The sequence below is a fragment of the Bradyrhizobium sp. B039 genome (genome assembly GCF_038965675.1).
GTDB classification, from domain to species: Bacteria; Pseudomonadota; Alphaproteobacteria; order Rhizobiales; family Xanthobacteraceae; genus Bradyrhizobium; species Bradyrhizobium diazoefficiens.
The window spans coordinates 5,259,529-5,313,358 of the sequence record NZ_CP152416.1 but is presented as its reverse complement, the minus strand read 5'-3'; the positions used below and the strand labels follow the sequence as shown (position 1 = coordinate 5,313,358).

General features: G+C 62.0%; 61 protein-coding genes and 3 pseudogenes (1 of these 64 cut by a window edge). 35 read left to right on the top strand and 29 right to left on the bottom strand.

Annotation, left to right across the window (positions count from 1 at the left end):
* The first annotated feature begins 168 nt into the window (after positions 1-168).
* Positions 169-1,041: a hypothetical protein gene (locus tag AAFG50_RS24960; RefSeq protein ID WP_028171506.1), complete on the top strand. Its 873-nt coding sequence runs from the start codon at positions 169-171 to the stop codon at positions 1,039-1,041.
* A 200-nt stretch (positions 1,042-1,241) separates the two neighbouring features.
* Here the strand turns inward: AAFG50_RS24960 and AAFG50_RS24955 are convergent.
* Positions 1,242-1,395, bottom strand: a pseudogene (locus AAFG50_RS24955) (formate dehydrogenase accessory sulfurtransferase FdhD); the annotation flags it as partial.
* A gap of 282 nt (positions 1,396-1,677) precedes the next feature.
* Here AAFG50_RS24955 and AAFG50_RS24950 point away from each other — a divergent pair.
* The 8 genes and pseudogenes from AAFG50_RS24950 to AAFG50_RS24915 all read left to right on the top strand — a co-directional run bounded on the left by AAFG50_RS24950 (position 1,678) and on the right by AAFG50_RS24915 (position 8,517).
* A complete protein-coding gene (locus tag AAFG50_RS24950) occupies positions 1,678-3,345 on the top strand; it encodes a peptidoglycan-binding protein (RefSeq protein WP_231166502.1) in 1,668 nt (555 codons plus the stop codon).
* A gap of 476 nt (positions 3,346-3,821) precedes the next feature.
* Complete coding sequence (locus AAFG50_RS24945) at positions 3,822-5,366, top strand: FAD-dependent oxidoreductase (protein ID WP_028171508.1); 1,545 nt, start codon at positions 3,822-3,824, stop codon at positions 5,364-5,366.
* 336 nt (positions 5,367-5,702) lie between these two features.
* Entirely contained in the window at positions 5,703-6,248 is a 546-nt protein-coding gene (locus AAFG50_RS24940) for a phosphatase PAP2 family protein (protein ID WP_309142096.1), read from the top strand.
* A complete protein-coding gene (locus tag AAFG50_RS24935) occupies positions 6,235-6,843 on the top strand; it encodes a cupin domain-containing protein (protein WP_028171509.1) in 609 nt (202 codons plus the stop codon). Before AAFG50_RS24940 ends, AAFG50_RS24935 begins: the two co-directional genes overlap by 14 nt.
* Positions 6,840-7,187, top strand: a complete 348-nt coding sequence (locus tag AAFG50_RS24930; RefSeq protein ID WP_028171510.1) for a DUF3147 family protein — start codon at positions 6,840-6,842, stop codon at positions 7,185-7,187. Before AAFG50_RS24935 ends, AAFG50_RS24930 begins: the two co-directional genes overlap by 4 nt.
* Positions 7,184-7,666, top strand: a complete 483-nt coding sequence (locus tag AAFG50_RS24925; RefSeq protein ID WP_011087956.1) for a DUF3147 family protein — start codon at positions 7,184-7,186, stop codon at positions 7,664-7,666. The genes AAFG50_RS24930 and AAFG50_RS24925 overlap by 4 nt, the downstream gene beginning before the upstream one ends.
* A 387-nt stretch (positions 7,667-8,053) precedes the next feature.
* Positions 8,054-8,221, top strand: a pseudogene (locus AAFG50_RS24920) (response regulator); the annotation flags it as partial.
* A gap of 134 nt (positions 8,222-8,355) precedes the next feature.
* The gene (locus AAFG50_RS24915) at positions 8,356-8,517 is read left to right on the top strand and encodes a hypothetical protein (protein WP_156149845.1); all 162 of its coding nucleotides are present in this window, start codon (positions 8,356-8,358) and stop codon (positions 8,515-8,517) included.
* Between the two features lie 108 nt (positions 8,518-8,625).
* Here the strand turns inward: AAFG50_RS24915 and AAFG50_RS24910 are convergent, their stop codons facing one another.
* The 5 genes from AAFG50_RS24910 to AAFG50_RS24890 form a co-directional block, all read right to left on the bottom strand.
* On the bottom strand, positions 8,626-9,900 hold the full coding sequence (locus tag AAFG50_RS24910) for a hypothetical protein (RefSeq protein WP_049832393.1): 1,275 nt from the start codon (positions 9,898-9,900) through the stop codon (positions 8,626-8,628).
* Positions 9,900-11,180 (bottom strand): NAD(P)-binding domain-containing protein, encoded by a 1,281-nt coding sequence (locus tag AAFG50_RS24905; protein ID WP_049832394.1) that lies wholly within the window; start codon positions 11,178-11,180, stop codon positions 9,900-9,902. Before AAFG50_RS24905 ends, AAFG50_RS24910 begins: the two co-directional genes overlap by 1 nt.
* 648 nt (positions 11,181-11,828) lie before the next feature.
* Entirely contained in the window at positions 11,829-12,191 is a 363-nt protein-coding gene (locus AAFG50_RS24900; RefSeq protein WP_028171512.1) for a hypothetical protein, read from the bottom strand.
* 229 nt (positions 12,192-12,420) lie between these two features.
* Positions 12,421-12,687: a hypothetical protein gene (locus AAFG50_RS24895; RefSeq protein ID WP_028171513.1), complete on the bottom strand. Its 267-nt coding sequence runs from the start codon at positions 12,685-12,687 to the stop codon at positions 12,421-12,423.
* 829 nt (positions 12,688-13,516) lie between these two features.
* The gene (locus tag AAFG50_RS24890) at positions 13,517-13,804 is read right to left on the bottom strand and encodes a hypothetical protein (RefSeq protein ID WP_053815130.1); all 288 of its coding nucleotides are present in this window, start codon (positions 13,802-13,804) and stop codon (positions 13,517-13,519) included.
* A gap of 215 nt (positions 13,805-14,019) precedes the next feature.
* On the opposite strand from AAFG50_RS24890, the gene AAFG50_RS24885 reads away from it, so the two are divergent.
* The 5 genes from AAFG50_RS24885 to rnk all read left to right on the top strand — a co-directional run bounded on the left by AAFG50_RS24885 (position 14,020) and on the right by rnk (position 16,212).
* A complete protein-coding gene (locus AAFG50_RS24885; RefSeq protein ID WP_129557625.1) occupies positions 14,020-14,238 on the top strand; it encodes a hypothetical protein in 219 nt (72 codons plus the stop codon).
* A 49-nt stretch (positions 14,239-14,287) separates the two neighbouring features.
* Positions 14,288-14,917 (top strand): hypothetical protein, encoded by a 630-nt coding sequence (locus tag AAFG50_RS24880; protein ID WP_162185843.1) that lies wholly within the window; start codon positions 14,288-14,290, stop codon positions 14,915-14,917.
* Positions 14,918-15,296: 379 nt separating this feature from the next.
* Entirely contained in the window at positions 15,297-15,563 is a 267-nt protein-coding gene (locus tag AAFG50_RS24875) for a hypothetical protein (protein WP_157862135.1), read from the top strand.
* Between the two features lie 24 nt (positions 15,564-15,587).
* Positions 15,588-15,782: a hypothetical protein gene (locus AAFG50_RS24870; protein WP_129557624.1), complete on the top strand. Its 195-nt coding sequence runs from the start codon at positions 15,588-15,590 to the stop codon at positions 15,780-15,782.
* Between the two features lie 16 nt (positions 15,783-15,798).
* Complete coding sequence (gene rnk, locus AAFG50_RS24865; protein ID WP_039185241.1) at positions 15,799-16,212, top strand: nucleoside diphosphate kinase regulator; 414 nt, start codon at positions 15,799-15,801, stop codon at positions 16,210-16,212.
* 179 nt (positions 16,213-16,391) lie between these two features.
* Here the strand turns inward: rnk and AAFG50_RS24860 are convergent, their stop codons facing one another.
* Complete coding sequence (locus tag AAFG50_RS24860; protein ID WP_028171517.1) at positions 16,392-16,571, bottom strand: hypothetical protein; 180 nt, start codon at positions 16,569-16,571, stop codon at positions 16,392-16,394.
* Positions 16,572-16,613: 42 nt separating this feature from the next.
* Positions 16,614-17,231 carry an RNA ligase family protein gene (locus tag AAFG50_RS24855; protein WP_028171518.1) on the bottom strand — a complete coding sequence of 206 codons (618 nt, stop codon included), beginning with the start codon at positions 17,229-17,231 and terminating at the stop codon, positions 16,614-16,616.
* A gap of 145 nt (positions 17,232-17,376) precedes the next feature.
* Here AAFG50_RS24855 and AAFG50_RS24850 point away from each other — a divergent pair, with 145 nt between their 5' ends.
* Complete coding sequence (locus tag AAFG50_RS24850; protein WP_074076874.1) at positions 17,377-18,000, top strand: methyltransferase; 624 nt, start codon at positions 17,377-17,379, stop codon at positions 17,998-18,000.
* A gap of 320 nt (positions 18,001-18,320) precedes the next feature.
* Here the strand turns inward: AAFG50_RS24850 and AAFG50_RS24845 are convergent, their stop codons facing one another.
* On the bottom strand, positions 18,321-18,704 hold the full coding sequence (locus AAFG50_RS24845; RefSeq protein WP_074077689.1) for a PRC-barrel domain-containing protein: 384 nt from the start codon (positions 18,702-18,704) through the stop codon (positions 18,321-18,323).
* Between the two features lie 339 nt (positions 18,705-19,043).
* Here AAFG50_RS24845 and AAFG50_RS24840 point away from each other — a divergent pair, with 339 nt between their 5' ends.
* The 3 genes and pseudogenes from AAFG50_RS24840 (at position 19,044) to AAFG50_RS24830 (ending at position 21,612) form a co-directional block, all read left to right on the top strand.
* Positions 19,044-19,478 (top strand): hypothetical protein, encoded by a 435-nt coding sequence (locus AAFG50_RS24840; RefSeq protein ID WP_186363044.1) that lies wholly within the window; start codon positions 19,044-19,046, stop codon positions 19,476-19,478.
* Positions 19,479-19,677: 199 nt separating this feature from the next.
* Positions 19,678-20,708, top strand: a pseudogene (locus AAFG50_RS24835) (IS110 family transposase).
* Positions 20,709-21,225: 517 nt separating this feature from the next.
* The gene (locus AAFG50_RS24830) at positions 21,226-21,612 is read left to right on the top strand and encodes a cysteine rich repeat-containing protein (protein WP_129557623.1); all 387 of its coding nucleotides are present in this window, start codon (positions 21,226-21,228) and stop codon (positions 21,610-21,612) included.
* 192 nt (positions 21,613-21,804) lie between these two features.
* Here the strand turns inward: AAFG50_RS24830 and AAFG50_RS24825 are convergent, their stop codons facing one another.
* Positions 21,805-22,125 carry a hypothetical protein gene (locus AAFG50_RS24825; RefSeq protein WP_162185842.1) on the bottom strand — a complete coding sequence of 107 codons (321 nt, stop codon included), beginning with the start codon at positions 22,123-22,125 and terminating at the stop codon, positions 21,805-21,807.
* 1,013 nt (positions 22,126-23,138) lie between these two features.
* Between AAFG50_RS24825 and AAFG50_RS24820 the strand changes: the two genes are divergently transcribed.
* Positions 23,139-23,369 carry a hypothetical protein gene (locus AAFG50_RS24820; protein WP_039185238.1) on the top strand — a complete coding sequence of 77 codons (231 nt, stop codon included), beginning with the start codon at positions 23,139-23,141 and terminating at the stop codon, positions 23,367-23,369.
* Between the two features lie 543 nt (positions 23,370-23,912).
* Here AAFG50_RS24820 and AAFG50_RS24815 read toward each other — a convergent pair.
* The 4 genes from AAFG50_RS24815 to AAFG50_RS24800 all read right to left on the bottom strand — a co-directional run bounded on the left by AAFG50_RS24815 (position 23,913) and on the right by AAFG50_RS24800 (position 26,182).
* Positions 23,913-24,092, bottom strand: a complete 180-nt coding sequence (locus tag AAFG50_RS24815; RefSeq protein ID WP_039184683.1) for a hypothetical protein — start codon at positions 24,090-24,092, stop codon at positions 23,913-23,915.
* 181 nt (positions 24,093-24,273) lie between these two features.
* Positions 24,274-24,549, bottom strand: a complete 276-nt coding sequence (locus AAFG50_RS24810) for a hypothetical protein (protein ID WP_074076875.1) — start codon at positions 24,547-24,549, stop codon at positions 24,274-24,276.
* Positions 24,550-24,646: 97 nt separating this feature from the next.
* Positions 24,647-25,087 (bottom strand): nuclear transport factor 2 family protein, encoded by a 441-nt coding sequence (locus tag AAFG50_RS24805; RefSeq protein ID WP_028171523.1) that lies wholly within the window; start codon positions 25,085-25,087, stop codon positions 24,647-24,649.
* A 792-nt stretch (positions 25,088-25,879) separates the two neighbouring features.
* On the bottom strand, positions 25,880-26,182 hold the full coding sequence (locus AAFG50_RS24800; protein WP_039184681.1) for a hypothetical protein: 303 nt from the start codon (positions 26,180-26,182) through the stop codon (positions 25,880-25,882).
* Between the two features lie 723 nt (positions 26,183-26,905).
* On the opposite strand from AAFG50_RS24800, the gene AAFG50_RS24795 reads away from it, so the two are divergent.
* Positions 26,906-27,133, top strand: a complete 228-nt coding sequence (locus AAFG50_RS24795; RefSeq protein WP_039184679.1) for a hypothetical protein — start codon at positions 26,906-26,908, stop codon at positions 27,131-27,133.
* Positions 27,134-27,235: 102 nt separating this feature from the next.
* Here the strand turns inward: AAFG50_RS24795 and AAFG50_RS24790 are convergent, their stop codons facing one another.
* Positions 27,236-27,403: a DUF2934 domain-containing protein gene (locus tag AAFG50_RS24790; protein WP_074076877.1), complete on the bottom strand. Its 168-nt coding sequence runs from the start codon at positions 27,401-27,403 to the stop codon at positions 27,236-27,238.
* 95 nt (positions 27,404-27,498) lie between these two features.
* Positions 27,499-27,660: a hypothetical protein gene (locus tag AAFG50_RS24785; protein WP_231166501.1), complete on the bottom strand. Its 162-nt coding sequence runs from the start codon at positions 27,658-27,660 to the stop codon at positions 27,499-27,501.
* A gap of 694 nt (positions 27,661-28,354) precedes the next feature.
* Here AAFG50_RS24785 and AAFG50_RS24780 point away from each other — a divergent pair.
* Both AAFG50_RS24780 and AAFG50_RS24775 read left to right on the top strand, forming a co-directional pair.
* Positions 28,355-28,609 carry a hypothetical protein gene (locus AAFG50_RS24780; protein ID WP_039184677.1) on the top strand — a complete coding sequence of 85 codons (255 nt, stop codon included), beginning with the start codon at positions 28,355-28,357 and terminating at the stop codon, positions 28,607-28,609.
* Between the two features lie 184 nt (positions 28,610-28,793).
* Positions 28,794-29,030 (top strand): hypothetical protein, encoded by a 237-nt coding sequence (locus AAFG50_RS24775; protein WP_039184675.1) that lies wholly within the window; start codon positions 28,794-28,796, stop codon positions 29,028-29,030.
* Positions 29,031-29,168: 138 nt separating this feature from the next.
* On the opposite strand, the gene AAFG50_RS24770 is transcribed toward AAFG50_RS24775, so the two are convergent.
* From AAFG50_RS24770 to AAFG50_RS24755, 4 genes are all read right to left on the bottom strand, one after another.
* Positions 29,169-29,816 (bottom strand): hypothetical protein, encoded by a 648-nt coding sequence (locus AAFG50_RS24770; protein ID WP_028171528.1) that lies wholly within the window; start codon positions 29,814-29,816, stop codon positions 29,169-29,171.
* A 72-nt stretch (positions 29,817-29,888) separates the two neighbouring features.
* Positions 29,889-30,428, bottom strand: a complete 540-nt coding sequence (locus AAFG50_RS24765; protein ID WP_028171529.1) for an AbiV family abortive infection protein — start codon at positions 30,426-30,428, stop codon at positions 29,889-29,891.
* Between the two features lie 253 nt (positions 30,429-30,681).
* Positions 30,682-32,112, bottom strand: a complete 1,431-nt coding sequence (locus AAFG50_RS24760; protein ID WP_049832396.1) for a site-specific integrase — start codon at positions 32,110-32,112, stop codon at positions 30,682-30,684.
* A gap of 685 nt (positions 32,113-32,797) precedes the next feature.
* Positions 32,798-33,514: a DUF599 domain-containing protein gene (locus AAFG50_RS24755; RefSeq protein WP_011087926.1), complete on the bottom strand. Its 717-nt coding sequence runs from the start codon at positions 33,512-33,514 to the stop codon at positions 32,798-32,800.
* Between the two features lie 124 nt (positions 33,515-33,638).
* On the opposite strand from AAFG50_RS24755, the gene AAFG50_RS24750 reads away from it, so the two are divergent.
* The 5 genes from AAFG50_RS24750 to AAFG50_RS24730 all read left to right on the top strand — a co-directional run bounded on the left by AAFG50_RS24750 (position 33,639) and on the right by AAFG50_RS24730 (position 36,769).
* A complete protein-coding gene (locus AAFG50_RS24750) occupies positions 33,639-34,301 on the top strand; it encodes a glutathione S-transferase family protein (protein WP_028171530.1) in 663 nt (220 codons plus the stop codon).
* A gap of 87 nt (positions 34,302-34,388) precedes the next feature.
* Positions 34,389-34,757: a YidB family protein gene (locus AAFG50_RS24745; RefSeq protein ID WP_028171531.1), complete on the top strand. Its 369-nt coding sequence runs from the start codon at positions 34,389-34,391 to the stop codon at positions 34,755-34,757.
* Between the two features lie 187 nt (positions 34,758-34,944).
* Positions 34,945-35,148, top strand: a complete 204-nt coding sequence (locus tag AAFG50_RS24740; protein ID WP_011087923.1) for a hypothetical protein — start codon at positions 34,945-34,947, stop codon at positions 35,146-35,148.
* Between the two features lie 151 nt (positions 35,149-35,299).
* Positions 35,300-36,286 carry a hypothetical protein gene (locus tag AAFG50_RS24735; protein ID WP_028171532.1) on the top strand — a complete coding sequence of 329 codons (987 nt, stop codon included), beginning with the start codon at positions 35,300-35,302 and terminating at the stop codon, positions 36,284-36,286.
* A 42-nt stretch (positions 36,287-36,328) separates the two neighbouring features.
* On the top strand, positions 36,329-36,769 hold the full coding sequence (locus AAFG50_RS24730) for a DUF1489 domain-containing protein (RefSeq protein WP_011087921.1): 441 nt from the start codon (positions 36,329-36,331) through the stop codon (positions 36,767-36,769).
* An 83-nt stretch (positions 36,770-36,852) separates the two neighbouring features.
* Here the strand turns inward: AAFG50_RS24730 and panC are convergent, their stop codons facing one another.
* On the bottom strand, positions 36,853-37,704 hold the full coding sequence (gene panC, locus AAFG50_RS24725; protein ID WP_028171533.1) for a pantoate--beta-alanine ligase: 852 nt from the start codon (positions 37,702-37,704) through the stop codon (positions 36,853-36,855).
* Positions 37,705-37,982: 278 nt separating this feature from the next.
* Between panC and AAFG50_RS24720 the strand changes: the two genes are divergently transcribed.
* The 3 genes from AAFG50_RS24720 (at position 37,983) to AAFG50_RS24710 (ending at position 40,980) form a co-directional block, all read left to right on the top strand.
* Positions 37,983-38,906, top strand: a complete 924-nt coding sequence (locus AAFG50_RS24720) for a division plane positioning ATPase MipZ (protein WP_028171534.1) — start codon at positions 37,983-37,985, stop codon at positions 38,904-38,906.
* Positions 38,907-39,250: 344 nt separating this feature from the next.
* Positions 39,251-40,111, top strand: a complete 861-nt coding sequence (locus AAFG50_RS24715) for an alpha/beta fold hydrolase (RefSeq protein WP_011087918.1) — start codon at positions 39,251-39,253, stop codon at positions 40,109-40,111.
* Between the two features lie 119 nt (positions 40,112-40,230).
* Positions 40,231-40,980: a hypothetical protein gene (locus tag AAFG50_RS24710; protein ID WP_011087917.1), complete on the top strand. Its 750-nt coding sequence runs from the start codon at positions 40,231-40,233 to the stop codon at positions 40,978-40,980.
* Between the two features lie 4 nt (positions 40,981-40,984).
* Here the strand turns inward: AAFG50_RS24710 and tehA are convergent, their stop codons facing one another.
* Positions 40,985-41,977 (bottom strand): dicarboxylate transporter/tellurite-resistance protein TehA, encoded by a 993-nt coding sequence (gene tehA / locus AAFG50_RS24705; RefSeq protein WP_028171535.1) that lies wholly within the window; start codon positions 41,975-41,977, stop codon positions 40,985-40,987.
* 119 nt (positions 41,978-42,096) lie between these two features.
* Between tehA and AAFG50_RS24700 the strand changes: the two genes are divergently transcribed.
* Positions 42,097-42,822 carry a DnaJ domain-containing protein gene (locus AAFG50_RS24700; protein ID WP_028171536.1) on the top strand — a complete coding sequence of 242 codons (726 nt, stop codon included), beginning with the start codon at positions 42,097-42,099 and terminating at the stop codon, positions 42,820-42,822.
* 220 nt (positions 42,823-43,042) lie between these two features.
* Here AAFG50_RS24700 and AAFG50_RS24695 read toward each other — a convergent pair whose 3' ends face one another.
* A complete protein-coding gene (locus AAFG50_RS24695; protein ID WP_028171537.1) occupies positions 43,043-44,878 on the bottom strand; it encodes a D-alanyl-D-alanine carboxypeptidase in 1,836 nt (611 codons plus the stop codon).
* 389 nt (positions 44,879-45,267) lie between these two features.
* On the opposite strand from AAFG50_RS24695, the gene AAFG50_RS24690 reads away from it, so the two are divergent.
* From AAFG50_RS24690 to clpA, 4 genes are all read left to right on the top strand, one after another.
* The gene (locus AAFG50_RS24690) at positions 45,268-45,606 is read left to right on the top strand and encodes a phasin family protein (RefSeq protein WP_011087913.1); all 339 of its coding nucleotides are present in this window, start codon (positions 45,268-45,270) and stop codon (positions 45,604-45,606) included.
* A gap of 195 nt (positions 45,607-45,801) precedes the next feature.
* Positions 45,802-46,122: a hypothetical protein gene (locus tag AAFG50_RS24685; protein ID WP_131234180.1), complete on the top strand. Its 321-nt coding sequence runs from the start codon at positions 45,802-45,804 to the stop codon at positions 46,120-46,122.
* A gap of 290 nt (positions 46,123-46,412) precedes the next feature.
* The gene (gene clpS, locus AAFG50_RS24680) at positions 46,413-46,745 is read left to right on the top strand and encodes an ATP-dependent Clp protease adapter ClpS (RefSeq protein WP_027548135.1); all 333 of its coding nucleotides are present in this window, start codon (positions 46,413-46,415) and stop codon (positions 46,743-46,745) included.
* Between the two features lie 293 nt (positions 46,746-47,038).
* Positions 47,039-49,447 carry an ATP-dependent Clp protease ATP-binding subunit ClpA gene (gene clpA, locus AAFG50_RS24675; protein ID WP_011087911.1) on the top strand — a complete coding sequence of 803 codons (2,409 nt, stop codon included), beginning with the start codon at positions 47,039-47,041 and terminating at the stop codon, positions 49,445-49,447.
* A gap of 70 nt (positions 49,448-49,517) precedes the next feature.
* Here the strand turns inward: clpA and AAFG50_RS24670 are convergent, their stop codons facing one another.
* The 6 genes from AAFG50_RS24670 to AAFG50_RS24645 form a co-directional block, all read right to left on the bottom strand.
* Positions 49,518-49,976: a PEGA domain-containing protein gene (locus AAFG50_RS24670; RefSeq protein ID WP_028171539.1), complete on the bottom strand. Its 459-nt coding sequence runs from the start codon at positions 49,974-49,976 to the stop codon at positions 49,518-49,520.
* 127 nt (positions 49,977-50,103) lie between these two features.
* Positions 50,104-51,525 (bottom strand): MFS transporter, encoded by a 1,422-nt coding sequence (locus tag AAFG50_RS24665; protein ID WP_028171540.1) that lies wholly within the window; start codon positions 51,523-51,525, stop codon positions 50,104-50,106.
* 79 nt (positions 51,526-51,604) lie between these two features.
* A complete protein-coding gene (locus AAFG50_RS24660) occupies positions 51,605-51,943 on the bottom strand; it encodes a c-type cytochrome (protein ID WP_028171541.1) in 339 nt (112 codons plus the stop codon).
* A 251-nt stretch (positions 51,944-52,194) separates the two neighbouring features.
* Positions 52,195-53,220: an aldo/keto reductase gene (locus tag AAFG50_RS24655; protein WP_028171542.1), complete on the bottom strand. Its 1,026-nt coding sequence runs from the start codon at positions 53,218-53,220 to the stop codon at positions 52,195-52,197.
* A gap of 115 nt (positions 53,221-53,335) precedes the next feature.
* The gene (locus AAFG50_RS24650) at positions 53,336-53,572 is read right to left on the bottom strand and encodes a hypothetical protein (RefSeq protein ID WP_028171543.1); all 237 of its coding nucleotides are present in this window, start codon (positions 53,570-53,572) and stop codon (positions 53,336-53,338) included.
* Positions 53,573-53,678: 106 nt separating this feature from the next.
* Positions 53,679-53,830: the final stretch of an HAD family hydrolase gene (locus tag AAFG50_RS24645; RefSeq protein WP_028171544.1), read on the bottom strand. Its footprint extends 487 nt past the window's final position; the window shows 152 of its 639 coding nt (coding positions 488-639); its start codon lies beyond the right edge, outside the window — the gene reads right to left on this strand; it ends in the stop codon at positions 53,679-53,681.

Genomic DNA, 53,830 nt, shown 5'->3' with positions numbered 1-53,830 from the left:
GTTGCATGGCATCATTAGCATCCGACAGGAACCTTCCGAACCAAGTGCAATTATCAGGCCGGAGCGGAACTGGAGGACTGAAATGAACCAGCTGATCTATCTGATCGGGCTGATCGTCGTGATAATGGCCATCCTTTCGTTCTTCGGTCTGCGCTGAGGACTTCGATCATGACCATCGAAGCTCCCACGCTCATCGAAGACGAAGCGCTGACAATTCCCGATCAGGGGCGACATTTGCGATGGACGTCCATCGTCGCAGGCGCGTTCGTCGCGACGGCATTTACCTTTATTCTGGTGACCTTTGGCGTCGCCATCGGTCTCGGTGTCAGCTCAACCTCACCAACCTGGCGAGACGCGTCTCCCGCGCTGTCGCTACTCTCTGGGCTCTATTTGATCTTGCAGGCGATCGTCAGTTTTGGTCTGGGCGGCTACATTGCAGGGCGAGTTCGCGGCGGCATCGATGCGACGAGCGGTGCCGAAAGGGAGATGCGCGACGGACTTCATGGGCTGGCGGCATGGGCGCTCGCGGTTCTACTTGGCGCTGTCCTGGCAGGCATTGTTGGCGCGGCCGCGGTCAATCGCGCGTCTTCATCGACGACATTGGCCAACAATACGGTTGCCGAGCCGCTCCTGAGCTACGAACTCGATCGGCTGTTGCGCTCCCCGCGTCGGCCTGCGAATGCCGAGATCAGCGCCGAACGCGCCGAGGCGGGCCGGATTCTCATGACCTCGTCGAGCCACAACGGTGTGAACGGAGATGACCGGACCTATCTGATCCAGCAGATCCAGGCACTGACGGGCCTTTCGGCCGGCGACTCCGAGCGGCGGGTCGATCAGGCCATAGCGAGCTCGAAAACAGCAATCGCTCATGTGCGTCGCAGCACGATCGTTCTCGCGTTCTCCTTGGCCGCGGCCACACTGCTCGGGGCTGTGAGCGCTTGGGCGGCGGCAGTTGCCGGCGGTCGGCACCGCGACGGCGCGCCGCTCCCGGAGTGGATCGCCTTTGCCGGATTAGAGCCAAAGAGAACGGCCGTGCCATAGGCTCCAGTCCGTGGGCAGACCGGCGTGCCAGCCCATTCGATCGTGGCGGTGCCGCCGGACGCCAGGGCAGCGATTGCGGCCTTTCGGGCCAGATAATCGTGCGGCACATCATCAGAGAATTCCGGATCAGAGAATTCCGGCGAAATGGCTGAAGACTCTATTCGCGTCCGCTTGCGATGCCGACCAGCTGTTGGCGTTGCAGCCGTCCGTATTGCGAGCGCGGCAGGCGCTGAAATTGCGATGATGAGCGCCGATTGCGGCGATCCTTTGCACCATCTCCACCGATATCCGGCTCGTGAGGGCGACGGCGCCAGCGCGTCCCGACACTCCCTCCGCCGCGAGGGCGCCGGCAAGGTTTTTCTTGAACGGCTTCTTGCCTCGTCCGGGTGACTCGCCCGAGAAAACTATCCTGACTGCACTGTTGGACTTACCCCGTAGGGAACATGAAGCTTCCTCAGCCTGACCAGTTCCGTCTGGTGCTGCGGTCAGGAACGTTCCCAGTACCGTCTCGTTGTCCGAACAGAAAGTCGGATTGCACTTCGCGCCGCGTCGCAGCGCGCGATGGATTTCAAGTTTTGTGAATCCGAAAGTGCCGATCGAAGACACTGCGAGCAATGAATATTGGAGGAGATGCAGATGAGCATGAGAAAGAGTAGGTTCCTGTTGTCCACAGCAGTGCTGCTCGCTGGCGTCAGCCTGGCGGCGGCGCAAGGCATGCGTGAAGGTGGAGGCGGCGGAATGGGTGCCGGCGGCGCCGCGGAGCACGACAAGTCCGGAGGCGGAACGTCGCAAGGTCCGGGCGGTGCATCGCGCGGTGAAGGCATGACGCAGGGCCGGGCCGCGGAGCCACGCGGAGGCCGGGCGGAAAGCCCTGCGGGCGGTCAGTCACGCACCGAGCGTGGCGAAGGTATGAGAGAGGGCGGCCGCGTTACGGAGAGAGGCCAGGCCGGTAAGGATCAGCAGGGGCAAAAGGACCAAACCATCGGCCGGCGTCGTGGCGATCGCGACCAAACTCGTCAATCCGAGCAAAAGTCGCAAGACAAGGCTCAGTCCTCGGGCAAGCAAAACAGTCAGACCGTCGGACAGGGGCGCGGCGAGCGCGACCAGACGCGACAGTCCGAGCAAAAGGCGCCACAGGGCCAGAAGGACCAGAGCACGACAACCGGCGCCAACACCAGACCGAGCAATGCTCCTGCCCCGGGTCAGGCCACGCAGGGTCAGACGACGCAGGGTCAGATCTCGCAGCAGAACCAGGGCGCAGCGACCGGCACCCAAGCCACTGCGCCGGCGCAAAACCAGAGTACGACGACCCAGAGCATGTCGGGCCGCGTGTCGGTCAATGCGCAACAGCAGACAACGCTGCAGCAGTCGGTGCTCAGCTCGCGCAACGTGGCGCGGGTTAACGCCAGCTCGATCAACTTCCAGGTCAATACCGGCGTGGTGGTGCCGAGAAGCATCAACGTGGTGTCCGTCTCGGCCTTTCCGGCGCTGATCGATGTGTTCCCGGCCTTCCGCGACGACAGCTTCTTCGTCGTCGACGACGAGATCGTGGTCCTCGATCGCAGCCGCCGGATTGTAGATGTTGTTCCGGCCGGGCCGCGGACGCGGTTCAGCCACGCCGGCAGGATCGGCGGTGGAGGTGGCGGTGTCAGCGGCGGCAGCGCCGCTGCGCTTAATCTGAGCCCCGAGGAAATTCGTGTCGTGCAGCAGGTGCTGATCGAGCGCAGATTGCTGACCGGTGAGGCGGATGGCGTGCTCGGCCCGCGGACGCGCGAGGCGTTGATCACCTTCCAGCGGCAGCAAGGCATCCAGGCCAGCGGCTCGATCGATATCAGCACGGTCTCGGCGCTTGGCGTCTCCAACAAGATCAGTGCCACCCAGAGCCAGACCACGACTGGTCAGGGACAGACGAGCCAACAGCAGCCGGCGCAACAGGGCACGACCGGACAGAACACCGGTCAGGCCAATGCTCCGGCGCAGCAGGACCAACCGACAACGGGCCAAGCGCAGCAGAACCCGCCCACGACAACCGGGCAGGCTCAGCAGAACCAACCGGCAACGACCGGGCAGGCTCAGCAGAATCAACCGGCAACGACCGGACAGGCCCAGCAAAACCAGCCGGCAACGACGGGACAGAGCGGGACGCAACAGCCTTCCGGTCAGACGACCGGACAAGCGGCGCCTCCGCCCCAAGGCAACAATCCGCCGGCCGCCAACCAGAATATGCCGTCCGGGCAGCCCAACCAGAGCAATCCTCCGGCATCGAGCCAGCCGGCCGACAATTCTCAAGGCAAGAAGTATTGAGGACGTGATGCTGAGCCCCGCTTCGGCGGGGCTCTTTTTGTGCCGCGGTACCGCGGAGCGTTAATCGCGTCCGCACGATCCACTGCGGCCGCGGCCGAAGCTGTCCGTGGCGAGAAGGTCATTCGAGTGACAGTTCGCGTTCGACCGCCACGAGTTGCTTCCCGACAACGAATATGGAGGCTCATGAGGGCTTTGTACGCCAGTTGGCGGCAGCGCCAGGCGGGGATTGGACGCTTCTCGCGACTCTGATCTCTGATCGGCTCAGAAGAACCCGGAACCGGGCGTGCCACCTCCTATGTGCGCATCCTCTGACCGGCCTCGGACGCGAGAAGGCATTCTTCTTTCCGCAAATGCTAAAGCTGCACCATGACAGTCCATTCGGGCCTCGTCGGCACATATGGGCTCGAACGCGGAGGCCTCTGTTCAAAGGAACGGTTGCGCTTTGCCCTTCGTTTGTATTCCGGAGGACAAACGCCATGAACGTGCTGGATGAAGATACCAAGTCGCTTTGGATGGAGACGTTCATCCCGGCGGCTTCGCGCTTTTCGGGGCAGGCACGTGCCGACGTCGGCGTGATCGGCGCCGGCATCGCCGGTCTGTCGGTGGCCTATGAACTGGCCGCGCGCGGGCGCTCGGTCATCGTGCTCGACCGCGGCAGAATTGGCAGCGGAATGACGGCGCGCACCACCGCCCATTTGGCAACGGCCCTGGACGACGACTACAAGGAATTGATCAGGGTTCGGGGTGAGGATTGCGCCCGGTTGTACTACCAGAGCGTCGCCGCCGCGATCGACCGCGCGCAGGCGATCCAGTCTGCCGAGGGCATTGACTGCGATTTCCGCCGCGTCGGTGGCTATTGGGTGTTGGCGCCGGAGACGTTGCCATCGCATCTGGATGAGGAATTCGAAAGCTGCAGGAAGCTGGGAATCCCCGTCGAGCTTTGCAGCGATCCGACACCAATCCATCACGGCGGTTTTGCGCGCTCGCTTCGTTTTCCCCGACAAGCGCGCTTTCATCCGACCAAATACCTTGCCGGATTGGCGAAAGCGCTGCATCGGCGCGGCGCCAGGCTTTACGGTGACACCTGCGTCGAGACGATCGAGCACGGCCGCGGAGAAATCGTTCTGAGGACGTCAGGCGGCGAGGTGCGGGTCACGGACGTCGTCGTTGCGACGAACTCGCCCGTCAGTCTGCGCGTCGCGATCCATACCAAACAGGCGCCCTATCGCACCTATGTGATTGCGGCCAAAGTCCCGGCGGGCTCGCTGCTGGATGCGCTGTATTGGGACACGCTCGATCCCTATCACTATGTCCGCCTGCAGCCGAGCTCGGCGGATGAGGACATCGTGATCGTCGGTGGTGAAGACCACAAGTCCGGCGAAGCCGACGATGGTCAGGCGCGCTTTTCCGCGCTCGAACAATGGACGCGCGCGCGGTTGCCGATGATCGGCAAGATCACCCATCGCTGGTCGGGCCAAGTGCTCGAACCCACGGACTTCACCGGCTTCGTCGGACGCAGCCCGGACGAAGAGCATGTGTTCCTCGTCAGCGGCGATTCCGGGCAAGGCATGACGAACGGCCTGGTGGCAGGTCTCTTGATTGCGGACCTGATTACAATCGGCGGCAATAACTGGGAGGCCGTCTATTTACCCGAGCGCAAGGTCTTCAAGAATATCACGACGTTCATCAGCGAGAACATCACGCCACTCAAGAACTTTGCCGAATATCTCAGCGCCGATGCACTCGCCTCGGTGGAGCGGCTCCGCCTGGGAGAGGGCCGGCTCGTTCGCAGCGGATTGAAGAAGATTGCCGCCTGCCGCGACCGCGATGGCAAATTGCACCTTTTGTCGGCGAGCTGCACCCATCTTGGTTGTGTCGTGCATTGGAATTCGCTGGAGCAGTGTTGGGATTGCCCCTGCCACGGTTCTCAATTCGCGCCGGACGGTACCGCGCTCAATGGGCCCGCCGTATCTCCGCTCGCGCCGGTGGAAAGTTCACCGAGTGTCCAGGCAGCGGAATAGCGACAGGTGACAGCCGCGGAGGCCTGCCACATCGTCTACTTCGGCGGACTCCCCATTCACGCGGCATGACATCGGCTCGCGTCCGACGGATCCTCGGGGAGTTCGATGTGATCTACCCGAAATGGGTAGCAAGGGCTGTTCCGAGCGTTCGCTTGCGTTGGGCGAGAATCATACGGCGGAAGGCTGATTGTCGATGACAAGCAGCGGAGCGCGATCAGAGGTCTTTATGGAGCGAAGTTGATCGCTTGAGCCATGTTCAAAATTGCTAGAGTTTCAGCAAGTCGCCTTAGAGGGCCAAGCTTTCCGGTCACTGTCCGGCCGACCAGAGCGGATGTCGTGGCCGCACGCTTCATCGCCCGTAACACTGCGCCGGCTCCAGAAATGGTAGCCCGCGCCCTGACTTGGGGCGCCGACGAGAAGGTCCTTCTGGTCCTCGCGGCGGCTGGTTGGCTTGCGTCGCGGGGGCGAGGCGAGCCGCTGCGGCGCGCCGGCAACCATGCTCTGCTGGTCACGGTCGCGGCGTCGCTGCTGCCCCATGGTTTGAAGCTTCTGTTCGACCAGACCCGACCGGACCGCAGGACAGTGATCGGACACCTCCACGGCGTCCCATTTTCCGGGAAAAGTGAGGACGCCTTTCCCTCCGGCCACGCACTGCACATGGGAGCCTTGGCATCGGCGGCCGGTGCGATGCCGGCCGGCCCCCGTCGGGCGATCCGCGCCATTGCGGTCGGCATCTCGCTGACGCGCTTAGTCGTCCTGGCGCACTGGGCGAGCGATGTCGTCGCAGGTTTCGCATTGGGAGCGGCTCTTGAACGGTTCCTGCGGCTGTGCACCGGCTACCCGCTCGATGCATCAACGGAGAACGATCATGCCGACCCTTGAGTCTCTAAAGCGGTATGCGGAACGCGCCACCGGTTTGCGGCGCCCCGGTAAGCGGAAAGCTATGGACTTCGCGCAAGCGCGAAACCCGCACACTGTCCGCTTCAAGGATGACGGTCTCATCCCCAATCATCCGCGATGGCCCCTAGTCATTTATCGCCGGGCAGTCAATCTCGATGAACGCTACGACCCCGCGGCGGAGATCGAAGACCTGTTCGAGGCGAACGGATGGGGCGATACTTGGCGCAACACCATCTACGACTACGTTCATTACCACTCCCGGATCCATGAGGTGCTCGGCATCGCGCGCGGCAAGGGGCGCGTTCGATTTGGCGGAAAAAAGAAGGGTAGAATATTCACGTTGAAGGCCGGCGATGTCGCCGTCCTGCCCGCCGGCACAGGGCACCAGTGCCTGGGGGCAGACGATGACTTCCTCGTCATCGGAGCCTACCCGCCGGCGGGGACTTACGACGAATGCACGACGGTGGAGGACCGTCCACGCGCCCTGAAGAGCATTCCGAAGGTGCCGCCGCCGCGCAAGGATCCGGTCTACGGGGCCGGCGGGCCGCTCGGGAGACTCTGGAAGACGACAAAATGACCGAATACATCGTCCGCTTTCTCGTTGGGGGCGCCGTTGTATCAGCTTTCGCGATGCTGGGAGATCTTCTACGTCCTAAGAGCTTCGCCGGTCTCTTCGCGGCCGCACCCTCGGTCGCGCTCGCAACGCTCGGGATTGCGGTACACCAGCACGGGGCGCACTATGCGACCCTGCAAGCTCAGGCGATGCTCGCGGGGTCGATCGCGCTCGCCGTCTACAGCGTCGTCGTTTGTCAAATCCTCGTTCGCGCCCGACTGCGAGCGTTGCCCGCCACTTTGCTATCTCTCGTCGTCTGGCTGATCGTAGCCTTCGGCGTGCTGACCCTTGCCGGGGGACAGACATGATGCCGATCCGCTTTTCGCCGTCATCTCTCAAGGAAGGCCGCTGGTACGAATACCTGATCCGATTCGCGCTCGGCGGCACCGCGACAGTCTTCGCCGGCCTCGTCAGCAGTCGCTATGGAGCCTCTATCGGCGGGCTTTTCCTCGCCCTTCCGGCGATCTTCTGCGCCAGCGCCACGCTGATCGAGAAGCATGAAATCCGCCGGAAGCGGGAGGCGGGCCTCGCCGGCGAGCGCCGCGGGCGAACGGCGGCCGCGGTCGACTCCGCTGGCGCCGCGCTCGGCGCGCTCGGCATGCTGGCCTTTGCGATGGTCTTTTCGTTGACGGCGGAAACCAGCATCGCAGCCGCCTTCATAGGTGCATCGCTTGCTTGGCTGGTCATCTCGATGGTGGCCTGGTACGTGCGGCGCAAGACGCGATCAGTGCGGAGAGGGCGGACGGAACAAAAAGGCGGCGGCTCCGCGATTGGGCGAAGCCGCTGAGGTCGATCCACGCTCGCGCTCGACGCCTTCCTGTTCACACCCTTGCGCAGCGCAACCGTATTGAGTTTGGTGTTCGCCGCCTTCTGACTAATGATTAGATCAACGTGATACTCTTTGGTGTCCGAAAAAACCGAAGTTAAGGCGTTCGATGTTTGGGCGTGCAGTCCGCTTCACAGTTGTCCCCGTGGAAGGGCCTGGCTAAGCTCGAGATTCGAACGGTGCATGAACCACCGGTTCTGCTCTTGCTTAGGTTCCGCGAAGGCCTGCTGTACTTCGTGCTCCATTGGTTGGATTGCCCAGCTACGCTCGGAAAGTGAACCATTCCAGCGCTCGCGACGTTTTCCACAACTGGAGGACGTGAGGACGTATAATGAGGGCCAGAAAGACATGCGGGTACTGATCGTCGACGACCATCCCGTTGTGGTAACGGGCTGCCGGGCTTTGTTCACGTCGGACCCTTCCGTCGAGATCCTGGAGGCCTTCAATGCAAAGGAGGGCCACCGCGCGTACCTGCAGAAGCATCCCGACGTCACGGTGGTTGACGTGAGGCTTCCGCAAAGCCAGGCGATCTGCCGATCGAATTTCCAACGTCGGTCTGGCTTGCAGCCAATACCCGCGCGGATAAATCGCTTGGTATCAGCCTTTCACCGAGCTTGCTCGCACGCGCGGATGAAGTGATCGAATAGATCATGCTATCCACCGTCAACGAAGCCAAGCGTTTCGTGAAAAGCAATCCGGCGCTGCTTGACATCGCGCAGAACCTGCGCAGCAGGTTGCAGAGTGCAAAAACATTCCAAACAACTTCTCTGGTTTTCTTACTTCAAACCTGCTGCAGTCAGTTGGGGCTTTAGCCAGGTCCGCGGCTGGTTGGCGGCGACGGTCCTTGCGAGACCAGCGACCCGGGCACCCGATCGAACGCTCCACTCTCAATCAAGTGAAACAGGAGGTGCAGGTGCGCGTCACCCATGGGGCGCTCTTCGGATTTTGCTGCCCTCGGCTTCCGACCTCCGGAATAGGTAATGCAAAAAACGTATCCCTTTCGCCACGCCTGCCATGGCAAGGCGTATCCAAATCACGATGAAGGGAAAGGGATCACTCCGTCTGAACCAGGCGAATTCCCGGGCGCCTTTGAGTGATCGCCACCAATCTCTGACCGAGAGCTGGCGGCCCAAGAGGTCGTGTACGCTGGCTAGGCAGTCATAGGGCTCGACCACAAATACTCGGCCATCGATCTGTGGCGATCGCCGCACGCACTGACCCGTGAGATCGCGATAAAGCGCTCTCGCAACGTCAATTCTGTCGCTATCCTCGAACAATCGAAACTGTGCGCCGATACGCGGGTTGAAGTCGAGGAGCTTGTATTGACCGTCTCGTTTATCGAACCGATAGTCGATGTCCATTATACCTGCATAGGAAACCGCTTTGACGAGAGCCTCGGCCTGTTGGAGGAGCGCGGGGTTGGTGACAGATCTGCCCAATGTTGCAGAACCGAAGCGGGACGGATAAGAGCGCAGCTTTCTGCCAGTGAAGCCGGCCAGGCACTTCGAGTCCGCGTCGCAATATCCATCAAAGAGCCAATCCTCGCCATCACGAATGTATTCCTGGATCAGCAGGTTATGAGGAACCTGTGCTTCCGATCGGCGGTAGAGATCTAGGAGTGCCCGAGGGGAGGAAACGATGGAGGGTTTGATCTTAGGATTGAGCCATGGCTTCGATGGCTTCACCACAACCGGGAAAGCTGCGGTCTCAATAAACTCGTAGACCTCTGAAATCGTGCCGGGTGATATTGCCTGAGGGCATGGTACCCCGAGTTGCTTGCACAGTGTGTGCAGCTGAGATTTGTCGGCTAAGCTCCGTGGAATGTCTGATCGCAGCTTCGGAAACAAGAACCACTGCCGCAATGTGACAGCCTCTTCGGCAATCAGGATCGCGCCGACGTCGTCCGTTGGAATGAGGATGGTCGGCAGTTTCAGCTGTCGTCCAATCCTTTTCAGTCCTTCGAGCAGCCGCGATCTTGGCAAGTCGCGGGTGTCCCAAACGAATTTTCCCGTCAGATATTTGGAAAGGCCGGCCGGTGCGAAGCGATCCTCGATGACTGTAAATACTGGAACATCGAGCATTCCCAAGGTTCGAATGATACCGAGGCCGCCATGATGCAGGGCATAGCGGCCCGTTTTCAGGATGAGAACCGGGAAGGGCGGCAAGCCTTCGTTCGCACTCGCCATTTGCTTCATCAAGCGGTTCGATTGCGTGTGGAAGCAATTTCGACAGAAACTGACGACGGAGAGCGACGTTGCTCACGGCCAATGGCGCTGGAGATGCGCTCGGCTGCATACTGAGTGCCGCATAAGAACCGCATCACCGGTCCGAAATTGTATGCACTGGCTATGCCGGTGAAATAAAGGCCCGGGATCGAGGACTCGAAACTGGGCGACAGCGACGGAGCATCTTGCACGCAGCGCAACTCGGATATCAGCCTCTGACTTAGGAATGGGAGTGATCCAACATTGAAGCGATAGCCGGTCGCGGCAATGACGTGGTCAGCGATCAGTTGGCGGGACGTCCCTTCTGGGCCATCGACGTGCAGAACCACTTTGCTGCCTTTCGCTTCGGCTTCTCGCACGCCCTGACCGAGCAGTATCGGGACACGGCCCACGACCCGCTCTTTAAGCCACCAGGAACCCGATGGGCCAAGCACCTCTAGAGACGTCCCGCGACGTTGCCCGTACGTCCGCACCACATCGACGCGTATTTGCTCGGGCAGATGATAGAACGCCAGCGGAGCGGCGGCGCAGAGCCATAATTTAAGCCCATTTCCCATCGGCGACTCGGGCCGGCGCAGCCGTTGCCATAACGATCGTGGCCCAGGTTTGGGGATATCATGCCACTCGATTGACGAACGCCGCACCAGCAGCGTTACCGTCGCTTGCGCCTCGTTCAAGAGAGCCGCCGTCTCGAGCGCGGATTGACCGCCGCCGATGACGACTACTTCGCGCCCCTTGAATTTGTCCAAATCGTGATGGTTGCTGCTGTGCGACAGCAACTCTGCAGGCAATTTCGCCAGTTTAGCGGGGATGTATTCGGCATGCGACAGACCAGTTGCGACAACCACCTTTTTGGCCCTTACTTCTTCACCCGTGGCCAGTCGCAATTGAAACCTGTTGGTCTGTCGATCCAGCATGGTGACTGATACATCTTCAACCATTGGAACGAGCCGCTGCTGAAACGCTACGGCGTATCGGGAAAATGTTTCACGTGATACGGGTATACCCTCGTAGGGCAGCGCTTCCTCTTCACAGAACTGCTGCAGAGTGCGACGGCCGGCCGGATCCGCGAGGTTGGAAGCGAATCCTTCAGACTTGAGGAGCATGCCCGCCGGCATTTGCGTCCGCCAGCGATGCATTGGTGAGCCAAATATACGGAACTCCACGCCGCGAGACCGCAAGTAAGCCGCGGTTGAGACGCCAAACGGCCCCGCACCGATGACAGCTACCGGAAGATCGACGTCGCTCATAACTTCCTCTCCTGTTACGGTCTTGGGACGTGCCGAAGTCACTTTGAGCAAGTTTACGCAAAAGGATTTGAGATAAGAACCGTCGATCGAGTCTCGTCGGAGACTGAGCGGCGGCAAATTGTGAGTACTCCGCAAGGTGATCCTGGAGACCGATTGCAACGTTTCATGCCCATCGGCGCTCTGTCGGTTGCACGCACATTTGAGCACGCTTGCTGATGAGGTAGAGCTGGCAATGAAGTCTAAGCAGGCTGGCTAAGGCCGCTCGACCGACGCGGCCTTATGTTTTGCCGCCTGGATTACAGGCGCAAGTCCGCTCTCTTGAGGAGAGGCTGGCCGAGCAGAGACTGGCACGCATCTAAGCGATTGGTTGACCTCGCCCGGGCTCCGGCCGGCCAAGCTAACGTGACCATTCGTCTGAAGCGACAGCGATCGTCCCATCCGAGATGGGCGATATGAAGTCTCTGTGCAGGCAAGTTGGTCTTCGCGCACCGTCGAACAGAACGATGAGGCCCGTGGTCCGGCGGCCCACTTCGACGACGATGCCACTCCGATCAGCCAGCCCCGGACATCGAGCGGCACCAAGCTTGCTCATTCTGAAACGCGTACCGACGGCAATCGGGTCGTTCTTAGCCTGCGTCTGTCCTGGCATCACGTGGCACCCAGCAGCGGCAGCGCGAGCTGCACGTCGAAGCGGGAAGTGGCGTTGGCGGCGATAAATTCCTGCAGCGCTGGCGGGATATCGACGTCGTTATCAGTTGCCCGCTGTGCCAGCGCGTCAGCGACATCGGAGGTGGCGTCCCGTGACCAGCCTTCGCCCGGATTGAAGCACGCAATCCGAACCGGATGGGCGTACTGGCCTGACAGGAGATGCCTGAGGATAGTCTCGAGATCAGTATCGGTTTCGTCGGTCTCGCGCCAGGCGCAGCCGGCGCGGACGCCGAAGTCCTGGATGACCAGATAGATGTCGCGGTCGAGGCGGTCGGCCGGCACGATCGAGGGCGAGGAACGCATACGCAAACTCCAACACAGACCGTGGCGGAGAGACGGCCCCGGCTTCAGGGGGGCGTTTGGGGTAGGCCGGGGCCGCTCCGCCAGCTCGGACAGCGAGCCGGCGAGATTCAAATACCGCGCGCCCGCGTGGTTCCTGCAAGGAATGTCAACCCGTAAATTTCCCACGCGATGGCAGCGCCTCCGGTGCGGCCTGCCGCTCCGGTCGGCGCGAACGCGGTGGGCCCTGCCATCAGCGCTTGAGCAGATCTTCGCCCTGCGGAAGCAACTTCACAAAGGTGCCGCTCTCATGCAGCTCGAGCCAGCCTTTCTCGACCGCGTAGCGAATGCCGGCGCCGAACTCCGCGCCGGTCGCCTTGCAGCCGTTCTTGGAGAGGAACCGCGCGTTGATCTTCTCGATGTGAATGCGGCCGTTGATTGGTTCGAAACCGGCGGCAAGCTCGAGGAGCTTGCGCGCGGCAACCTGCGGATCTGCGAAGGGGCGGGTCTCGATGTGCATGAAAGAGGCCGCCAATTGAGGCGGCAAAAAAGGCCCCAGCTCGCGGGGGGGGCGTTGGAGCTGGGGCCACTCAGGGTGCCCTTGGGGAAGGGCACCGGGAAAACTTGGCAGGCGCCTTGTCGTTCCTCAAAAACAAGGGCCGCCGACTTGCCGTCAGCGGCCCCGTCCGGGTTTCAATAGTTCCGAGATCAAATGGCCTAGCCAGCCCCGGATTGCCGATTTTTCCCGATCCTCAAGGTTCTCGCAACCACATATGTGAATCGCCTAGTTGATTTTTTCGCTGCCCCCTCTGTGCGGTTGCGGCCGCCGATGTAGCCGTCGCCGTCGGTCTTTGATTTAGCTCAATGACCCCGCTTGGTCCCGCCCGCTCGCTGGGGCCATGAACCAATCCGACAAGTCGGATTCAGCTAAGCCGCAACCTCCTCGACCGACGCGCTTGGATGAGGTGCGGCAGGCCGTTGAAGAGTACGCTGCTGAACTCCGGGAGATCATCAGGAAGCTCCGTCAGAGGCTGCTGCATTGAGGCCGCCTCAGTTGGCGGCTTCTTCATTGATCCCGCTTCAGCTTGCGTCGTCCCCAATGCGGTTCCTTGCCCTTGGGATTGAGCTCCGGGACGTAATGTCTGTTCAGCGCCCGCATAACCCCGATGGGGGCGAACATCGTCGGGCCACCTCGCTCGACCACCAGGAGCAAGGCTTCCATCGCCGCGCGCCACTCGGGCGCGTCATGCTCGGCAGCAGAGCGATGTACTCGCCGGCCTCGCGCAGCGTGGCTAGGCTGCGACCATCGACCTCGATCGGCTCCTCGAAAGGGCGCCCCCAGCCTTTGATCATTGCATGTTTCGGTACCCCATGATTGCAAACTGCGGGTTGCCCCGCTCGAAGTCCGGCCGAACGTCGGCACCGCGAGATCCGCAGCCCTGGCAGACAAATCGCGGCTCGAGATCCGATAGCCTTACATTGTCAGGCCAACGGTCGGCATCCCAGGCAACGTGATGGCCGCAATGGCAATAGACCAGGACGCCACGCAAGCCCATTTCGCGCATCTCGCCGAAGGTGATCTTGACGGGACGGCCGTCAACATGCGCGGGCGTGTGGAGTCGAACAGGACGAGGCATGCCGAGATCAAAGCGCCGTCGTGAGCACCTTGCAAATTATCGATTCCTAGCGGCTCGGGAAGCGCGCGAGCTACTGCCGGTCGTGGGTGTGGAAAACGCGCGCACCTCGAGTCGAAAAAGGAGGCTTTCGATATACCGAAATTCCGCTTGCTCTGTCGGGCAAAACAGTGGTTCATAAGGCGCTGGCTCTAACTGTCGTGATAGGAACCAGCGCCATGGCGACTGAAGTCGAGACTTCTTCCGAGCTGTCCAAGATTGCGAAGCTCAATGGAGACTTCAGGAAGAACTACGGCACATTGCTTGGCGCAGTCCTGTATCTAAGATCTATCAATGCAGTCCGTGGGCGTTCTTGGCTGTGGGCCGGCCTGTTTTCTCTCGTCTGCTCGGCCGTGTTAGGATGGCTGGGCAAACACGGCTTTTCATTGCTTTGGTGAGGACGAGCGGATTGCTATTCATGAGGCCGGTCACGCCGTGGCCGCTTGCTTGCTTGGCAAACCGCTCGGCGGAGCGACAATCAATCCTGATCCGACCGGCCAGTACGGCGGATTGGTGTGGGGGCCGCGTCACAGCGTCGCCTTCGGTAGCGATGACGACGGCGATGATGTGCCAGAGTTGTGCGACAATTTGCAGGATTTGATGCCGCAGGAGGGCGAAGATCGCAGCGATGCCGCAGACGTGTACTTGCGCGTGCTTGACCGCTGCATCGAACTGGCTGCGGCATCCGTCGCAGAGCGCATGCTTCTGCCAGGAGAGCCCGTGCCGTCTGTTAGTGACGTTGAGCAAGCGGTCGCGCTCGCGTCATTGGTCTGCAAGTCGGCGGAGGCGGTCGAGCGTTTCCTGGCATTCTGCGAGCAGCAAGCCCACGACCTCTTGCCGCCCCATGGTCCGATCATCATGGCCTTGAGCATTGTGCTGAAAATTCGTCGTACCTTGACGGGAGCGGAGATCGACGACGTGATCGCAACTACGGTCGCGGGTCTACAGTTGGCGGCCGAGCGCCGGCGGCGAGCCGAGTGGCGCAAGGCGGAGCTGGTCGCCGAGCGCTTTCGCGCCGCATGTGATCACGCTGATACCGCAGCCTTGCCACGGTCTGCGCCAGATCGCGTGCGGTAATCGACGACATCAAGGATCGTAAGGCACGGCGGATGTAACCGGCCTGATGATCCTGAAGGGCCCCGACGTGCAACATCGTTGGGGCCATTGCTTTGGGCGCATCCGTGCTGGATGCTAGAACAGGCCGGTGCAACGCCTTCCATGCGTGTGCGCTCTTTGGTCGCGTTACAAGGACAACGGAAGGTCCTATGTTGGCTAGGACATGATCCACGTCCTCGACATCGACCCGCGCGTTGCGCGGCGTTGCTTGCATGCCGGACGGCTCCAAGCAGGAGCTTAGCCGGACGGCAGTTGGTGCCGTCCGGATTTACCCCCTTCCTTCATCAATCAGATTTGGTGTGTGGCTCTCCCGGGAGGGAAGCCAACAAGGAGGCATGTCGTGAACAACCCGCTTTTCCCGAACGTCACTCTTCCGGCGTCTGACCATCGCCGCTTGGAAAGGCTCGCGCACGTGGGAGCAAATCAAGGCCACGTGGACGCACGTTTTCTGTTGAGTGAGATCAACCGTGCGGAAGTCGTCCCTGATCGCGCAGCCAGATTGGATAGCGTCGTCACCATGGGTTCGTGGGTGACGTTCTGGATCAACTGGGGTTTCCCGCGTGAGACGAGGCAACTGGTGTATCCCGAAGACTACACGTCCGAGTGAACCCAAATCCCCGTGATGTCACCGTTGGGCGCAGCATTGGTGGGGCTGAAGGTCGGAAGTGAAATTCCCTTCTTTGCCTTCGGGCGCACCAACGTCGTCAGGATCGAACGCGTCAGTCGAGGTGATCCGAATGATGTTGTCGGGGTTCTGTTTAGCAATCACACGTTCCCGGACAGAACGCTTTTCGATGACGATGATCCGGGACCATCAGCCGCCTAAAGAAGGGAGAGAAGTGATGAGCAAGACTACTTACAAGGACAAGCCTGAAATCGTGTTGCCGCCCGTCACAGTGTTGGAGGATGAGGCCAGGCGTTTAAGCGCTCTGGCCAGTTCGAGCGCGGTACTCTTTCCGCGCGTGGCCCATTTCCTTGCGCGGGAGATAGAGCGTGCAAGCGTGGTGGCGAACAATTCCGAACTGCGAGGGGTGGTCCGCATGGGCTCGCAGGTCCGGTACTGCGATGAGAAGACCGGTGAAGTCCGGGACGTGGTGTTGGTGTATCCGCATGAAGCGGACATAACATTAAAACGCGTCTCGGTTCTTACGCCCGTCGGCGCTGCGTTGATCGGCCTGTCGGTTGGTCAAGCCATCGAGTTTCAAACGCCGGGCCACAACAAGCGCTCCTTGACGGTGCTAGGGGTGTCCAACTGACGGAGGCTTTGATATGCGCGACGTTTCAACCAATCAGGCCGCCTTGACAGCCATCGGTATCACCGTTGTTCTGGCTGTCGTGTTTTCTCTTGCGACCTTCTTCAAGGCTTAAGGGTTCCAAGGGTCACGGTATGATCCTAGGAAGGCCCCGGCGAGTGAAGCACGCCGGGGCCTTTCGCTTAACGCTGATGGCCTAGCCCAAGTCCAAGGCTGAGAGCCTTCTGACGCAACGAGCCCTCGGATCGTTTCATCAGCTTTGAGAGCTTCGCCACCGGGGTGCGGGCCTTGGAATGTGCCTTGAGCTGTTTGACGTCGTCCTTGGTGTACTCTTTGCGCTTGCTCTTAGTCTTTTTTGCCACTTGATCGTCTCCGGCGTGATTTGGGTTCTCGCCTTAAGGTCATCATGCGAATGCGTCAAGCACTCGCTCCATCGCCGGGTGACTACCCATCGCCGGGTGACTACGGTTTCTCACTTTGACCCAATACTTGCTGCGCCCGGCCTGATACGGCCGGTCGCGGCGTTTCGATACTAATCCTTCAAGGCCGATCTTGCAGGCAGCGCGAAACAGTTCAGGCCCAAGCTCGCCCCGCTCAAACGGATTGACGAACACGCCTTCAGGACGCCGCGCCAGCAAGCGCTCCAAATTCGCCTTTCGCATCGACAGCGGAAGCATGCGGAGGTCGTCGCCACTTTCGGCGAGAATATCGAAGGCGCAAAACTGAACCTCATCATCGTGCTTGCGCGAGTGAAGCGCGTTGAAATCTGAGGTACCATCGACGCCCAGCACTACCGCTTCGCCATCGAGCACGAAGTGCTTCTGGCGGACCTTGCGCGCGGCCTCCGTGATCCAAGGATATCGGTCGGCCCAGTTGTAACCGCCGCGCGTGATCAGGCGCACGCGGTCGCCATCGCGCTCCAGACGGAGGCGATAGCCGTCGTGCTTCACCTCATGGAGCCAATCGGGGCCGGCCGGGACCGAAATGCCCTTGCTCGGCAGGCAAAACTCAAATGAACGCATGTGGGAAAAATAGGCATTCGATGCCCGATTACGAGATGGAGCTTAAGGCGACCCGGTCAAGCGGCGCCACATTATTGCGGCCTGGGCGGCAGATCAGGAGCGATGTCGCTGCCCGTGCTCTCACCGATAGCCTGCTCAACGGCGGATGCGAGCACTGCAAGGTGTTCAGCCTGGCCGACCTTATGCCTGGCAGGCCTGGGGCCACCTTGAACACAGCGTCCGCACCGGCGAGAACGCCTTTCGGCACCTCAACGGTCAGAGCGTCTGGGAGTATCGTAGCACCCGTTCAGATGAGAACGCGATTTTCAACCGTGCCATGACGGCCAATTCTCGCGGCGCCATCGAGGCTACCATCGCCGCCTACGACTTCAGCCGCTTTCGTCACGTCGCGGACATTGGGGGTGGTCAAGGCCAACTGCTGGCGGGAATTCTCGCCGCAAACAAGAGCCTGCGCGGAACGCTGTTCGATCAGCCGCACGTAGTAGTCAAGGCGGCCGAAGTTCTGAAGCGACATGGTGTCGCCGACAGATGCGAAGTGGTTGATGGCAGTTTCTTTGAAACCATCCCGGAGGGTGCTGACGCCTACGTGATGCGGGCGGTCATCCACGATTGGGATGACGAGGAAGCAATTTCCATTCTGAAGACCTGCCGTCGTGCCATGACGGCTGATGCCAGATTGCTGCTCGTTGAACGTGTCGTGGAGCCGCCGAACGAGGGGCTAATCTCGAAATTCAGTGACTCAATATGCTCGTCATGCTCGGTGCGCTAGAACGGACCTACGACGAGTATTCCGCGCTGTGTCGAATGGCCGGATTCGAAACGCGCAGCACGACTCGCGCGGGCTCGCACTTCCAGGTTATCGAGGCAGTTCCCACTTAGGCCGACCTGGTGTGGAAGGCTTTGCTTCGCGGCCGCAGGGGGCACGCCCTACGTTGATTGAGGTCTGGTTGTGGCCCATAGCGGACCGCCAAAATCGATGCCGTCAAATCAGCTGCTGGATCCTAAGCGGACATCCAGCTGGCCACAAAAAGACCCACAGTGTTTTCAACACTGCGGGCCTTTTAATGGGTTGGCTGGCTCATGCGCTGCCTAGCGTATTAAGCCACCTCGCGACTCCCAGTAACTAGGTGTCCCGTAGTACTGGTGGGTCCGCGTTTCCCAGTCTCGATCCTGCCACGAGTCATCACTGAACTCAGGCGCGTCCTTCAGCTGTTGTTCGGTGATATTGGTTCGAAAACCACTAAGCGACGTATCGTATGTTAGAGCTCCCCAAGGAATGGGGTAATGGCTGTGGCCCAACCCAACAAATCCGCCAAAGCTCATGACGGCATAGGCCACACGACCTGACACCTTGTCGATAATGAGGTGATCAATCTCACCGATGTTCTTTCCATCTGCTCCATAAACTTCGGTCCCTTGAATGTCTTCGCTTGAGATGCATTGATGATCCGGATGGGCTGTTGCGCGGGCCATGGCTTCGTCTCCCTCACAGGTAGGTTTTTGGCTTAACTTGGCCGCTCCAGGGGGGTTCCTAGCTTCGGAGAACATGTCGCACGTCAATCATCAATCTATCGTCGTCGACATCGATTCAAACAACCTCCAGCTCCGATCCCATGGCGAAAACCTGTATCGAAAGGCGAAGTGGGCAAAAGACGAGGATAATGAGGCCGCAAACTGAGCGGCCTTACTTTAGGTAGGCGATTTTACCCCGGTGAACTCAGCCACTCGCCAATGTTGGCTCTCTCGCGAGTCGGGAACGAAAGGCGCCATCCTTTTGTTCAATCGTCCAGAGAGTTTAAAGGAGAAGGGCTTATGATCGCTAACAGACTTATGATCTTAGGTGCGGTGCTCGCCTTCAGCGCCAACTCCGTTTATGCCGGTCCCTGCACCACGGTGAGCCGCGATGCAGGATCAGGGAATGTCCCGGGCTATACGGGACAAACCACTGGTTCCACAGCAACTGATTCCAGGCAGCAACCGCCGACATCTTCGATGAGCAAAGGCTCGGAGAATACCGCAACGTCGTCGGAAGATGCGCAGCGCCAGATGCAGAGCCGGCCCACCGCTGCCGAACAATCAAAGGCTACCCACCCCGCACCCTCTGCGCAGTCACCGGATCGGACGGCAGGCACCGTCGAGCAGACCCGTCCCGCGCCCACTGAACAATCAAAGAAGGCAACGGCAGGCACGGCCGAGCCCGCACCGTCTCAGAAAAAGGTTACGGCGGCCGACCAGGACTGCGAGTAAGCGCGCGGGTCAATGGCTTCAAGACCCAGGCTGGCGGGAAAGCGAGACAGTCTATGTTGCGGCTAAGGGCGTGCCGATTGTCGACGCTCGCGCACCTAGCCTACGTCGGCTTGTGATGCTGTGGACGGCTCCTCCACGGGCACGAGAGTGCCAAGGAGTGGGCGCCGTTTGAGGCTCCCACGATTCGGAGGAGCAAGCTATGCAGTCAATTTCGACAATCGGTCTGGATATCGCGAAGTCGGTCTTTCAAGTGCATGGCGTTGATACAGCCGGCCAGGTGGTCATACGCCGTCAGTTGAGGCGTCGGCACGTCCTGGCGTTCTTCCAGAAGCTGCCCCATGCCTCGTCGGGATCGAGGCTTGCGCGTCGTCACACTATTGGTCCCGCGAGCTGCAGGCGTTGGGGCATTCGGTGCGATTGATGCCTCCGGCTTATGTGAGACCCTACGTCAAGCGGCAGAAGAACGATGCCACGGACGCGGAAGCGATTTGTGAGGCGGTTACGAGACCCAACATGCGGTTCGTGCCGACCAAGACGGTCGAGCAACAGAGCTGTCTGATGCTTCACCGGGCGCGCCATCTCTTCATTCGCCAGCAGACAGCCGTGATCAACTCGATCCGCGCCTATCTTGCCGAGTTCGGGATCGTCGCCCCTGTCGGACGCAGGGGTGTCGAGCAGCTGCTGGAAGTCGTCGCCGATACAGCCGACCGCCGGCTTCCAGAGGTCGGCCGTGCATGTCTTGCTGCTCTCGGCAGTCAGTTGCGAGCACTGAAGGCTCAGATACTGGAGTTCGACAGACGCATCATCGCCTGGCATCGATCAAATGCGACGAGCAAGCGGCTGGATGCGATCCCCGGCGTCGGGCCGGCGCTGGCCACGGCCCTTGTCGCCAGCATTGCTGACCCAGAAGCCTTCCGATCAGGGAGGGATTTCTCGGCCTGGGTCGGGCTTGTGCCGAAGCAGAACTCGAGCGGGGGTAAGGACAAGCTTGGCAGTATCAGCAAGCAAGGCGATCGCTATTTGCGCAGCCTGTTCACGGCAGGCGCACTCGCCGTGATCCGCTATGCCAAGATCCACGGCACCCAGCATCGGCCCTGGCTCACCGCGCTGTTGGCGCGCCGACCAACCAAGGTCGCCGCAATTGCGCTCGCCAACAAACTCGCGAGGATGGCATGGGCGATGATGGCGAGGAATGAAGGCTACAAGGAACCCGCCGCTCTTGCGGCGTAAACGAAATCACACCGGACAGCCCAGTGTGACGTAACGGTTGGGAGGGCGAACAGCACGTAATGCAGTGCCGGTCGATCCGGCGATCAGGACAACCCACATGGGCCACAGCATCATCGAATGCGTGCTTTTGACCGGGATCTGATCCGCGGAGGGCATTATGGCCAGCGGTCATGGGTACCGCGCGAACAGGCCGAACACATGGCTGCTCCGACCAATGCTGCAAAGTGAAGATTCTCCTTGCCAACCCGGAGCCGTCCACACATGGCCCATCGCGTCAGTTAGTCCGATGCAGCGGCTTGTCTGGAGTTGGGGGCAAAGCTGACCTGCCGGCTGAGCGCCCGGACTTCCCAGTTTGACCCATGGCCTGCTTGCGGAAGACGTCGAGCGGATTGACGCGGCGCTCCGTCCCGCCCAGATAGCCGGCTACGCTGATCCGTCCTCCGGAACGAATCGCCTTGCGGCCGACTTTCGGATATCATCCCCAATCTGCCCTTTTTGTATCCCAGAGGAATCTAAGATGGCAGGAATGCGATCCGGGCTTGTTATATTGACAGCGCTGCTTTGGTCAGGCTCTGCCGCCGTGGCACAGCAAGCGGGCAAGCCCTGCGCCAACGATATCAAGACACTGTGCGCCGGCATTCAGCCCGGCGAAGGCAGGATCAAGTCCTGCATAAAGTCGCATTTGACCGACCTGTCACCAGCCTGCGAGGAACGCTTGCTCACGGTTGCCGTGGCCGGAAAGGTGTGCAAGGCCGACGTTGCGAAGCTGTGCGCCGGTATTGTGCCGGGCACCGGCGGTATCAGGGCCTGCATAAAATTGCACATGGCTGAGTTGAGAGATCCCTGCAAGGATGCGATGTCCCAGACCGCGGCGGGCAGGAAAATCCTAAGAGGGGATCTCTAGAAATCCTTCCGCGAGCGCGCCCCACCAGCGGCGATCAACGGAGCCTTTGCTACAATGGGGACAAATTGCGGCAGGCCTGTATCGAAGAACAGAGCTATCCAAGAAACACGGAAGCTAAAGACAAACGCCTGATTGACAAAATGCGGCCGGAGTAAAATGGTTTGACGTCTGCAACTGGCCCTTAGCCGAAGGTCATTGAGCGCGTGTCACGTCGGTTGTCAGGGGCAAACCGGGCGCCGATCCAACTTGGCGTCCACCGCTGCTTTCGATCCAACTCGGACATCCCACGATGTCTGCTTTTGCGCCGCCTGGGAAACGTGTGGCTTGCGCCGCTAAACCACGCAGCGGCGAGTTGAAGTCGAGTTCCATTACCTCTTTTTCCCGACTGAGGTAGCTCATGCCATGCGTGTTCGCCGACCCCGGCGTGCAGGAATTCATCCGCAGCGCCTGCATGACAAAGCTAGCCGAGATCTCGCGATCCTCGACATCAATTTGCAGGGGATCAACGTGCATCCAGTTGCCGAGGTAGTAAAGAGCCGAGGGCTGCCTCTCTTCTTCTTGAGTGGTTACGGCAGCGCAGGCGTGCCCGACGGATTTGAAGGAATGCCTGTCCTCATCAAACCCTGTTCGCTGGATGCGCTGAAGCGCATAATTGATGCTGTCCTACCGAATGGAGAGCCCGAAAAACCGCAAGATAAGCCGTGATCTGTTGTTTTGAAAATTGAACAGGGATGCAAACGTCGCGCCCGGTTGGGGCAATGAGAGTAGCCGATTGTTTCAATAGTATCCCGTCGGCGCTGTTCCGCGAAGGAACACTGATCGCGTTGCACAGGGCGACGGTTGGCCTACAAAGTTAATCTAGGGCACCATACATTTGTTAGGGCCAGCGATGAATCGAGGGGCGGAGAATGTCGGCGGCGCCCAGCCTTGAGCCGGTGCGTCGTGGCGGTCCCGGCGTCTCGCCTCCAGCCCCGAAGGCGCTTGGGGCCGCTCACAAGGCATTTCAGTGCCGCCAGCCGTCCTTGTCGACCTCCACCCGAAAGCCTTCGGCATCCGCGGCACTTTACCTTCGTCGGTAACGCTGCAGGCCGGGCAGGGCGCGCCAGCGCCGCCACAGGTGCATGCGCGCGGGTCGTCCCAGGGACGGTCCTGATGGTTCTCGCAAACCCAGCCGCGATCGTCACAGTTGGCGCACGTCGTGGCCATTGCACCGGCGGCCAGGGGCTTTTCCTCGTTGGACATCAGGCCGACCCCGCCAGGGCAGCGCTAGCTGCATGTCGAAGCGCTTTGTGGCGTTAGCGGCGATGAAGGCTTGTAGCGCAGACGAGATCTCGGCGCCGGAGTCGGCTGCGATGGGACGGCTGGACGTCGGACTGAGGGCTCTCCGCTTGGCGGGCCGGACCACCAGATCGGCGGGGAAGCTGTCACATTACTTTGACAGACAGGTGCCGGTTTGGCAGGTGCTGGGATTTCAGAGCCCAGACCGGAATACGCGGCGAACTCTGCCGAGCGAATATACTCCGATTGTGCAGCGTTCAGCATCCTCTCAATTTCGGGAGTTAGGTGTGTTTAATGCTGAAATGACTGCGCTGCTCAGGGCGGTGCTCGAGGAAGTTTGCGAAAATATTCCTGTAAGCGAGACGGGCGCCAGAGCGTACGTTGCCTCGAAGCTGCTCGATGCTGCGGCACATGGACAGCTCTCAACCGACGCGTTGAAAGCGGCGGGTCTCAAGGCCTTGAACCCACCAACGATGTAACGGTGATGTGCCGCACGGCCTTCAGCGAAAGTTCGAATCGCCAGGCTCATGCCCGCCGGTTACGCTGGCGGGCCCAATTGGCGTACAATTTTGGATTGTGCGACCAAGTTGCAGGTGCTATTTTTCCCCGGCCATGTGGAGCGAGATACTAGTTCGTATCGCCATTATCTGTTTAGGGCTCACGCCTGTGGTGGCGCTAGCAGTGCTGACGTTCTGGAAGTAAGGCCGCCTCAGGTGGTGGTCGGTTTCAAGCTGGCGGGCCTACTCTTGGGCGCGATAGCCCTGGACGGCGAGTAGCTCTCTGATCCGCGCCACCTTCTTTTTGGCGCTGCTCGGTCCCTCTATGGTCTTCCGGATGTCCTCGACCAGACCCTCTAATCTCAGTCGATGCGCGCGGTCAGCTTCGCGGCGGCTGGCATCTGCAATCTCATCGAGAGCAACCATACGGCGAGTATTGCCGATTTTTCCCGATGCGTCAAAGCGCCGTTGGTGGGCCCTGACCCTGATCTGCCTCCTCGAAAGGCCGCCCCCAGCCCGCCTTCATCAGGTCCTCTTCACGCTTTCCGCGATTGCGCGTTCAACTTCTGCGGCGAGAACCGTCAGGTGATCAGCCAGCTTCGTAAAAAGCTCTCGTTTCTTCGGGTCGGTCGCCAAGTCACGGATGAGGGCGCACTCGGCGGCATCTGTGCGGAGCTTTTCCAATTGAGCCTGCATGTCTTTCATTGCAGCTATTCCGTTCCCTGAGGGGAACTGTACTGCCAAGGTTTGAAAGCGAACAGAGCTGAATGCCGAATTTTCCTAGGCTCGGGTCGCTGGATCGACGCAGTCCAGCACCTCCAGCGGCCCCGGCCTTCCACACCTCAAAAGCCCCCCACGGCCGGGGCCGTCTTTCAAGTGGCATCAATTAGCCCAAGCCACCGACAGGCGCTTTGGCGTTCCAGTCGAAGTCCGGCCGAACGTCGGCACCGCGAGACCCACAGCCCTGGCAGACAAATCGCGGCTCGAGATCCGATAGCCTTACCTTGTCAAGCCAATGGTCGGCATCCAGAGCAACGTGATGGCCGCAATGGCAGTAGACCAGGACGCCACCGAAGCCCATTTCGCGCATCTCGCCGAAGGTGATCTTGACGGGGCGGCCGTGAACGTGTGCAGGCGTGTGGCGTCGAACAGGACGAGGCATGCCGAGATCAAAGTGCCGTCGTGAGCACCTTGCAAATTATCGATTCCTAGCGGCTCGGGAAGCGCGCGAGCTACTGCCGGTCGTGGGTACGACCAACTCAATTGAAGGTATGAAACCTCAGCTTTAACGAACCATCCGCTTGGCGTTCGAAGACGTGCATGGCAAGTCCACTGAAGGGAGCCGGTTTGCCCTCCTTGTCCTTGCCCGTGGCGCTCCACTTAGCTGTGCCGACGACGACCTTGTCGTCTCCGCCCGCGTCGATAACCTCCAGCTTGTGGCCGGTCACACCATTCGCGAAAAACCCGGCAAAGAACTTTTCGATCTCCGCCGGGCCTGACGCGACTTCGTGCGTCGGCGGCAGCACCTTGGCGGTTGGGACATAGTTGGCAGCGACGGCCTTCGCGTCCTGTTTGTTGAATGCAGCATCAAAGGTGACGTAGGCTTTCTCGACGTCGGCCTTGGCGTCAGCGGCGAGCGTTATCGCCGGAGCGGCGATGAGCAGACAAAAGGCTAATGCTGATGCTTGAATAATGCGCATGGAAACCTCCCATCTTGGGTTTGGCGCATACAATATCGAGGGATGCACCCTCAATTTCTGACTCCTCGGCTGGGTGCTTCCGGCGCCGAGGGGATTGTCGATCAGTGGCGTATGAATAATTGGTCATGTCAGGAAGCTCTCAAACGGCCAGCCGGACACCTTAAGGCTGACGGAGATTTCACCTACAGAGCGCGACCGCGCTCCCAACTTCCAGCTCAGCGAACTTAAGGCGAAACGTAAGTAACCCAAAAGCCTAAATAGGATTACAGTGGTTATACGGGCCGTTGGTGCTGGATCATCTCTCAGACACCGGGTTTCGAATTTGGAACATGTGAAATCTCGCTGCCTTCGATTGAAGCCTACGTCGCGCTAGCTTCCCGATAGGCTCTTTCCGATGAGTAAGCGCGGCGGCGTGAACATGCTCTCCGCAGGGAGGCGCAGGGCTACTTCTTCAACAGTATTCCCACTGTTCGCGCCATTCGCCTCACTGATCCGGCGTGTCGGCCCAGCTCGGCAGCTATCTTCGATGCGCCAACTCCCTGCCGGGCGAGCCTGACTAATCGTCGAACTTCCTGCTCGGCCCATTGCTTTGGCTTCGGTGTTTTCATGGTGTGGCGCTCAACCTGCCGCCACTTAACCAGTGCGCCTGGTTACCAGCACTTGGGAAAATTACGGGTGGTACCTGCCCGCGATCACCATCCGACGCCTTCACGCCTACGAAATCGAGGGTTGCCCTTGGCCCACCCAAAGTGGATGGTCCGCCCGCCATGTCGCTGTTTGCTAACCATCAGGTCATTCATTGCCTTGAGCCTGAACAGGCGGCTTCTGCGGGCCCTGCACGCTCTGGCTCAGCAACGCCAGCGCAGTCTTCAGCTCGTCAGTGATGGACGCGAGGTCATTAATGTCCTCGAAGGCTTGGGCGACGCGCTCATTCGGTGATTTCTCGAACGGTTCGAAGGCATCAGAGATGCGCGTTCCTGCTCCAAGGGCGGTGGAAGCGACCATTAGCCCGAACACTAGGGCTGCGGTCCCGACGATGCCAATTTTGCGGATGTGAGCAATCGGCGGTGTCTGCACGAGGCGGTCATTGCTCATTGTCTCTACCTCACGGCGTACAGTCCGCGCATCATGCCGATCGTTGCGAGCAAACGGTAGATGGGGCGTCTACGATTAGGAGGTAACTCAAGCAGACGCGCGTTCTTGTCGAGTTGCCGTGGCGCAGATCGTGGGCGCCGCGCAAGTAGGCGTTCCATATTGCTCGTGCGAGATGCAGCGGACAACTTCCGCAGATCGTCGCGCCCCTCGGCGAGGATGTCGAAGTGCACTTATGGATTGGGAGTGCCCACGTCTGCGGACGGTGGCGCTATCGGCGGGGTAGCTGCGGACGGGGTAACGTCAACCACTTGGTGACGGTCGCGGCCATCTCGTCCCGCCGAGCTTTCCTGAGGAGAGCTTCCCGTTCTTGGCCCGGCGGCAGGCTCATCGCTCTTTTTCTGGATTGGCTGGCATCCATGGCGAGACGTTCTTCAAGGGTGGTCGCGTGCTTCAGCCTAAGGCGCGTCATGCTGAACCCTCGCTTTTAGGCAAGCCAACTGTTAGCGGGGCAAGAAGGTTCCAATCACGGAACGACAGGCGGCGCACGTGCAATGAGCCGAAGTGAAGCAAAAGCGAAAGTTATTCGTAGCAAGCGCGGCATCGATTGCTGGTTTCTCGTTCCGAACAACCTAAAAATAGTTTCTTGATATAATGATGATGACACTGACGCGAAAACGGAAAATAAGGTGGAAAAAACGCGGAAAAAATCACGGGAGGATCAGAGTGGAAACCGTACAGCGCTTGCGCGCGATGGCGTTGCTGTGCCGACAGAGCGCCGCGCATCATCCTGACAGAAGCTGGAAGCTGCTCGCGGAGGCGGAGTTCTGGGAGCACATGGCAAGCGCCGCTCTGCTGGAGCATTTCAAAGAGTGCGCGGCCAGCTCGAATGACGTGATGCAACCACAACGAACTGCCAACTCGAATGACGCACACCGGATTGCGGCCGCCTAACTGGCTGGCCTCTTCCCCGCAGGTATGTTGGTCAGCAAACGCCGCACAAGCTCTGATGCTGCCGGTCGCCCGGCCTTGGTCAGACATTAAGGGACGCGGAATTTAAATGTCGGCACCTTTGTTTGGATCACCACGCTCTTGCTCTTCTGCGTCCCGCAATTCCCTCTGCGCTTGCTGCCAGAACTCGTTCTCGCGTCCTTCAGGTTTGCCCGCCTGCTCCCACAATTCGAACGCGCGCTTCCGTATCTGCTCTTCCGTTGGGTGAGCCATGATGAATTCTCCCAAGGTGTGCCCCCAACCCTTTGAACAAGGTGCACCACGATCTTAAGCGTATCCGCATCGCGCGAGTAGTTATCCCCGGCTCACTACATGCCAAGCTCACGGATTGCCTGCGCGGAAATCTCCGCCGGGTCTCGCACGCCAGTTTGCGCGATCTCGACGATCTTCTTCGCGATCATCTCGGCCATAGGATCGCTGCGGTCTTTGATGCCGATGGTACGCAGCGCTTTGTCGAAAGCCGTCGTCATACGGTTAACCTCCTCCGGCCCCATCGGGAGGTTTTGAAGTAACCGATAAATGGGCATTAGCTCAGCCCCCTGAGTGTCAGCGCCAGCACATTGGAACGGTTTCCGACCGAGGGAAAGCATACCACTAAGGGGATCGCGCAGCATGGTTAGCTTGAACCGGCCAAATTGGGCAAGCATACGCAGACTGGGACGGTTCCTTCGTGTCACATCGTTCAGAACTAATCTTCTCCGTACATCTATGCTGCAAACCGGAGGCTGACCTTCGTATTGGACATTACTAAGAGCTGGAAATTGGCGCTACTTAACGTTGAGAACGTTATCCGCGACAAGTGTGTGCGCGGCAATAGAATTCGATCTGTGAGGGCACAACGTTGAGCCAACGCGCGGTGGAAGATCCGATCACGAATTGCAAGAGATGGCGCAGATGCTGGCGAGCCTATGCGAAGCCGCGCAACGGCTCCCCGAGGGACCAGAGCGACAGAATGCATTGAAGGAGATCGACGGATTTCAGAGGCGGCTGGCCGCGTTAGTTGCGCGCCCTCTAGGCTGAGGTTCCTGTCGGGGCGCCCGGTGCGGGCACGCCGTGTTGCGTTGCTGTCATGGCGCCAACTCTACGACAACGACGATCGCCCAACGGCCCGGCACACTCCGGGCCGTTTCTATTCCGGCCGTAGCTACAAGTGAACGACTGGTGATGTCCCTTCAATTCCACCGTGCCGTCGAGGACATGGAAATATGGAGCGCAAGCAACGACGACTTTTCGTTCGTCATCACATATGAGAGCCCCGCCGGTCCCGGATTTCACGGACGCCCCGGCTATGTGGCGTCATGGCGCCCGCTTTATCAGAGCCGAGGCGCGATCAAGATCGGCGGCTCTCCATTCAAGACGTTCGCGGAAGCCGAGGTGGCCTGCAACGCCATGCTGAAACATCTGACCAAGCCAGACTGAGTGTGAAGACAAAGAGCCTCTTGCTATGCGCCCGACGCCAACGGTGCGGTCGCAGTTGCGTCTGTGTCCTAATTCCCACACTTGCGACCAAAAGCGCATCCGTTTGTCGTCTTTCGAACAGACGGCCCAAATCCACTCCGCTCCAACTTCACTATTGGAAGTAGTCATCGGTTGGGGAGGCGAAATGGAACGTTCCCTGTTAATTGAGATGAAGCGCGACAGATATGTCGAGCGGTGCAAGCAACGGGCCTTCGATCATCTCGACCGAGGTGATCTTAAGAACGCGGTCGCCTCGTTTGTCGGCAATATGAACGCGCGTCCCGATTGCGAATTGCCACAGCACTTGGCAACGCTTGGCGCTTCGCTGCTGACGGCGAACGATGCGCTCGGCTGGAGGACGCTCATTGAAGAATTGAGGTGATCGTCCGATGATCAACACGCGGGATCGGAAATGAAGGAGCGCGACAAGGCGTCTCCTCCATCCAGGTTCTTGGTTCGCCAGGGGTCCAAGGGCTGGATGGTTTATGATCGGCAACGTGCCTGTGACGCGGCGCACGTATCAGGGCGTTTGTTTGAATGCCTCGAAAGAAACCCGCGCCTGTGCCAAGGCTTTCGTCATGCGAGCGCGGTGCTCTTCGGTGAAATGAATATTTGGACGGACTTGGGTCGTCGTGAGAAATTCGAAGAAGTTTAGCGCAATCGGCATGATGTTCAGCATGTATTTGAGTTCAATCCCCCAACCAGTCGGATGGAAGTGGGCGAACTGACGTCGCAGGTTGTCGTTCAGTCGTTGAAGGTTCCGATAATCCTCCGCCGACAGCTCGGGCACGGGCCCTTCCATCAGTTCAGGTTTTCCGATCCGCTCAAGTAAAACATTGTAATCGGCCATTATCGTTCGTGGTCGATCCGAGGTAGGGTTGTCCAGCCACACCCGATTCTGTCGTCTAGATTTATCGGTGAGCGCGCCACAACCGTCTGTGCCGCTGAGTGCGATCACCATCGCACCCTGTACGGCGTTTTGCATGGCAGTGATAACCCACTTCCACTGCGACGGCCGTCTCTGAAGGTCGATAGATTGTGAGGCAACCAGCTCGATGGCGGCTACCGCATCTTCATACTCGTCGAAGTGGATGAACTCGTTTCCTTCTGACGCGTCATCCAGCAACCAATCGTCGCCGCCGCCGCAATCGCTTTCATCTTCACTCATCGGTCGTTCCCCATTCGCGCGTCGAAAAACATCGACCGGACATGGCACCGCAGAGCGAGAGCGACATCACAGTCAGGTTTCATAGATCGCTCGCCCTGTGTTCATGATGAGCGGGTCTTCCACGGCCTCGATTGCGCGACGCGCAATCGTGAAGATCGCGCCAACATCAGCTTCAGTGAACTGATCGGCGTGCAGTGTTGCATCCGTCAGCCAGTCGTCGCGATAAAGGCCAATCTGCTTGGCCTTGTCGAGGGCACCGACGTGAACATTAGACATGAACTGTCCTTCGCGGTTCAGCCTGAAGGCCTCAGCGACGCGATGGACAAGCTCTTCATTATCGACTTCGGCGCTAAACTCTCGGACCGCGACTGAAGCAAGCAGCAGTGAACTGACGGCAGCCTGCTTTCGGATGTGCGCGCTACGCCGAGCAACGGGCTTTGAGAGCGGCGCAGCGCTCCCCCAAATATCGAGGATCACCTTTCCGATTTCTTCGACGCCCAGCACGGCAAGCGCAAAGGCGCTGGCAAAGCGGGTGTGGTCGAACAACAGTTTTGAATCCTGCAAGAGCCGCGCAGCATTTGCGATGACCGCAGTGCGTTCATTTGGGTCCATGCTGCAATATCGCAGCACACCGGGCAGCCCCGCCACGCGAACCCAATCAGTCCGGGGTCTTTTCCACCGCCCGGTTTTCCACCGGGCTCCATCATGCTCCACAGAAATTCATGCGTAGCGCCTTTGCTGATAAGCCAGCCGGATCGCGACACAAATACGAAACACCATTCCCATCGCATTGATTTCTATACGGTTCTTGTCCGAACACACTCCCTGCGCAGGGAAAAGCGGCCCGCGGGAGCTGTGACCTGGCTCAGAATCGGTCGGCATATGCAATCAGGCGGCGAGCCGTGGCCCCTTCCTGCGCCAGGGCCTTAGCGACAGGCCCGGCGACGATCCGCCTCAGTTCGGCCGCGACGCCGTCCAGCACCGCGCGTTTCTCCTTCATCCGCTTGGAGTGGTTGTAGACCTTGCCGGTAACGGTCGGCACGATCTGTTCTGATTTTTTGCTGGCGACGTGGTCGAGGCACTTCGCGATCGAAGCATCGTCGAAGCCGAGGTCGCCGGCTAATGTCGCTGCCGTCCGGCGCAAGTCGTGCGGCGTGAATGGCTTGAGGCCCAATAGCTCGCAGAGCCCAGGCGTTTTGGTCTTGTCCTTGTTCTTCTCAAGCTTGGTGCCGCGCAGCGCGTCGGCCATCGCCTTGCGGTGAACCGGCTGGCCCTTGTACATGGGGCTCTCGAACACAAACTGCTGATCATCCGAGGCCAGCGCTTCCTTAATGATCTCGACTGCCAGATCGGACAACGGCTGCTGGATCACCCGCCGCTTCTTGACCCGCTTGAGGGGGACGTCGAAGCGCGGATGCTCGCCGTCGAGGTCAAACAGCTCATCCCGATGTGCACCGAGCAATTCACGTGAGCGCAGCATGGTGACCAATTCGAACTTGAGCGCGAGCCGAGTTCGGCGGTCATAGGGAAGGTCGTTGCGGTCGAGGCCATGCCAGAAGATCCTGATCTCGTCCGCGGAGAGGACGCGGGTGCGGGGATGCTCCGGGTCGAGCTTCGGCAGGTTAACACAGGGGCTGGCGGTCACGTAGTCGCGCCCGGCTTCGGCCGCCCAGTTGAACAGGCCAGAGGCCGCCTTGCGCATGTGGCGCGCGTTGCTGACCGATGGCTTGCCGAACTTACCCGCGACGATATCGTTCGACAGCGTCGCGATGTCGTGCTTGGTGACCTCCATGGCCAGCTTCTTGCCGAGGCGGGGGCGGATGAGGCGGTTGAGGTGGCTTGCCGTGTTCTCCCAGCTCTCCAGCCGCGGGCGCATCTCGCCGTCCGGCTTTTTGACCGGCACCTTCATCCACTTGATGCGCTCGTCGATGATCTCGGTGACGGTCTTGCCGCGTTTCACGTTCATAGCCTTCTGGTCGCGGAAGGTCTCGGCCACGGCCTCGCCCCCCATGGCCTTGAGGCCATAGACCTTGCTGCGGGCGTCCTCGACCGTGAAGGTCTCAGGATTGTAGATGCCGAGCCATCCGGTGCGCTGCTTGCCGGTCTGCCGGTCGGTGAACTTGAAAGAAAAGGTCGCGACGCCCGCCGCGGTGATGCTGACGTAAAGGCCAGGGCACTTGCGGTCGTAGAACTTGGTCCTTTGGGCGACCCGCTTCTCGCACAGGCGATCGGTGAGGATCACGCTGCTATTACGGCCCCGCTTGCCGGCGGGGGAGGGGACAATGCTACTATTCATGTGGTTTCGGCTCCTAAGGCTTGAGACCAAAGGGCTCGGCTTCTTGGACTTTCAGTTTGTCGTGCGGACGCTGAAAGGCTTAGGGCCGGGCCCTTATTTTTGGTGAAGCCCGTTGAAACAGCTTGCATCAGGCTATTCGAAAAGCGCTTCTTTTAAAGAGATTTCTTAGTTTCGGCGTGTTTCACCGAATGCCAAAATATAGACGTGTGGTCCTGGCCGTCGTTGCTACGGTCAAGCTCTTGCGGATGCGGCAGTCGCGTCAACCGGCGCGGTGCTGGTGAATTTCGCCGGAGTGAGGGAGGCCAGCAGGAACTCGGCTCCCGGGAGAGCACGGCATAAGCCGTCCAACCACTGCGCAGGGAAGGCCGAGTGATTGGCTACACCTGTATGCTGCTGTGCGGTTTTCTGCGTGTGCCTTTTGCGCAGCGGACCGCGGGTGCCGGCCGGCACCCGGCCTTCCCTGCGCCCTCTTGGCTCAAGAGAGCAGAGCGACGAAGCAAAGCTCGGGCGAATTACGCCGCGAAGATGTGAAGGCGTGTCTGCAAATTGAGATGCGGATTGGAGAATGGCGATGCCGCCCCTTGCTCCGTCATTGCGAGCGCAGCGAAGCAATCCAGAATCCCTCCGCGGAAAGACTCTGGATTGCTTCGCTGCGCTCGCAATGACGACGTGGAGAGAGTTGGGGTCAATGACCGCGCTTCCTCATCGTCTCGCCATCCACCATCTCCGGCGCCATCGCCGACCATGCGCTCGAGGCGAATTGCCGGCGCCATGTCACGATCACCACGGCCGCCGTGGTCACGAACAGCACCCAGGGGCTGACGAACCAGCCGAGATAGCCGAGCGCGAAGAAGAAGGCGCGCTGGCCGCGGTTGAAATGACGGCCGGCGGATTCGAACAGGCGCGTGGTGCGGATGACATGGGCTTCGGCCGCAGGCGTGTCGCGCTGGGATGCCGGCGGCATGCCGCCGAACAGGATGGCGACATAGTTGAACAGGCGATAGGCCCAGGCGAACTTGAAGAAGGCGTAGACGCAGATCAGCACGAGACCGACGCATTTCAGCTCCCACATTGCGGGCGAGGTGCTGAGGTCGGTCGGCAGCTTGCTCAGGATCGTGATGGCGTCGTTGGTCGCATGCAGCAGCGCCAGCGCGCCGCCGAGTGCGATGAGGCTGGTGGAGGCGAAGAAGGCGGTGCCGTTCTGGAGCGAGGCCATGATCTGCATGTCGACCATGCGCGTCTCGCGGTCGAGCAGCCGGCGCACCCAGACCTCGCGATAGCGGTTCATGCGCGCCGACAGGCTGTCGCGGCCATAGGCCGAGTGTTCCAGGGTCAGGGCATAGACCAGCCATTCGACGATGAAGAAGCCGACGGCGGTGATGTCGACCCAATGCCTGCTCATGTCTCTCTCCTCGCGAGCATCGCAACGATTGCCACGCAAGGCCGGGCGCAGCAACGATTGATTGACGGCAGGCGATGGCGCTAAAAGCAGCCGCATCCAGAGGACTTGGGAAGGACCAGTGGACATGGCTGCACTAAAACTTGCCATCGGCAACAAGAACTACTCGTCATGGTCGATGCGGCCCTGGCTCGCGCTGCGCGCCAACGACATCCCGTTCGTGGAGGCCCTGATCCCGCTCTACACGGATAACCCCGCGGACAAGGAGCAGATCCTGTCCTTCAGCCGCGCCGGCAAGGTGCCCGTGCTGGTCGACGGCGAGACCACGGTGTGGGATTCGCTTAGCATCATCGAATACATCGCCGAGCGCTACCCGGAAGTGAAGCTGTGGCCCGATGATGCCGCGGCCCGCGCCCATGCCCGTTCGGTGTGCGCCGAGATGCATTCCGGCTTTGTCGCCTTGCGCAGCGAATGCGGCATGAACCTGCACCGGCCGATCCGTCCCGTGGCGCTGTCGGCCGATGCGAAGGCCAACGTGACCCGCATCGAGGAGATCTGGCGCGAGTGCCGGGCGCGTCATGGTGCCAGGGGACCGTTCCTGTTCGGCCGCTTTGGCGCGGCGGACGCGATGTATGCGCCGGTCGTGCACCGCTTCCGCACCTACGCGATCGAGGTGGCACCGGATACCAAGGCCTACATGGAGACGATGATGGCGCTGCCGGCATTCCAGGAATGGACCCGCGAGGGGCTTGCCGAGACGCTTGTCATCGCGAAGTTCGAGGACGCGTAACCCGCGAATGTGATCGGGCGCCGCTTGACGATACACCAGCCGGCGGCGCTCAATCGTACCGAGTTGCGGCTTGGAAGAGGGCACGCCATGGGAATCCTGGACTCGCTGGAAAACAACCCCGCGCTCCGCAGCGCGCTCGGCCAGCTCGGCGCCGCCGTGCTGCCGGCCGTCTTGAGCGAGGTGCTCGGCAGCAACAATCAGGGCGGCCTCAGCGCGATCGTGGCCAAGCTTCAGCAGGCCGGGTTCGGTGACCAGGTCAAATCCTGGCTCGGCAACGGCCAGAACCTGCCGATCTCGGCCGACCAGCTCCGCGCGGTGCTCGGCAACGACACCGTCCGCCAGCTGGCTGCGCGCTACAACATCCCGGTTGACCAGCTGGGCCAGATCCTGGCCCAGGAGCTGCCCAAGGCGGTGGACCAGGCCAGCCCGCAGGGTCATCTGCCCCATACCGCCTGAGGCCCGGTTCCAGCGGTATTAGCGTGGCCCGCTGTTCCCGTTATCGTCCTGAAAAGACTTCAAGATTGGTGTGTTTGCCATGCTCGCATGAGGCTGGCCAAAAACGCCGCATGCGTGCTATATAACGGCTGGGTTTCCGGCCGGCCATCGCAGTGGGACCATGGGCGAGGCAGGCGTTGTTTGAGTAATGGAGAGGGTGTTGAAGCACAAATTCCCCGTTGGAACGCGCGTATTGTTCACGGCCAGCAACGTCGCGCGCCCGGCTGCCAGCGGCTCGTATGAGATCATCCGCCTGTTGCCGACGGAAGGTGACGACTGCCAGTACCGGATCAAGAGCTCGACTGAAGCCTTCGAACGGGTCGCCAAGGAAAGCCAGCTCGCGCTCTCCTGAGGCACCGCCGCCCGTTGATGTCGCGGACGAATTTCCTGCGCTCGCCGTCAAAAGGCCCGCTTCACCTTCACAAGGTGGGTCGGGGGCAGTTGCCGGCTCACGGTGCTCGCTTTGACCATTCGCTCTTTGCTCGCGTGAGGGGACGTCGCGCATGAACTGGGCATGGGCCTCGTCGCTCGACCAAATCTGGCGCTCGCCGGCCGTCCCGATGTGGATGACGCTGGCGGCTGCGGGCTTCTTCGGATTGATCCTCATGATCACGCTGCTGCGCGCCGAGAGATCGGTTGCCAACGGTGCGCTGACCGTCATCACGCTGCTTGCCATTGCCATCGCGGTGGCTGCCACGGCGCACCTCTATGGACCGGACGGGCAGGCCGCTCCGGCCGAGGCGCGCGCGCAGGGCGTTGTTACCGCGAGCCTGCCAGCGCTGTCCTGCCTTGACGATCTTGCCGGCGATGCGGTGGCCATTGGCTGCGAGAAGGCGCTGTTCGGTTCGCCGGATGCGGCGGCCGCGGCCGTCTCCTACACCGCCGCCAGGATCGACCGGCTGACCGCGCTCGGCGACGCCGCGACCGTCGACAAGAGCCTGACGCTGGACATGAAGGTGCTGCGCAAGGCGCTGGAGCGCGATCGCTACGGCCTCGTCGCGCAGGTGCTGATCGCCCGCGACGGCTGCACCCGGTTCGATTGCGCCGCCTTCCGCTCGCTGACCGATCAGCAGCAGGTCGCCGCCAACATGGAGTCCCATCTCTACGACATGCTGGTCGCACGCTATGCGCCCAGCTGGAACGCGCCCGCGGCGGCAGCACCGGCCGCAGGTGCGCTCGCCGCGCTGCCGCCGTCGATGCCGACGGGCAAGCCGACCAACGCTGAATTCCCGAGCGCCTCGTCGACGCCGCCGGTGAGCATCATGAATCCGGAACCGCCTACAGCGGCGGCGCGCCAGACCGCGCCGGCCGCGAACGCAGCGCCGGCTCCGCGCGCGCCGGCCACGACCTCGGCGCAGGCCGCAGCGCCTGCGGCACCGGCCGCGAAGAAGCCGCCGGCACCGAAGGCTGCGCGCGCACCGGCAGCTGCACCGGTTCCGCTGGCACCGCCGCCGGCTGCTGCGGCTCCCGCGGCTGCGGATAACGAATAGTTCGGCTTTGAAAACCTGCGGCCGGCCCGCTAATGCTGGGGCATGCCACTCCATCTGATCAAGCTCGCCGTCGGCTGCGACTCCGTCAAGGAATTGAAGGAGTGGGTGGCCGAACGGATGCAGACCGCCAAGAAGAAGGGTCTGCCGCAACATCACATCCACATCACCCGAATGGTGCCCAAGCGCGACGCCGAGATCCTCTCGGGCGGGTCGCTCTATTGGGTCATCAAGGGCGAGATCGCCGCGCGCGAAAAGATCATCGGCATCGAGCCGTTCCGCGACAAGGACGGCATCGGGCGCTGCCGGATCGTGATGCAGCCGAAGGTGATCCCGGTCTCGCCGCGGCCGATGCGCCCGTTCCAGGGCTGGCGCTATCTCGCGGACGATTCCGTACCGCCCGATCTCGGCAAGTCCGCCGCCGGCACGATCGCGGCGATGCCGGAGCCGATGCGGCGCGAGCTGCGCGATCTCGGATTGCTCTGAGCATGATCCGGAAAAGTGTGTAGCGGTTTTCCGGAAAGATCATGCTCAAACAGTAACCTGAAGCGCGATGTCGTCATCGCGCTTTAGACCGCGATATTGTCGATCAGCCGGGTCGTGCCGAGCTTGGCTGCGACCAGGATCCGCAAGGGGCCGTCCTTGCGCGAGGTGACCTGTGCCAGCGTCTCGGCGTGGCGGGCCTCGAAATAGTCGAGCACGAAGCCGGCCGCCTTGATGGTCGCGGCGCCGCGCGCCATCGCCGGCGCGATGGCCTCGCCGGCGCGGATGCGGCCGGCGCTGTCCTTCATGGCGCGGTAGAGCGTGGTCGCGGTCTGCCGCTCCTGCGGTGAGAGATAGACGTTGCGCGATGACATCGCGAGCCCGTCGCGCTCGCGCACGGTGCGGGAGCCGATCACCTTGACGCCGAGATCGAGGTCCCGCGCCATCTGCGTCACCACCCGCAATTGCTGAAAGTCTTTCTCGCCGAAGATCGCAAAGTCCGGCCGGCATTGCGTGAACAGCTTGCCGACGACGGTGGCGACGCCACCGAAAAAGTGGGGCCGGAAGCGATCCTCGAGGCCGGCCAGGGCCGGACCCTCCGGCACGATTCGGGTCGCAAAGCCCTCCGGATACATGGCCTCGACGCCCGGGTGCCAGACGATGTCGACGTCCTCGGCCGCGAGCTTGGCGATGTCGGCCTTCCAGGTTCGGGGATAGGCGCCGAAATCCTCGGTCGGGGCGAATTGAGTCGGGTTGACGAAGATCGAGACTACGACGCGGCTGGCGCGCCGCTTCGCGAGGCGCACCAGCGACACATGCCCGTCATGGAGCGCCCCCATGGTCGGGACCAGCGCGATCGTGGCCTTTCGCTTGCGAAGATTGTCGGCGGCGCGTCGGAGCGCAGGGACCGTGCGGGCGATCAGAGGGCTTCGTGACATCAGGACTCAGGGGGCTTGGGGATAGGTTGGGCGCGGCGTGCAGCCGGCTAACCTTAACAAGCAGCGATCGTGGACGCCATGCATCCGGATGCGGCACAGCATCCCGCGTAATGCCGCGCACGACGTCGCGACATTGTGGGCTGAATCGCAGACGCGAGGCGGCGACGCAATTCATGATGAAGACTAACGCACTGTGATTTCGCTATCCTGTCACGCATTTCACTTGACCGCAGACGCGGCCAACTTGAAGATATTGCTTAGGGGTGTTGAGGATCACCATGCTTGTGCAGGCTAGCCAAGGCCAATCCGGCTCGGCGCACGTCGTTGTGCTGGGCAACGAGAAGGGCGGCTCCGGCAAATCGACCACTGCCTTGCACATCGCGGTCGCGCTCCTGAAGGCCGGTCAGCGCGTTGCCACCATCGACCTCGACTGCCGCCAGCAAAGCTTCACCCACTACATCAACAACCGCGCCGCCTGGGCCCGTCGCACCAAGCTCGATCTCGAGCTGCCGGTGCATCGCTGCATCAAGCTCGGCGAGACCATGCAGATTGCCGAGAACGAGAACTCCGAGTTCCAGCAGTTCATGGAGGCGGTCTCTGCGGTCGAGAGCAGTTTCGATTTCATCGTCATCGATACGCCCGGCACCGACAGCTACCTGATGCGGCTCGCCCATTCGATGGCCGACACGCTGGTCACGCCGATCAACGACAGCTTCCTCGATTTCGACGTGCTCGGCACCGTCGACCCCGCCAACTATGCGGTCACCGGCGAGAGCCACTATGCCGAGATGGTGCGGGATACCCGCCGCAAGCGTCGCCAGCTCGACGGCTCGAGCACCGACTGGATCGTGGTGCGCAACCGCCTGTCCATGCTCGGCTCCCGCAACAAGCAGCTTGTCGCCGACGGCTTGAAGGATTTGTCGCTGCGGCTCGGCTTCCGCTACATCGACGGTTTCGCCGAGCGCGTCGTCTACCGCGAATTCTTCCCGCGCGGCCTCACTGCGCTCGACGAGATCGACGAGGCGACGCTCGGCATGCGGCCCAATCTCGGCCATCTCACCGCGCGGGAAGAGGTGACGAGCCTGCTCCGCCAGCTCAAGCTGCCGCTCGACGAGCGCGGCCGCCGCCGCGCGGCGAACCGCGCCGAGTGGTTCAGCCAGGTCGACAAGCCGCTCGAGGTCCACGACATCCTCGGCACCTGATTTAGCGGTATATCGCTACTGCCAGCGGCCTGATAAGCCGGTCCCCCGCAGGAACTGAGCCCGCCCTCGGCCGTTTTCACTCTACGTTTACTGCGAAATTGAACCCAATCGAGACCGGTTGCATCGGATGGTGATCTGCACCCTGACGTAGCCGTATGAGAGGAGGATGCCCAAGAAACGTGTGCGGCGCACAATGAAAGGGCTGCCAGTTCACAATATTTGGCCTTCCTGTCACGCGGCTGTGACATATATTAGCAAATAGGCGACCAGGGGCCGAAGAGCCTCGGAAGAACACGATTTTCAACAGGGATTCAGGCCGCAAGAGCCTGAGGCTGAGGACGAAAATGAAGCGTGGAATTGCCGTTCTGGTTTCGGTCAGTGCCCTCTGCGGCATCGCCTATTTCACGGCGAGCAAGTGGGCCATCAGGCACGAGACCATCACCTTCTACGACGCTTCGCGCGACAACCGTCCCGTGCCCGTCGATATCGCGATCCGTCGCGACAAGGAAATGCAGGCCAATGCCGGCATGATCACGATGCCTGTCGCCGTGATCAACCATGGCAATACCGTCAAGAACACCGAGTACGGCTTCCTTGCCAACATTTTCGCTGCGCGCGGTTACCTCGTCGTGAGCCCGCAGCATGATTTGCCGACCGATCCTCCGATGGTGACCAAGCCCGGCGAGCTCTATGTCGGCCGGTTGCCGCAGATCCTGCGCGGTGTGGCCAATATCCATCTGGCGATGCAGGAGATGAAGAAGGTTCAGCCCAACGCCGACTACGAGAAGGTGACGATGGTCGGCCACTCCATGGGCGGCGACATCACGATGTACTTCGCCAAGCAGTATCCGGATGAGGTCAAGAAGGTCGTCACGTTGGACAATCTGCGCGTGCCGTTCGTGACCGCCGGCAAGTTCAAGATCCTGTCGTTCCGCTCCACCGATCCGCAGTTCAAGACCGATGCGGGCGTGATCCCGAGCGACGAGGAATGCGAGAAGGCCGGCATCCAGGTCGTGAAGACCGAATTCCAGCACAACGACATGCGCGACACCGGTCCGGATGTGGCCAAGAACTCGATCCAAGGCATGCTCGACAAATTCCTGAGCGCGACTGACAGCGAGGTAGGGCCGGTCGATACGCAATCGTCTCCACCCAAGATTCTCGAGCCCGGTCCGGTCGCTCTGATGGCGCCTGCCAAGAGCTGACGTTTCATCATAGTCAGAAACGACTTTCAAAGCCTCCGCCGGCGCTCGCCCGCGGAGGCTTTGCACATTGACCGGGCTGCACGCGCTAACCACATTAGCCGTTCACGCAGGGCCAAGGCATGTCGGGCGAACCCATCAAACCGCGCGGCCGCGATGCCGTCTCGCCGCAAGCAGGCGGCGCGGTGCCGCAGGCCGGGACGTCGACCTCGGACGATATCGCCGCCTTTGTCGCCAAGGCGCGTGCGCTGTCACCGCATGCTCCCGGCGCGAAAGGCCGGCTGATCTTCGCGCTGGATGCGACGATGAGCCGGCAGCCGACCTGGGACATGGCCTGCGCGCTCCAGGCCGACATGTTTCGCGAGACCGCGGCGCTCGGCAGTCTCGACATCCGGCTGGTCTACTATCGCGGCTTCAACGAGTGCCGTGCCACGGGGTGGATCTCCGACAGCGCCAGGCTCGCGACGCTGATGAGCAAGATCGACTGCCGCGGCGGCGACACCCAGATCGGCAAGGTGCTGAGCGAGGCGCGGCGCGAGGCGGTCGCATCGGGCGTGCGGGCCGTGGTCTTCGTCGGCGATGCGATGGAGGAGAAGGTTGACGAGCTCTGCGCCAAGGCCGGCGAACTCGGCATGCTCAAGGTGCCTGTCTTCGTGTTCCAGGAAGGTCATGACCCGGTGGCCGAGCAGGCGTTTCGCGAGATCGCGCGCCTGACCGGCGGCGCCTGGTGCCGTTTCGATCCCGGCGCTGCGGCACAGCTGCGCGAGCTGTTGCGGGCGGCCGCGGCCTATGCCGCCGGCGGGCGCGAGGCGCTGCTGAAATTGGCCAAGAGCGCGAGCGGTGCGGCCCAGTTGATCGGCCAGATGAAGTAGCAGGTTACGCTGGCGCGGCTTGCGTTGGCGGCGGCGCTGCGACCGGCGGCAGCAGGCGTCCCTGCAGGATCAGGCGCAGCGTGCCCAGCGCGATCAATCCGACCACGATGTTGGCGGCTCCGAACAGCCATGGCGCGAGCAGCGCGATCGCACCGGTGTCGCCGTGGCCGGCCATGCGGATCGGTGCGATCGCAAGCGCGGTGGCGCCGAAGGTGAAGCCCCAGTACGACACCGAGAACGGCTGCTCCATGATCCACGGCAGCAGGCGAAGCAGCAGCAGCGCCATCATCAGTCCGTAGCCGACGAGGACATGCGCGACCATGTCGGGCACGCCGCCATTGATCGCGAGATAGGCGACGGCACCGACCGCGGGCGGCGCCAGCTGGATGCCGAGCGTCGGCCGCAGTGCGACTGGAAGTGTCGCGACCGTGTAGAGCCGATGTAGCAGCACGGATTCAATCGCGAGCCAGGAAAACAGCGCGATGCCGAAGGCAAGCTGTCCCCAATCTGGGTAGCCGAGCACCGAAGAAACCGCCGCGGTGACGAAGCCGCCGGCAACGGTCGGCAGATACAGGACCGGTGTCGTCGCGGTGTGATCGCGATTGCCGCGCCACAACAACCCCGTCCGCCACAGCGCGAAGCCGAGCGTGAACGCCGCGCCAAGGCCGAACAGGATTTCGGCGGCAAGGTGCGAGTAGGGCTCCGCCGCGATCGCGATCAGCATGGTGGAGACGCCGGCGAGACCAATAAAGCAGCATTGTACCGGATGATGGGCTTCACTGAGCGACTCGGCGCGCGCGAGGATCCAGCGCAGGATGAAGAGAACGAGCAGCAGCGCCCAGACGATGGAGGCGAGGGCGAGCAGGATCTCGCCGACGATCGCCGGCAAATGCCAGACCTGATGCGCGGCGCGCCAGGCATTGCCGAGGCCGGCAACGCCAAGCACGATGCCGAAGAAGGCGGCTGGCACGATCGGCGGCTTGAATCCGCTACGCATTGTCTCCCTCAATCGTCGCGCCGGACTATCGGGCAAGCCAGCGTCCCATGTCATCTGCCAATTGCCGACGGGCGAAAGGACGCCATGCTTTTTGACAACAGGGCGCCTATATTCCGCCCATGACCCTGATCGCTGGCGCTGTCGCCGTTATCACGCTGTATCTGCTGCTTCAGATGTTCCGCGCCGCCAACCCGGCGGTGCTGGCGCGCACCATCAAGTTCGGCGGCGGCGTGGTCGCGCTGGCGGTCGCAGCCTTCACGGGCTTGCGGGGCGAGCTGGCCGTCGCGATCCCGCTCGGGATTTTCGGCGCCGGGCTGCTCGGCTGGACGCCGTTGACGAACGCCGGCTTCGGCAATATCGGCGGGCTGTTCGGTGGCGGTGCGGCGCCCGCGCCCGGGCAGGCCTCGCGCGTGCGCTCGCAATTCCTCGACATGCGGCTCGACCACGATTCCGGCCGGCTCGGAGGCCAGATCGTTGCCGGGCCTCACGCCGGGCGCGATCTCGACGAGTTCGATCTCGCCGGCCTGCTGGCGATGGTCCCGGCGTTCGACGCCGAGAGCGTGGCCTTACTTGAAAGCTATCTGGACCGCAGGTTTCCCGCCTGGCGTCAGAACGCGCAGGGCGATCCGGCAGGGGGGCAGCGCCGCACGGCGGCGAGCGGCAAAATGACGACGGAGGAGGCCTATCAGATCCTTGGCTTGCAGCCGGGAGCGGGGCGCGACGACATCAGCCGGGCCCACAAGTCCCTGATGAAGAAACTCCATCCCGACCAGGGGGGCTCGACGTATCTCGCTGCCCGGGTAAACGAGGCCAAGGATACTCTGCTTCGCACGCATAACGGCTAACTCCGGCACTACGCTACAAACGCCCGTACCGCGTGATCTCCGTTGGCTCTGTCTGTCGTCGCCCCGATGCCCGCCATTTCGGCGTGGCCGATCTCTTGAGTAAAAATTTAACCGTAAAACGTTGACGAGAGGTTGTCGCGGAACCGACTTTGGCTGGCCGCATGCCGAAAACAAAAATGCCCGCGCAAGGCGCGGGCATTTTTCGGAGCGGTGCGGGAGATCAGTTGCGGACAGTGATGCAGGAGATGTCGGCGCGCTTCAGGGCGCGGCAGACGGCTTCGGCCTGATCCCGCTCGAGCCCGGCGAAGCGGGCGCGGTAGAGCTTGCGATTGTCCTTGGCGACGACCGGCTCGGTGAACGGATCGGCCTTGCTGAGCAGGCCGCGGGCCGAGCTGCGCGCGGCGTCGATGCGCTGCTGGGCTTCGTTCTCGCTCTCGAGCGCGCCGACCTGGACGATCCAGCCGCTGTGCGTGACGACCGGCTTGGTGGTGGCGCTCATCTGGATCGGCTGCGGCGCCGGGTCGGCGGAGGCGAGCTTCGGAGCGACCGGGGCGGGCGCGGCGGCGGTCGCAGCCGGCAGCACGCCGAGGACGCCGTTGCCGGTGCCGAAGCCGGCCGGCTGGCGTGGCAGTTCGGTGCGGGCGACTTCCGCCTTCGGCGCTTCCGGTTGGCTCTGGATCTCGGGCTTGTTGATCAGATCGGCCCGGGCGACGACGGCGCCGGAGGTTTCCGCGACGTCGGAGCGGGAGGCAACCGTGTTGGTAATCTGCGGCGCGACCTGCGACGGGGCGGCGGAGGCGACCTTCACGGTGCCGGCCTTGACCTGCACCGTCTTGACCCGGACCGGCTTCATCGGTTCGGACGAGCCCGGGATGATCGAGAGCGGCTGGCTGGAGATCACGCCATTGGTGAGCGGCGCGGGCTCGATCTTGGATTCAGTCGGCCGAGCTTCAGGCTTGGGCTGAGCGGGCGGCATTGCGGCGGTGGCGGCCGCAAGCGTGGACAGGCGCGAGGCGAGACGCGACGGGGCTGCTTCGGGAGCAGGGGCGGCCGCGGCCTGGACCTGCGGAGCGGTGCGGGCCGGGGTATCCGACGCATCGGCGACCTCGGCAGCGGCGTCAGCGCCGCTACGCTCGGTAACCGCGGCGACGGTGTGGCTGGTCGCGCCCTTCTCGAGGTTCTCCGCGAGGAGGTTGCGCATGATGGCGTCGCGCGAACCGCCGCTGCGGCCGCCCAGCACCACGCCGATCAGGTGGCGGTTGCCGCGGCGCATCGAGGTCACGAGGTTGAAGCCGGAGGCGCGGGTGTATCCGGTCTTGATGCCGTCCACGCCCTCGACGCTGCCGAGCAGGTGGTTATGGTTCCGGATCGACTGGCCGCGCCAGTTGAACGTCGAGGTCGCGAAATAGCGGTAGTAGCGCGGGAAGCGCTCCTGGATGGCGCGGCCGAGCGTGGCCTGATCGCGCGCGGTCGTGACCTGCTCGTCGTTGGGAAGGCCGTTGGCGTTCCGGTAGACCGTCTTGGACATGCCGAGCGAACGCGCCTTGCGCGTCATCATCTGGGCGAAGTCGTCCTCGTCGCCGGCGATCGCTTCCGCGATCACCACGGCTGCGTCGTTGGCGGAGCGGGTGACGAGACCCTTGATCGCGTCCTCGACACGGATGGTCTGACCGGCACGCAGGTTCAGCTTGGTCGGATCCTGATCGGCGGCGTGCTGCGACACCGGCATCTCGGTGTCGAGCTTCATCTTGCCGGACTCGAGACGCTCGAACAGCAGATAGAGCGTCATGATCTTGGTCAGCGACGCCGGATGGCGAATCCCGTCGGGGCTCGTTGCCTGGAGCACGGAGCCGGAATTGCCGTCGACGATGATCGACGCGAATTTCGGGCTGGAGCTCTCGGACACGTCGCGCTGCACCCGGTGGTGCGCGTAGTGGCGGCGGTGACGCCGCGCCTCGGCGGCATCGGTGGTGAAGATGACCGCGGTGGTGACCGTAAGAAGCCCGAAAACCCCGACCCGCGCCAAGCGCGAGGAAGACAAGTTTTTACGAAGCATGAAACCCCGTCCCCGTTTCTGACTTGATCACCGGCCCGTGAGGCGAAATTGTGCCCAATGGACCCGGGATCATTACCTGCCCAGGCTGCCCCTCCGCTGGTGTTCGCCGCGGGGGACGTTGAACCTGAGCCGCTATTCTGGCTAAGGTGATGTTCTCAAACGGCTTTTGGCCGCTTGCGGAAGCTGAACACGTCCAGGGAATCAAGGTAGGGGTCCGCGGTTTCCAAAAGCTTAAGGAACCCTTGCGGGAAACCCCGGGAATCTCTTCGGTTTGGATCTAGTTTTTGTGCGACGCACAAGATTCTTGACTTTTTTGTGCGTTGCACTAATTGTGGGCAGAGTCAGGGAGCCGGGGCTTCCCGACGCGAGCCAGGGAAAAGGATTCCGAAATGTTCAAGGTTGAAGACTTTCAGAGCTACGGGAAAGAGCAGTTCGAGCAGTGCGTCGCCTCCGCGACCTCGGTGCAGCACGGCCTCCAGGCAATCGCCAGCGCCTACGGCGACTACACCAAGAAGTCGTTCGAAGACACCAAGTCCTTCGTCGAGAAGCTTTCCGGCGTGAAGTCGCTGGACAAGGCGATGGAAGCGCAGACCGACTTCGCCCGTTCCGCCTACGAGACCTTCGTCGCGGAATCGCAGAAGATTGCCGGCCTCTACAGCGACCTCGCCAAGCAGGCGTTCAAGCCGGTCGAGACCATCGTGTCGAAGTTCACCCCGGCCGCCAACTAACTTTTCCCGGACATCCTGGAAGCAAGAAGCCCGGCTGAACCAGCCGGGCTTTTTTGTTGTCGCGACCGATCCGTGCCAGAGCGCGGTCGGGTTCGCCGGCGGGACCAAGCAGAATTTGCCGGTGCTGCTCGCGCGATATTGCAGCACGCTTGGGGGCAGGGCGCTGCCGGTGTTCGCCGGCATGGTGTGGATCGGATGCTCACCCGCTCGATGCGCACAGCACGAATGAACGGCGCGTTGAATTGGGTCCGCGCCTCGCTGCTGATCTGCGAGGTGATGGTGGTGCCGGACGCGTCGAGCGATGCGGCTGACACAGGGCAGGGCGGACGAAGCACGGCCATCCTCGAAATTTGCGATTTTGCCCGATTTGGCGCCACGCGATTGAACAGCATCTACCGTAGAAAACCGGAGACGATCCCGCGCGAAACCGTCGCAGTCGCGTTAACGGCTAGGTTCCTGGTCAACCTGTTTCTAGACCGGCGCGGCGGAAATTTTTGTCAAACCGGTCCGGATTGATTAACCTTGGTCAGGATCGCCCGGATCGGGAATCGGGCCCGCCATAGCCGGACTTTTGCACGCTTGCGGCGAGGCGGGGGCAAGCCCATATTCCTGCAATCGATCTGGTTTGGACCGGACCGGTTGGAAGCGGCGATCCAAAAGCGCGGTGCGCCAGTGCGAAGCTCCGAAAGGCGGGGCCGCGCGGCGGGCCGTCATACGCTTCCGTGGGGAATTTGAACGCCTGAGCCATGTCGCAATTGACTTCCAGCCTTGACCTGTCTGCGGCCGCCGCCGCCCGCGCTCCCCGGATGAGCAACGACGAGAACCGTTCCGGCAGCCCGACGGGTCCGAACACCTCCGTCATCACCAAGGTCAAGCCGAAGACCAAGCGGCCGAACCTGTATCGCGTTCTGATCCTGAACGACGACTACACGCCGATGGAGTTCGTGGTCCACGTGCTGGAGAAGTTCTTCCAGAAGGACGTCGAGGCGGCGACCAAGATCATGCTGCACGTCCATCATCACGGTATCGGCGAGTGTGGCGTGTTCACCTACGAGATCGCCGAAACCAAGGTGACGCAGGTGATGGACTTCGCCCGCAAGCACCAGCATCCGCTGCAATGCGTGATGGAAAAGAAATAAGTCACCCCACGGCGCGTTCGTAGCCGGCTCTTGCTTGTGTATGTCGCAGTGTGATCGCCGCGTGATGCCTGCGCGCGATCTCCATCGCAGCCGGCAAAACTACGGAATTCTGCACCGGCGCCGATCCCGCCCAAATCGGAACGGGTTTTGCATCGAAAAATACCGCAGGTGGCTAGCTGCCGAGTCGCGGAACCGGTCTTTCGCCGCGGTCTTGTATAACTATATGTGACAAAGGTTGTTGTTGCCTGACCGGGCGAGGACGATCATGATGGTGGGGGCCATAGAGGACGCGAATGCCGACTTTTTCTCAAAGCCTTGAACAATCCCTGCATCGTGCGCTGGCGATCGCAAACGAGCGTCATCACCAATACGCGACGCTCGAGCATCTCTTGCTCTCCCTGATCGACGACTCCGATGCAGCCGCCGTCATGCGCGCCTGTAGCGTCGATCTCGACAAGCTCCGCACGAGCCTCGTCAACTATCTTGAGACCGAATTCGAGAACCTGGTGACGGATGGCGCCGACGATGCCAAGCCGACCGCCGGTTTCCAGCGCGTGATCCAGCGCGCGGTGATCCACGTGCAATCCTCCGGTCGCGAAGAGGTGACCGGTGCCAACGTGCTGATCGCGATCTTCGCCGAGCGCGAGAGCCACGCCGCATACTTCCTGCAAGAGCAGGACATGACGCGCTACGACGCCGTCAACTACATCAGCCACGGCATCGCCAAGCGGCCGGGCGTCTCCGAGGCCCGCCCCGTGCGCGGCGTCGACGAGGAGACCGAGACCAAGGGCAGCGACGACGCCAAGAAGAAGGGCGAAGCGCTCGAGACCTATTGCGTCAACCTCAACAAGAAGGCGCGCGACGGCAAGATCGATCCGGTGATCGGACGCAATTCCGAGATCAACCGCGCGATCCAGGTGCTGTGCCGCCGGCAGAAGAACAACCCGCTGTTCGTGGGCGAAGCCGGCGTCGGCAAGACCGCGATCGCGGAGGGCCTCGCCAAGCGCATCGTCGACAGCGAGGTGCCGGAGGTGCTGGCGGCTGCCACCGTGTTCTCGCTGGACATGGGCACGCTGCTTGCGGGCACGCGCTATCGCGGCGACTTCGAGGAGCGCCTGAAGCAGGTGCTGAAGGAGCTCGAGGCGCATCCCAACGCCATCCTGTTCATCGACGAGATCCACACCGTGATCGGTGCGGGCGCGACGTCGGGCGGGGCGATGGATGCCTCGAACCTGCTCAAGCCGGCGCTTGCCTCGGGCACGATCCGTTGCATGGGCTCGACCACCTACAAGGAATACCGCCAGCACTTCGAGAAGGACCGCGCGCTGGTGCGGCGCTTCCAGAAGATCGACATCAACGAGCCGACGGTGGAGGACGCGATCGCGATCCTCAAGGGCCTCAAGCCGTATTTCGAGGACTACCACCGGCTGAAGTACACCAATGAGGCGATCGAGGCCGCGGTGCAGCTCTCCTCGCGCTACATCCACGACCGCAAGCTGCCCGACAAGGCGATCGACGTGATCGACGAATCCGGTGCGGCGCAGATGCTGGTCGCCGAGAACAAGCGCAAGAAGACCATCGGCATCAAGGAGATCGAAACCACGATCGCCTCGATGGCGCGGATCCCGCCCAAGAGCGTGTCGAAGGACGATGCCGAGGTGCTCAAGCATCTCGAGCAGACGCTGAAGCGCACCGTGTTCGGCCAGGACAAGGCGATCGAGTCGCTCGCCGCTTCGATCAAGCTGGCGCGTGCCGGCCTGCGCGAGCCGGAGAAGCCGATCGGCTGCTACCTGTTCTCCGGGCCCACCGGCGTCGGCAAGACCGAGGTCGCAAAGCAGCTCGCGGCGTCGCTCGGCGTCGAGCTGCTGCGCTTCGACATGTCCGAATACATGGAGCGGCATACCGTGTCGCGCCTGATCGGCGCGCCTCCGGGCTATGTCGGCTTCGACCAGGGCGGCCTGCTCACCGACGGCGTCGACCAGCATCCGCATTGCGTGGTGCTGCTCGACGAGATCGAGAAGGCACATCCCGACCTCTACAACGTGCTGCTCCAGATCATGGATCACGGCCGGCTCACCGACCACAACGGCAAGCAGGTCAATTTCCGCAACGTGATCCTGATCATGACCACGAATGCGGGTGCTTCGGATCTGGCCAAGCAGGCGTTTGGCTTCACCCGCTCGAAGCGGGAAGGCGACGACCACGAGGCGATCAACCGGCAGTTCGCGCCGGAATTCCGCAACCGCCTCGATGCCATCGTCTCGTTCAGCCATCTCAGCGTCGAGGTGATCGGCACGGTGGTCGAGAAGTTCGTGCTCCAGCTCGAGGCTCAGCTCGGCGACCGCGACGTCACCATCGAGCTGTCCGAGCCCGCCAAGGCCTGGCTGGTTCAGCACGGCTATGACGAGCAGATGGGCGCGCGGCCGATGGCCCGCGTGATCCAGGAGCACATCAAGAAGCCGCTGGCCGACGAGGTGCTGTTCGGCAAGCTCAAGAGCGGTGGCCACGTCCGCGTCGTCCTGGTCAAGGACGAGGCCGACGAGACCAAGGAGAAGATCGGCTTCGAGTTCGTCGAAGGCCCGGTCACGCCGAAGCAGGAAAAGTTGCCCGGCGCCCGCAAGCGCCCGCCGGGCAAGCCCAAGCCGGGCGGCCCCGGCGGCTCGAAGGGGCCGACCTCCAAGGGGCCGCTGGTCAAGGCTTGATCGGCGCGTGATGAAATCGAAAAGGCCGGCTGTTCAGCCGGCCTTTTTGTTTGTGTCGCAGTGCGGGGCTTTAAGTGCCGGTGTCAGGCGCGGGTGCCGCAGGCGGCCGCGGTTTCTTCGGCGCGGTTGGCCGTGCGCGGGCGGGAGCGGACGGCTGCATCGTGACGATGACCGGATTCGGCTTGTGATCGGTTGCCGCGCCCGTCGCGGCATCGACCCCCATGCCGACGACACCGCCCAGCAAGAGATTGCCGGCAAAGCCGGCGGCGCCGCCGGTCTGTATGTCGCGGCTGAGCGGGACGATCTGCGGCTCGTAGCCGTCCTTCTGGAAGGTGATGGAGATGTCGGCGTTCCGCTTGACGACCACGGAGCAGGGCGTCGTGCAGGTGGTCGGAACCTCCATTCCGCTGACGACGGCTTCAACGCCTGAAGGTGTCGATGAGATGCTGATATTCTCGGTCGTGCCGCGCGTGACAGACGCGCAGCCGCCCAGCATGACGCTGAGCGCCACAATTCCAATTGAACGCATGAAATGCCCCTTGTCCCGTCCGCAGTGAAGCGCAACCAGGGCGGGAGGGCAATACGTCATTGGTCCAGATAGTTAAGCCACGCACCGGTTGTGCGGAGAAGGGGGGCGAACCTGCGCGTGGGCCGGTCTATTCGCCGCGCAGGCGCTGGTCGTCCTGCACGCGGACTTGCTCGGCGCCGCGCGCGCCTGCGGGCGAGAGCCGCAGCATGCTCAGCACCGCGCCGCAGAGCGCAAATCCGACGCCAGCGAGGAGCGCGACTCGGGTTCCGTCAATTGGATAGAGGCCGAGGAACAGCGCCACCAGCGCCGCGCCCGTGGTCTGGCCGAGCAGCCGCGCCGTGCCCAGCATGCCGCTGGCGCCGCCGGCGCGCTCGCGCGGGGCGGCTGCGATCATGGTGCGGTTGTTGGGGGTCTGGAACAGGCCGAAGCCGGCGCCGGCCAGCGCCATCCGCCAGATCACGTCGAGCGGCGTTGGCGCGGCAGGCAGGAGGGCCAGCGCGCCGAGCCCGCAGGCGAACAGCGTGAGGCCGATGCCGCCGAGCAGGCCCGCCGGATAATGCTCGACCAGGCGGCCGGCGAGGGGGGCCGCGAAGGCGATCGCGATCGGCCACGGCGTGATCAAGAGGCCCATATGCACGGCGGAATAGCCGAAGCGGCTCTGGAGATAGAACGGGATCGCGACGAAGGCCAGCATCTGCCCGCAGAACGACGCGATCGAGGTCGCGATCGACAGTGCGAACACCGGGATGCGCAAGAGGTCGACCGGCAGCAGCGGCGAGGCCATGTGTGTCTCGCGGTAGATCAGCAGCGCACCGGCGACGAGAGCGATGGCGAACTGGACGAGGCAGGTGAGCGCGGCCTCGCCATGGCCGACGCTGTCGATCGCGGCAATGCCGACGCCGAAGGTGATCGCGGAGAGACCCGCGCTCTGCCAGTCGAAGGAATGGCTCGCGGGCTTGGTGTGCGGCAGGCTGCGCAGGCCGAGCACCAGCGTCACCGCGCCGAGCGGCACGTTGATGGCAAACAGCCAGGGCCAGCTTCCGACCGCGAGGATGCCGGCCGCGAGCGTCGGGCCGACCGCGGCCGAGCAAGCGACGACAAGAGCATTGAGCCCGATGCCGCGGCCGAGCAGACTGCGCGGATAGGTGAAGCGCACCAGCGCCGCGTTGACGCTCATGATGCCGGCCGCGCCAAAGCCCTGGACGATGCGTGCGACCGTCAGCAGCGGCAGCGTATGCGCCAGCGCGCAGAAGGCGGATGCGAGCGTGAACAGCACGAGCCCGACCAGATAGACGCGGCGATAGCCGACGATCTCGCCGAGCGAAGCCAGAGGCAGCAGCGAGATGGTGATCGCGAGCTGGTAGCCGTTGACGATCCAGATCGAGAAGGCCGGGCTCGCGTCGAGGTCGGCCGCGATCGTCGGCAGCGCGACGTTGGCGATGGCGCTGTCGACCACCGCCATGATGATGCCGAGCGCAATGGTCAGGATCGCCTGGTTGCGCTGGGGCTGCGGCAGGCCGTCGGCATGCACTGTTGGGGCGGACGACATGGTAATCGTGTTCGGTTGAGGCGCAGTTGCTCGTTCGCAACTTGATCCGACCCGGGATGGTTCCAGCCAAAGCCGATGGCTATTTCGGCTTCTGCGGCTCCTGAATCGCTCTGAGGTAGTTTACCACGGCCTCGGCGTCGTCGCGGCCGAATCGAAACGTCGGCATGAAGCGGTGAATGCTGCTGTAGCCGTCCTGAAGGCGCTGCATGAAATCGGGATCGTAGAGCTTGTTCTCGCCGAGGCGGCGAAACGGCGGCGCCACCTTGTTCGGGCTCGTGCCGGTCTTGCCGACCGCGTGGCACCGCGAGCACATCCGCTGCAACAGTGCTTCAGCGTGCCGCTGCTCGAAGTCCGTGGCTTGACTACCGGTGCTCCGTAGCACGGCAACGGCCAGCAGGGCCGGCGCGAACCTCTTCATCGAGCATTCCCCGTCATTCTCAGCGCGAGTTTGCCTTGCTCCAGACGTAGAGTGCGATCAAAACGATCGTTACCACTGTCGAGAAGATCAGAATGCGGCGATCCCAATCGATCCTCTCTCTCTCACCCTTTCTGAAAGTGAGGGCCGTAAACAGGGCCTTCATGGCAAATCGGCGCATCGGAAGCCTCGCGAGGGCCGTACGATGCCACGGCCGACGCGAGCGGGCTTGATGCAGCTCAAGCCCGGGCGCGCTACACCGCCGGCGGATTGCGGTCGGTGAAGGTCGTGCGCTGGTGCCAGTAGGGATAGGGCAGCGTCACCTTGCTCGCAGCATCGAGCTTTGCGATCTGGTCCTTGGTCAACGACCAGCCGACCGCGCCGAGATTTTCGCGCAGCTGCGTCTCGTTGCGCGCGCCGATGATCAGCGTCGAGACCGTCGGACGCTGGAGCAGCCAGTTCAGCGCAATCTGCGAGACGCTCTTTCCCGTCTCCCTGGCGACCTCGTCGATCGCGTCGACCACACGATAGACGTGCTCGTCCGGCACGGGCGGGCCGAAATCGGCAGTCTTGGGCAGGCGGCTGACCTCGGGCTTCGGCTGCCCCCGGCGGATCTTTCCAGTGAGGCGTCCCCATCCGAGCGGCGACCAGACCACGGCGCCGATCCCCTGGTCGAGGCCGAGCGGCATCAGCTCCCACTCATAGTCGCGGCCGATCAATGAATAGTAGGTCTGATTGGCGACGTAGCGCGGGAAGCCGTGCTTGTCGGAGACGGAGAGCGACTTCATCAGGTGCCAGCCTGAAAAGTTCGAAACGCCGACATAGCGGATCTTGCCGGCGCGCACGAGCACGTCGAGGGTGGCGAGCACCTCTTCAGGCGGGGTGAAGGCGTCGAAGCCATGGAGCTGGAACAGGTCGATGTAGTCGGTGCCGAGCCGGGCGAGCGAGCCGTCGATGGCCGCGAGCAGATGCTGCCGTGACGAGCCGATATCGTTGGGCCCGTCGCCGAAGCGGAACGTCGCCTTGGTCGAGACCAAAACCTTGTCGCGGCGGCCCTTGATGGCTTCGCCGAGAACACGCTCGGACTCGCCGAGCGAATAGACGTCGGCGGTGTCGAACATCGACACGCCGGCCTCGAGACAGATATCGAGAAGGCGGCGGGCTTCGCTCGCGTCCGTGGTGCCCCACGCAGCGAGGCGGCCGACGCCGCCGAAGGTGCCGGTTCCAAGACTCAGAGCGGGCACCATGAGGCCTGACCGGCCCAAGCGTCGGTATTCCATCGATATGCTCCTCGGCTGGCCGCTGGTTGATCGATGCGGCCTTGGCGCCGAAGTTAGCGCAAGCGAGCGCCTTGTCCTATCGCGCAGTCACATACCGGCCTTGCTCGGGAACGCTCTAGTCGTGCCGAAGCATGTCGTCGAACGCGGCATCGACGACGCGCTGGCCGACGGTTTCCACTGAAGCCTGCGTCTTGATTGCTGCTGCGACAGAGGGCGTGCAGGCGAGCTCAACGGTGCGCGCCTGCCGCGGCAGGAACGCAAGGCTCCAGCCCACCACGACCAGCGCCGCGAGCCGGATCGCGATCATGCCCAGCAACAGCTCGGATCCGCTTGTCGTGGCGTGAGTCCTCATGCGTGCCAGCCTGATGCAGGCTGCCAACCAAGACAATCTGGAATTGCCGAGCGCTGCCTTCGCTCAGGACGAAGGCTTGCGGTGATGGCGGACCGGGATGGGCGTCCTACGCCAGGCAATGGCCGAGCAAGTCCGGATGCGCGGCACAGATGTGATGCGCGCCGGCGTCCCGCAGCTCGGCCTCGCTGCCATAGCCATAGAGCACGCCGATCGCGGTCATGCCGTTGGTCCGGGCGCCGACCACGTCATGGCTGCGGT

Excerpts from the sequence above, each read along its gene's own strand:
- AAFG50_RS24960 (WP_028171506.1), top strand. The coding sequence starts at position 169 with ATGACCATCGAAGCTCCCACGCTCATCGAAGACGAAGCGCTGACAATT.
- AAFG50_RS24950 (WP_231166502.1), top strand. The coding sequence starts at position 1,678 with ATGAGCATGAGAAAGAGTAGGTTCCTGTTGTCCACAGCAGTGCTGCTC.
- AAFG50_RS24945 (WP_028171508.1), top strand. The coding sequence starts at position 3,822 with ATGAACGTGCTGGATGAAGATACCAAGTCGCTTTGGATGGAGACGTTC.
- AAFG50_RS24935 (WP_028171509.1), top strand. The coding sequence starts at position 6,235 with ATGCCGACCCTTGAGTCTCTAAAGCGGTATGCGGAACGCGCCACCGGT.
- AAFG50_RS24930 (WP_028171510.1), top strand. The coding sequence starts at position 6,840 with ATGACCGAATACATCGTCCGCTTTCTCGTTGGGGGCGCCGTTGTATCA.
- AAFG50_RS24925 (WP_011087956.1), top strand. The coding sequence starts at position 7,184 with ATGATGCCGATCCGCTTTTCGCCGTCATCTCTCAAGGAAGGCCGCTGG.
- AAFG50_RS24915 (WP_156149845.1), top strand. The coding sequence starts at position 8,356 with ATGCTATCCACCGTCAACGAAGCCAAGCGTTTCGTGAAAAGCAATCCG.
- AAFG50_RS24910 (WP_049832393.1), bottom strand. The coding sequence starts at position 9,900 with ATGAAGCAAATGGCGAGTGCGAACGAAGGCTTGCCGCCCTTCCCGGTT.
- AAFG50_RS24905 (WP_049832394.1), bottom strand. The coding sequence starts at position 11,180 with ATGAGCGACGTCGATCTTCCGGTAGCTGTCATCGGTGCGGGGCCGTTT.
- AAFG50_RS24900 (WP_028171512.1), bottom strand. The coding sequence starts at position 12,191 with ATGCGTTCCTCGCCCTCGATCGTGCCGGCCGACCGCCTCGACCGCGAC.
- AAFG50_RS24895 (WP_028171513.1), bottom strand. The coding sequence starts at position 12,687 with ATGCACATCGAGACCCGCCCCTTCGCAGATCCGCAGGTTGCCGCGCGC.
- AAFG50_RS24890 (WP_053815130.1), bottom strand. The coding sequence starts at position 13,804 with ATGCCTCGTCCTGTTCGACTCCACACGCCCGCGCATGTTGACGGCCGT.
- AAFG50_RS24885 (WP_129557625.1), top strand. The coding sequence starts at position 14,020 with ATGGCGACTGAAGTCGAGACTTCTTCCGAGCTGTCCAAGATTGCGAAG.
- rnk (WP_039185241.1), top strand. The coding sequence starts at position 15,799 with ATGAGCAAGACTACTTACAAGGACAAGCCTGAAATCGTGTTGCCGCCC.
- AAFG50_RS24855 (WP_028171518.1), bottom strand. The coding sequence starts at position 17,231 with ATGCGTTCATTTGAGTTTTGCCTGCCGAGCAAGGGCATTTCGGTCCCG.
- AAFG50_RS24850 (WP_074076874.1), top strand. The coding sequence starts at position 17,377 with ATGCGAGCACTGCAAGGTGTTCAGCCTGGCCGACCTTATGCCTGGCAG.
- AAFG50_RS24845 (WP_074077689.1), bottom strand. The coding sequence starts at position 18,704 with ATGGCCCGCGCAACAGCCCATCCGGATCATCAATGCATCTCAAGCGAA.
- AAFG50_RS24840 (WP_186363044.1), top strand. The coding sequence starts at position 19,044 with ATGATCGCTAACAGACTTATGATCTTAGGTGCGGTGCTCGCCTTCAGC.
- AAFG50_RS24830 (WP_129557623.1), top strand. The coding sequence starts at position 21,226 with ATGGCAGGAATGCGATCCGGGCTTGTTATATTGACAGCGCTGCTTTGG.
- AAFG50_RS24825 (WP_162185842.1), bottom strand. The coding sequence starts at position 22,125 with ATGCACGTTGATCCCCTGCAAATTGATGTCGAGGATCGCGAGATCTCG.
- AAFG50_RS24815 (WP_039184683.1), bottom strand. The coding sequence starts at position 24,092 with ATGAAAGACATGCAGGCTCAATTGGAAAAGCTCCGCACAGATGCCGCC.
- AAFG50_RS24810 (WP_074076875.1), bottom strand. The coding sequence starts at position 24,549 with ATGCCTCGTCCTGTTCGACGCCACACGCCTGCACACGTTCACGGCCGC.
- AAFG50_RS24805 (WP_028171523.1), bottom strand. The coding sequence starts at position 25,087 with ATGCGCATTATTCAAGCATCAGCATTAGCCTTTTGTCTGCTCATCGCC.
- AAFG50_RS24800 (WP_039184681.1), bottom strand. The coding sequence starts at position 26,182 with ATGAGCAATGACCGCCTCGTGCAGACACCGCCGATTGCTCACATCCGC.
- AAFG50_RS24790 (WP_074076877.1), bottom strand. The coding sequence starts at position 27,403 with ATGGCTCACCCAACGGAAGAGCAGATACGGAAGCGCGCGTTCGAATTG.
- AAFG50_RS24785 (WP_231166501.1), bottom strand. The coding sequence starts at position 27,660 with ATGACGACGGCTTTCGACAAAGCGCTGCGTACCATCGGCATCAAAGAC.
- AAFG50_RS24780 (WP_039184677.1), top strand. The coding sequence starts at position 28,355 with ATGTCCCTTCAATTCCACCGTGCCGTCGAGGACATGGAAATATGGAGC.
- AAFG50_RS24775 (WP_039184675.1), top strand. The coding sequence starts at position 28,794 with ATGGAACGTTCCCTGTTAATTGAGATGAAGCGCGACAGATATGTCGAG.
- AAFG50_RS24770 (WP_028171528.1), bottom strand. The coding sequence starts at position 29,816 with ATGAGTGAAGATGAAAGCGATTGCGGCGGCGGCGACGATTGGTTGCTG.
- AAFG50_RS24765 (WP_028171529.1), bottom strand. The coding sequence starts at position 30,428 with ATGGACCCAAATGAACGCACTGCGGTCATCGCAAATGCTGCGCGGCTC.
- AAFG50_RS24760 (WP_049832396.1), bottom strand. The coding sequence starts at position 32,112 with ATGAATAGTAGCATTGTCCCCTCCCCCGCCGGCAAGCGGGGCCGTAAT.
- AAFG50_RS24755 (WP_011087926.1), bottom strand. The coding sequence starts at position 33,514 with ATGAGCAGGCATTGGGTCGACATCACCGCCGTCGGCTTCTTCATCGTC.
- AAFG50_RS24750 (WP_028171530.1), top strand. The coding sequence starts at position 33,639 with ATGGCTGCACTAAAACTTGCCATCGGCAACAAGAACTACTCGTCATGG.
- AAFG50_RS24745 (WP_028171531.1), top strand. The coding sequence starts at position 34,389 with ATGGGAATCCTGGACTCGCTGGAAAACAACCCCGCGCTCCGCAGCGCG.
- AAFG50_RS24740 (WP_011087923.1), top strand. The coding sequence starts at position 34,945 with ATGGAGAGGGTGTTGAAGCACAAATTCCCCGTTGGAACGCGCGTATTG.
- AAFG50_RS24735 (WP_028171532.1), top strand. The coding sequence starts at position 35,300 with ATGAACTGGGCATGGGCCTCGTCGCTCGACCAAATCTGGCGCTCGCCG.
- AAFG50_RS24730 (WP_011087921.1), top strand. The coding sequence starts at position 36,329 with ATGCCACTCCATCTGATCAAGCTCGCCGTCGGCTGCGACTCCGTCAAG.
- panC (WP_028171533.1), bottom strand. The coding sequence starts at position 37,704 with ATGTCACGAAGCCCTCTGATCGCCCGCACGGTCCCTGCGCTCCGACGC.
- AAFG50_RS24720 (WP_028171534.1), top strand. The coding sequence starts at position 37,983 with ATGCTTGTGCAGGCTAGCCAAGGCCAATCCGGCTCGGCGCACGTCGTT.
- AAFG50_RS24715 (WP_011087918.1), top strand. The coding sequence starts at position 39,251 with ATGAAGCGTGGAATTGCCGTTCTGGTTTCGGTCAGTGCCCTCTGCGGC.
- AAFG50_RS24710 (WP_011087917.1), top strand. The coding sequence starts at position 40,231 with ATGTCGGGCGAACCCATCAAACCGCGCGGCCGCGATGCCGTCTCGCCG.
- tehA (WP_028171535.1), bottom strand. The coding sequence starts at position 41,977 with ATGCGTAGCGGATTCAAGCCGCCGATCGTGCCAGCCGCCTTCTTCGGC.
- AAFG50_RS24700 (WP_028171536.1), top strand. The coding sequence starts at position 42,097 with ATGACCCTGATCGCTGGCGCTGTCGCCGTTATCACGCTGTATCTGCTG.
- AAFG50_RS24695 (WP_028171537.1), bottom strand. The coding sequence starts at position 44,878 with ATGCTTCGTAAAAACTTGTCTTCCTCGCGCTTGGCGCGGGTCGGGGTT.
- AAFG50_RS24690 (WP_011087913.1), top strand. The coding sequence starts at position 45,268 with ATGTTCAAGGTTGAAGACTTTCAGAGCTACGGGAAAGAGCAGTTCGAG.
- AAFG50_RS24685 (WP_131234180.1), top strand. The coding sequence starts at position 45,802 with ATGCTCACCCGCTCGATGCGCACAGCACGAATGAACGGCGCGTTGAAT.
- clpS (WP_027548135.1), top strand. The coding sequence starts at position 46,413 with ATGAGCAACGACGAGAACCGTTCCGGCAGCCCGACGGGTCCGAACACC.
- clpA (WP_011087911.1), top strand. The coding sequence starts at position 47,039 with ATGCCGACTTTTTCTCAAAGCCTTGAACAATCCCTGCATCGTGCGCTG.
- AAFG50_RS24670 (WP_028171539.1), bottom strand. The coding sequence starts at position 49,976 with ATGCGTTCAATTGGAATTGTGGCGCTCAGCGTCATGCTGGGCGGCTGC.
- AAFG50_RS24665 (WP_028171540.1), bottom strand. The coding sequence starts at position 51,525 with ATGTCGTCCGCCCCAACAGTGCATGCCGACGGCCTGCCGCAGCCCCAG.
- AAFG50_RS24660 (WP_028171541.1), bottom strand. The coding sequence starts at position 51,943 with ATGAAGAGGTTCGCGCCGGCCCTGCTGGCCGTTGCCGTGCTACGGAGC.
- AAFG50_RS24655 (WP_028171542.1), bottom strand. The coding sequence starts at position 53,220 with ATGGAATACCGACGCTTGGGCCGGTCAGGCCTCATGGTGCCCGCTCTG.
- AAFG50_RS24650 (WP_028171543.1), bottom strand. The coding sequence starts at position 53,572 with ATGAGGACTCACGCCACGACAAGCGGATCCGAGCTGTTGCTGGGCATG.